Below are 57671 nucleotides of genomic sequence, written 5' to 3'. Positions count from 1 at the left end.
CAATTCGTACTTCATATACAATATCGTGTTTGTAATGTGTAAATACATTCCACCAAGTTTTGTATTTTAGAATGTGTCTTACCAATTTTTGCACATTTTGTTCTTTCTCTTCCGTGCTTCCTTTAACTGTTCCCCAGAAACTTTCTGTAGAGCGTTGTGCGTGTTTTTCCCAAGCGCGAACTGCTTTGGAAATTTGATCATTATACGCTTCAAAACTATGCTTTAATAGTTCGTGTTGTAAAGGCGGAATTCCATGTGCATTCTGCATACTCGCTGAAGTCAATCGTTGTCCAGAAAGTATCAAAATGTGTTCGAAACTTGTACTTTCTACGGCAGTGGCAAAAGCTTTACGCGTCAATTTATTATCTTCAAAATGATATTTTTTTAAAACTTTGAATTGTTCTTTAAAGATAGAAAACGCTACTTTAATATCGGGAATGATTTCTTCTTCAAAATTGGGTTTCCCGTGAAACTTTTCTTCATCATTTTCATACAAAGCATATACATTTCGCGCTAGTACAGATAAATGTTCGTTCTGTAAAAACGCGCTGTAAGTTGCCTTCCATTCCTCCGAAAGGAAGCTTTTACAGGAATATGCTATGTTGAGTAAAGCGTTCACGGGTTTTTAGTATAAAAATCAGTTCTAATGTTAATGAGTAATGTATTAATTTTTTCTATATCTGGACGTTCTGGTAACGTTGAATTTGCATATAAACTTTCCAATTCTGTTTTTAATTCCGTTGCCCAAGTCACCAATTCATCATATTCATATTTTCCATGTTTTACATCTAGTAAAAATTCACGATCTGGACGTTTTACATGAATGGTACTTTCCGATGCAATTTCTTTTGCCATGCGTAATAAGCGAAAGGTATGCATCATATTTTTAGAATCGTAATTTTTTCCATGCGAAACGGTCGTTTTGTAACGTTCTTCGTTTCGTTTTTCAACCCAATTCCAATATTCTTTGTACTTTTTGCAATAACTAGAATATCCATCTTTATTGAAAAATAACATGCCAATAGTTTCTTCTCCTTTCGGAATACTGCTCAACGCGAGTTCATTCGCCAATTCACTTCTAATGATTCCTTTGTAGGGAATATTTTCGTTGTGATATAGGTTGTGGCAATCTTTTAAATGTGGAATATTTGTAATACCGCAGTGTTCTTGTTGGATGTTTTTATGAGTCAAAAAATCCTTTAAAGGAATGGAAGTGTCATTTTCATATACAAAACAAAAATCCAACACAGATTTGCGTTCTTTTTCCATTGGATTGACAATTTTCTTTTCCAATCCGCGCGCTTTTTTGATTTGAGTAAACGCGTAGTTTGCAAACGATTTTTCGCATTGTTTGGATAGAAATGTATCTAGTTTGATTTTGTCGAACAACGGATCTTTGTACAAAATACAATCTTCCGAAACATTCAATAATTCTAGGATATTTGGATTGTTTTTGGCGCACAATTCTATGAATTTTCGCAATTCATAATATACAATATCATTCGTCTCGTTATTAATCTGTCCAACATAATCCAGGGAATAGTACATTGTTTTTGGCAATACAAAAACACCGCGAATATCTGTATCGGAAGTCGGCGTATCCAGTCCGTACGCACGACTTCCGCTGATACATTCAAATATGATATGTCCTGATTTTTTGAGTTCTGAGAGTGTCATGATAATGTATTAAAACGCATTAAATTGTTTTTGTTGATCGTTATGTTCTCCATCTTCATCTTGCGCAACAAATGTTTTTGTGATAGGTTGTAAAATACCTTCTACTTTGTTCGGGTTCTCTTTTCCAAAACTTGACCAACCAGAACTCCAATACAAGATCATTTCTTCAATTACAGGAATGGACTTTGTGCTAGCAGCTTCATATTCTGCGTCATGAATTTTTTGTAATTCTGGTTTTCTTTCTGGATACCATTCTTTATATTCATCATCATATACATCGTCAAATAAATTCAAGTGCCTTTCAAGTTCACTTAATAAATAATGTCTCATATTCCAACCGTACACAATAATATCAGAGCCGTACATAGATAGTACAGGGTTTTGTACTTTTGTATGATCACTTACTACAAATCTGTGTCCGTGAATTGGAATTAATTTTGGTATTTTTTCAAACCATTCTGAGAATATTTTTTCTTTTACTTCATTTGATTTAGGACGAATAGTTCCCCAAGATTTCAGCCAAACTTTATTAGCGCCGACTACATCTTGAAAAATTGTTTCGTATGGCCATTTTAAATACTGTTCAATGTCTTTAGTATCTTGAAGCCAATTATAAAAGAAAGGATATTCACGATGTTCTATTTCTCCCGTTTCATCATCTTCATACGTATAGACTTCTTTCCTATCAATGGTATGCAAAATTCTTAAAAACTCCTTGTGCTCAGAGGTGAATTTTATATTGAATTTTCTTTCTGTTTGTTCAATTTCGCTTTCAGTCATACCAATCCATTTTGCGCCATAAGCCCAATCTTCACAAACAAAATCATCTTCAGAAGTTTCAGGGTTTTTAGCCCAAAATGCTTCGGTTGTTTCTTTTACCCAGTATAAAAACTCCGTATAATCTTCTGGTATATGTAATTTCATCTTTTCTATATTGTTTTTATGAATAGTTTATTGAATTCTTCAGGATTTGATTTTCTATTTTTAAGATCATTTTTGATTTCGTTGTTTTCAGCAACAATCTTTTTTACCAAATCAATTAAAGAAGCTTCTACAGGCGCATTACTTTTTTCAATTTCTTTGCTTTTTAGTAGAATCAATTCATCCAAAAGAGCACAAGATTTAGTATCTAAAAGCGGATATAATTCACGAAAAGCTACAGGCGGAACGGTTTCTTTTTTGTAAATCCAATTGGCACATAAAGCTGTTCGAATTGCATAGAAATAACTTTTTAAAGTCATTTCATTGGTGTTTAAAGTTTCTTCAAAATTTTTGTTCATGCTGTGATAATGAAAGAAACCCGCAACAGGATTGAAATTCTTTTCAGCGACCATTTTCATTTCTTCCAAAAATGTTCCAGCACTTCTGTACACAATAGGAGAGAAGAGCCAACCTAGTAAGGAAGCATTCGATTTTGCGAGTAATTTTAAAGCTTTTCGAATGTCCCAACCTGAACCATCCAAATCGTCTTCGGTCATAAACTGAATCGTATCTTTTTGTTCCCAAAGGTTCAAATACCAATCTGATTTGTGTTTGTACACAAAACGAATATCATAATCCGAATCGGGAGAAGCAAAGCCCCAAGCTCTGCTTCCTGATTCGACAGCGAATAAGATTTCGATATTCTTATCACGTTCTATTTCGTTGAGTTTTTCTAGTATTCTTGTTTTCATTTTGAATGCTTTTTAATAGCAATGCCACAAAAGTGTTTTTTTGAATAGTGGGAATTCTATTTCTTGCCCTGCTATTTTTTTTCTTAGAACCATCTTACATTTTGTACGATATTCTCTATTTAATTCTCTGCGGAATCCACTAGTATTGCTTATCCAAAGATTTCTTGTTGCTCGTGTTCTTTTTTTGCGTTTGTGAGCTTGTTTGAAATTGTAAATTTTCTTGTTTTTACATGTTTTCATTTTGTATTGAACTATCTGTTAATAATTCAATACACAGTGCCTTTTTTAGTTTGCATGATTTTATATGTTTCGTTGTGTTGTATTTCTGAGTTCAAAGATGAAGTTTGATTGCGCAATATTTTTGCGTAGTAGTTTTTTGCTATTTATTTTTTAAACACCAATGTAAAATTTTGGCAATGTTTTTTGCATCATCAATTCCTCTGTGATGTGTTCCTTCAAGCGGAATTTTTAAGATATTTAAAGCGCCATTCATTCCCACTTTTTTACGCAATCCTTTTACTTCTGTAAAGGTTGTTTTTACATTGATGTGATTTGCGCCCATAGGATATTCCATATTTCTCAATTTACATTGACGCTTTAACATGTTGAGATCGTATTGACCGTAACTTGCCCATGTATATTGTTTTGGATCGTATTCTTTGCGAAGTTTTGTGCAAGCTTCTGCGAATGAAATTCCTTCCGAGTCAATGAGTTCTTGTGTGATGGTTGTCAATTCAGTACAAAAATCACTGATTTCTGAACGTTCAGGTTTTATCAGAATTCCTTCGTTTTGTGTGATTTCGCCTGTTTCTGTATTTAAAACACAGATTCCTATTTCTATGATTTCATTGACTTGTCCATTAGGAATTGGTCCGTTCCAACATGTCGCTTCTAAGTCAACGATGATTATATTTTTTGTATGATTCATTTTTAAATTTTTTATTCAGATTCCACCACATTTTTCTGTAGAATTTCAATATCTACAATATGTCGCACCATATTACACCAAGTTGTTGAATTGTCTAAAACCCAAGCATCCGAACTGATAGCAATTTTTCCACTTTCAGCAATCAATTTATCAGGATTGTTGTCTAAAATGATTTCCCAATTGAGTTGATTTTCGTTTGCATATTCTCCCAACATTGTTTTTAAACGTCCACTGTTGGAAACAGGTTTGTCAAAGATCCATGTTGCTTTTTTTACCTTGTTTTCTTGTAGAAAGTTTGCAATGCGTTGAATGGCTTCTGGCGTTTGTTTTACTTTTTTGTACGTTCCGTGTACGCTTGATAAATCGCGATAACAACCATCTAAACCTTTGAAAAGATAAGCGCCCGATAAAGCACTTTCTAACATAATTAATACATTAAAACCATCTAAATAGACTTCTTTTTCTGCTAACTGATTTGGCGACAAACAACTCGCTGTACGTTTTTCAAGTTTATGTGCTGCTTCACTCATTCCTTGTACGGCACGTTGTTGGCGATTGTTGAGTTTGTAACGATTTCCAACCAAAGGCAATGACGATTTTTCAGAGAATCCTCTGCTCATTAAATACGATAGGTCTTTGATTGCTTCTCGCATTTTTGATTGCATTTTTGGATCGCCAAATAAACGATCGTCACTTCCTTCTTTTCCTCTGTTTCGTGTTGTCATGAGTTTTTGTTGTTTTTTGTTTTTGATAAGAATGTTTGTGTAACCTTTTTGCCTTTAGTGTTTCAAACTATAATTTTAGTAACGTTCATTTTTTCTTGATAAAAAATGAACCAAAAAATCAAGTCTGTGTATAGGAAATTGCTGCGCACCATTCACTAGCTAAACTACATGCTTGAAGCTACGCTTCGCAATTTCGTTTGCTAGCTCATTATTTCTTAACACAGACGGATAGTTTCGATTGACATTTTGAAATTAATTTTTGTTATACTTTTCAAGTATTGTATATGCAATTGAAATTCTGTTAGCTTCTAGTTTATCTTCAGTTTCTAAAAAGGCATTTTCTAGTTTGGATAAAAAAAGATGCGTTGAAAACCAATTCATTAAACGTTCTGTGTCTTCTGTATTAAAATCTAAAGAATCATTCCCTAAAACGACATCTACTACATAATGAATCCAGCGTGAATTAGCTGCTTTTTCCCAAATAGAAAAAGTTGCATCCCAACCAACATAAGTAATCATGATTTTTAACATACTTTGAGTTTTGTACAAGGTTGTTGTTGTATCATTCAAAGTTTCAATCCATAAAGTTGTGAAATAGGTTTTAATTGCTTCAATTTCAGACTCACTCCAAGTTTCCCACTTGCTATAATTTAGTTTTTCGTATGTCGTAAAATCAAATAACATATCACTGTTTTCAAATTGCATTAATTCTAAAATTCTTGGTAAAAAATGCTTGTAATCAGTAACACAGCCAAAAGTTGTAACTGCCGAACGCATAAAGTGTCCAATTTCGTCTTCCGAAAGCACATGTAAATCTTTTGATAGTAATTCCTTTATCTCTGCATCGGAAACACAGCAATCACAGCTTCGTTCTCTAAGATTTCCTTCAATCGTATATGGCTTAAATACACCATACAGGTTTTTGGTCGCGATGTTAATATTTGTATTCATGATATTTTTAGATCACTTTCTCACAACTTTTCACAATTGTATCTATTACTTTTTTAGGATTGCACGCATATACGCCCGAACTCCATACTGGATTTGCTTCAATGAGCGCCCAACCTTTGTCAGAAATGTAACCAACATCAATGACAACTGCTTTAGGCAAGTCAATTGTTTTGTCGGTTAGGAATTCATTGAGAAAGCTCAGCATTTCAGTTTCTTCATTTTCTAGTATCGTATTTTTCAACTCAATTTCTCCGTTGTAGATATACGTTGACCACGTTTGTAGTTGTCGATCAATGATAAAACAGCGAACTTCAATTGCCCAACTCACCACATCAGATACGAAGACTTCAATGGTTGCATCAATCGTACTATAGCCCTGGATTTCTTCCACGGAAGTGTATACACCAGCAGGGAAAAACTTGAAATCGACAGGTTTTATAAATTTGTTTTGTACGTTTTGAATATTCCCAAAACGATCATATTGAATGTTTCGTAAGGTATATTTTGTCGGAACACTTGCCAACCAATCGTCTGCGGGTTTTAGGAGTTTTAGACTGCATTGTTCAGCTACAATTGTTGTGAATAAATCTTCGCCATAAACCGCCACAACATCTTTTTGATATTCTGTAGGAACATTCCAACCTCCAAATCGTATGGTAGTGAATTCACTATCAATAGCAGCTTGACTGATGATTTTTGAATCTTCAGAAAAGTTTGGTGATAGTATAATGATTTTTTTTGTGTTCATGATTTTGACTTTATAGTTGTTTGGATGGTAAACTTTCTAAATTTTTAATTGAGCTTTCAATCAATTTGAAAAAACTATCTGCATCATTGTTTCTTCGTATGTAATGTTTAAACGAATTATAATGTTCTTTTTTGAGAATGTTTTTTCCATCAATCTTTACTAATTGAGGTAAACTTTTTGCTTTTCTATTTTTAGTTAGATGATCGACAAAAACACCAGAGGTATTGTATCCATTATACACTTGCAAACATTGTATTTCGGGATAATGGTCTTTAAAATACTTTAAAAAGTTAAACGTATGATATTCGCCATATAGAAATATAATTTTCCCATTATTTTGGATTAAAGCTTCTTCTAATTCTTTTTTACGTTTTCTTCGATATTCATAATTTCTTACATACGAATAAGGAGTGTAAAATAGCATAAAAATGATCAGCAGCGGTATTCCAATTGCAATACATATAAGAACTGCGATGATGTTACCTATTGTTTTCATTTTCGTCTAAAATTTTCAATTTTTTCTATGAATGCATTTAATTTGATATTGAATTTCCCTCTTGACATGTATAAAGAAGCGACCTCAGAATCATTATCATCTAAGGTCAAGTTTGCTTCTATATGGTTTACAATTTTATCACATAATGGATCGATAAAGAATTGAATAAAAAGGATCATTCCGTGGGCATGTTTCCATTGTATTTTCCAATGTTCTTCTTCCCACCAAACACTACGACTATCGATCAATATGAGTTCCCAATGTTTTTTGTGCAATTCATTTTTGATCATGTCTTTATAAGTCATTTTCTATTTTTTCTTTTACGTTTCCAAGGTGCATTTTTTCCAACATCACCAGCCATGATACAACCGTATGGCATGACTTCATCAACAACTTCACCCAAACCAAATTGTTCCATTTGAGCTCTTACAGTTGCCGCATTTTTGTAGGCAGAAGGCAATTCGGTGATATCAATTTCATTTGAAAAGAAACGTACATCCAATCCTTTAGTTTCTTGATCAAAGATTTCTTGAAATGTTCCTGTTTTGCTTTTTCTATGTTGTGTTCTGCTCACATTTCTTCCTGCTCCATGTGGCGCAAAACCTAAATTTGATGCGGTCGTTTTTCCTTCTACGATTAATACTGGTTCAGACATGTTTAACGGAATTAGTCTCGGTCCCGTAATATCTGGCATAAACTTTTTATCTAATGGAGTTGCTCCTTTTGCATGGTAGAATAAATCTCCATCTTTGAATACGAAGTTATGTTCGTTCCAGTATCTATCTTCTTTTTCAATACCTAACTTTTCTAAGGTTGCATCATGAATTACTTCATGGTTTTTCTTTGTCCACTTACGTACAATTTGCAATGCTTCCCAATAGTTTTGCCCTTCTTCAGTATCAAAAGGAATCCATGCATTATTTTTTAATGTTTGTGGCGATAATTCTTTTCTGAATGCTTCTGCGACTTTCATTCCTTTTTTATACAAATTGGCTCCAAAACCTCTACTTCCATGATGTGTAACCATCATTGTATTTCCAGTTTTTTTAGAAGTTCCTACGAATAAGAAATGGTTTCCATCACCTTGTGTTCCCAAATGTGAACGAGCTGCAGAAATACACCTTTGATCATTTAAAAAGTAGTTTGCTTCAATTTCTGCCAAAAGATCCATCGGAAATCTGAATTGATGTTCTCTTGATCTTCCGCCAGGACCAAAGTGTGTAATGCTATGCGCAGCATCTAATACATCTTGTGGATTTGCATCTCCAAAATCTGTCAACATTACAGAACAACAAATATCGGCACTATGCATTCCTGGATGAATGGCATTTTTGGCAACCGCAACTCCGCCAACAGGAATGACACCATTTTGGCCTGTTGGACAGGCATCTGGCATGATGGCACCGTTGACTAAAGTTGGAGTTTTCATTAAGGTTTTCATGGTGCTGATTACTGAATTAACATTGTCTTTTTCAATTTCGTTTTCAGCTTCAATATTGATGGCAAAAGCTATAGGATTTTCGTATAATGCTATTTCTGGATCATGTTTGAATTGTTCCAAATACGTTAGCATTTCATCATTTGACAATTGATTTTCATTGATATGTGCAATTGCTTCTTTGAACCATTTTTTAGGCTTAAAACCTAAATCGATTAATGTGTTTCCGTTGATTTGAATTTGTTCTTTCATGATTTCTAATTTTTAGTAAACTCCGCCGACTTCAATATTCAGCGGAGTAACTTACTTTGTTATGTATAATAACTTATTTATGATTCCGATACAAATATTTTACACTAATGCGCAATAGTTTTGCGTAGTAAAAATAAAATAAACAAAACATGTTCCCTCATTCATATAGCCAGTTTACTCATTATAAGTTACAGAATGTATTTTGAATACGTAGTTTCGTTTTAAAATTAAACATCATGAAAACTTCAAACTTTATTTTTTTGGCTATGATTGTTATTTGTGGAGTGCTGATAGCGCAAAAACCAAATCCTACAAACGATACATTGGAACGCATTGAAAATTTTACACAAAAGTTTAATACTTCCAAAGACGGTAATCCTATGGTAAGTTTTAAAGATTATAAAAATTTGATGAGTGAAGTTGAAAAGCATCGAGCAGCACGTTTGATAGATTTGGAAACGTTTGTAGCAATGAGTGAACAAGAAGATGTTATTATTTTAGACGCAAGAGCCGAAGATTTATACAAAAGAAGTCATATAAAAGGAGCTGTGAATTTGCCTTTTACCAAATTTACACAGTTAAATTTGATGCGAATTATACCAAATCCTGAGACTAAAATTTTGATTTATTGCAATAATAATATTCAGAATGATCCGATCAGTTTTGCTTTAAAGACGGCAGTACCAGCAAATAATCAGCCTTTGATGTTGGCGTTGAATATACCAACATATATAAACTTATATGGTTATGGTTATAAAAGTGTATATGAATTGGATGATGTGATAGATATAATTAAATCTATGAATGATGCTTCCTATATCCAGTTTGAAGGGACTAATTTTCCTGAAAAGGAATAGATATATTGTATAAGAAATATTTGTGGATTTTTTTGAAAAAGTAATGTCTATGACATTGGTAATATTTCTATTACTTTCCCATATACATTTTTGGTCCATCCGTTAATTCTTCCGTGATTGTTTCCAATTAACAATCCGCGTCTTTCGTTTTTTCCTTTTACTAGATGTGTAAATACATTTCCGCGGACTTTACAAAAGACAATATCACCGACTTCGCAATCTTCCCAAGAAATAGGTTGCAACTTTACAGGTTGCTTCGATTTTAGAAGTGGCAGCATAGAATTACCAGGTTCTTTTGAAATGATGGTTTCTCCATCGAGTAGTTTTTGAATTTTCCAATTCATAATTATCGTTTTTTAAAAGTTATATGTGTCATTATTGACGCACATATCTTTCGGAAACCTGTTTCAAAAGTATTTCAATGAACTTTTCTCGATAATCGAGATTTATGTATTTGAAGGCTTGTCTCTATATATTAACATGAATTCACTATGAGTATTCACAGACTTACTTTCAAGTATTTTCAAATTTAGCAAAGAACTGCGCAATCTTTTTACGTAGTTAATTTCTTAGCATTTCTTTGAAAAGATTGTCTCCAGATAAAAGACCCTTAATAGCACCAAAGTATTGTTTTTCTATGTAGTCTTCCCAATCAGCTTCTAAATAGTGATATACTGTTTTTAAATTTTTAAACGTTCCTTTATTGAAATAATATTCATTAGTAGTAACAAAAGCTCTAAAAAAGAAACAATTTGAAAATGATAATTTTTTGGTATCAAAATCTTGTTTCATATATTTCAAATTCATTTCTATTTCATTAGAGATGTACGAATGTACTTTTTCTGCATCTTCATCAAGTTCAAACGCTTTGGAGTAGGATGCACCATGCGAAATTAAATAGTGAAATTTGACACAAGCTTGATTAAAAGAGTATAAAGTTAAATCGTTAATCACTTCAAACTTTTCTTTGCTAGTTTCTTTGTAGTCACCTTCCACAATTTCTGAAAACCGTGACGACATTATCTCAAAATTTAAACTATCTAACGATTTAGAAGCGTAGTTTTTGAATGAGATCTTATTAGCATAATTCGCTTGTTCTATATTATTTTTTATAATAGAGTATGTATAACTTTTAAGCTGTTGTTGTTTTGCAAGTTCTAAAAGATTAATGTCAATTTCATCAGGAGTTCTAAGAAATAAGCAGAGGTGTACTAATCGTAAATAAATAACATCATTAATAGCATCATCTTCATATTCATTTATAAATTTTCTCATGCTATTGACGGCTTCTTGAGGTAAGTTTTGGGATAATTTGAGCGTACTCATTACGAAATAATAGTGACCTGTGAAATTTTTCCGATTCTTTTCAAGATAGTTTTCAGCAACCGTAAACTTATTTATAAAAATCAAGCTAAACGCAATATTGAGATGATCAATTCCAGATTTACGAAGCTTAACTATGTTGAATGTATATTTAGTCACAAACGCATAAAATAGTAAGCCATGAATTGAAATGAGTGTCTCTATATTGTAGCCTATTTTTTGTATGGTGTCAATACTAAAAACAAAGTCAGAGATTGTTTTTATTCTAAAAAATAAATCAAATATATTTTGAAATGCTGTTCCGAACGAATTGTTAGTTATGGTTAAGTACGTATATCCTATAATTGAAAAAATTGTAATGTTTAAAGTGGTAATAAGTAATAGTAATTTTTCATTAAGGATAGCGCTTGTCCATGTAAATTCTGATTTGAAAGGTGTAAAAAGTAATGCGATCAGTACAAGCGCAGACAGCAAAACTAAATAGTATCCTATAAATTGAGCAGATAGGCTATCAAATCCATAATTCTTAAAAACTGTAAAGCATAGTATCAAAGAGACCAAGCCAATACCTAGCTGTAACCAAGTTGAGAAGCTATATAACGTTCCATAAGCTTTAAAATAATTAACAGATTTTCCTATCCATCCTTTCGTAAACACCAAATAGAATACAAAAATAAATAAATAAGGAACTATAAGAAGAACCGAGGTAAGCCCTTGAGTAATTTGAACAAAAAAGTGAGTGATTTTTTTATTTTTGTAAAAATCTTGGAGTATTGAATCCATTAACTCTTCATCGTACGTGAAGTGCTTTTTTCTTCGCTTTTCATAGATATATTTTAATAAAAAAATAATACATGTAATAACTGTTAATATAATTAGTATCACAGTAGTAAAATCAGTTTAAAATGTTAGAGAAAATTTGGATTCTATAGCTAAATTTAAGCAAAAAAAATTAGCCAAGCGGCTAATCAAATATACATCTTACTGATTATTTAAACACCAATGTAAGATTTTGGCGGTGTTATTGGCATCGTCGACACCTCGGTGATGTCTTCCTTCTAAAGGAATTCGAAGTTGTTTTAATGCTCTTGCCATTCCGATACCGCGTCGCATTCTGTTGCAACGTCTAAACTCTTCTTTGACATTGATGTGTTGATCGCCAAAAGGGAAATCGACATATTTTTTTCTACATTCTTCCATGACTTTGTTACGATCATACGCGCCGTAACTTGCCCACGTGTATGCAGACGAATCATACTCGTCAAAAAGTATATCAATCGCATCTTCAAAAGAAACGCCTTCTTGCGCCACCATTTCGGGCGTGATTGAGGTGAGTTCTGTGCAAAATCGACTGATTTCGGAATGTTCAGGAATTACGAGAATTCCTTGTTGTTTGGATATTTCCCCGGAAGGAACATCCAATTCGCAAATACCAATTTCGATAATCTCACTGTGATTTCGTTGGTATTCACCATCTTGTTCCCAGCACGTAGCTTCTAAGTCTACCACTAGGATTTTGTTTGTTGTTTTCATCTTGAAATTTGTTAAATAATTAATTTTTTGTTGACAGATGAAAGCCGACGCACAATTCGTATGTAAAGAACTTGTGCAAAGAATGTTATTTATGTACGCAATCTTTTTACGCACTTCATAAATTTTTGCTATTTTCACACTTTAGACAGATATAATATGGCCATAAATAAAAACGCACTGATTCGATATAAAACCATTGACAAATGCTTGCAAAACCACTATCGTCAGTGGACTTTAAACGATTTGATTGAAGCCTGTTCTGATGTTTTACACGAATATGAAGGTCGCGAAGTAAATGTGAGCAAACGAACCGTACAATTGGATATTCAGATGATGCGTAGCGATAAATTGGGCTATAATGCACCAATTGTGGTATACGATCGTAAGTTTTATAAATATGAAGATGAAGAGTATTCCATCACAGATATTCCATTGACAGAAAACGATATGAATGTACTTTCTGAAACGGTAGAAATGCTGAAACAATTCAAAGATTTCTCGTTATTTTCAGAATTAGGCGGTATTATACAGCGTTTGGAAGATAAGGTGTATACGGAAAAAACACATCAAGCTTCCATTATCCATTTAGACAAAAATGAGAACTTAAAAGGCTTGCAACATTTAGATCTGTTATATCAGGCTATTCTAAAGAAAATTGTACTGCGTTTAACGTACCGATCATTTAAAGCACGAACAGCTTCTGAAGTTATTTTTCATCCATTCATCTTAAAAGAATACAACAATCGTTGGTTTTTAATTGGAGTTGTTGGGAACAAACCTAGCATTCTCACTTTTGCGTTAGACCGAATTATTAATGTGGATTATGATTTAGACATTCCGTACAGAAACGAAGCATTTGATGGAGACGAGTATTATAAAAACACCATTGGAGTCACCGTTTTAGACAAAAAACACATTCAACGCATTGTGCTGAAAATTGACAAAAGCAACGCGCCGTATGTAACAACCAAGCCTTTTCATAATACCCAAGAAATTATCTCAGCACAAAAAGACGGAAGCATTACAGTACAATTGAAAGTACACATCAACTTTGAATTAGAACGTTTAATTCTCGGTTTTGGAGATTCCATTGAAGTGATAGAACCACCATTATTACGGAAACGAATTCGAAAAAAATTAGAAGCGGCTGCGAGTAAATATATAGCGTAAATTTTATCTTTGCATCATCATTCAATCTATCAAATTCTTTCCATGAAATTAAGATACTTTTTTGCGTTTTTTCTGCTAAGTTTTCAATGTGTTTGTTCACAATCAGCTGCCATTACGATTGATGGTAATTTTGATGATTGGAATGCTAGTTTGACTACGTATACTGACACAAGCGAAAATATTTCGGGAGTAGATTTGCTTGAAATTCAAGTGACAAATGACGATGAGTTTTTGTTTATCAGAATCAAAGCAGATCAAGAGTTTGATATTACTGATGATAATACTATTGTGCAAGAGTTAGGACTTTTTATTGATGCAGATAATGATGCGAATACCGGATTTGATATTCAGCAAGATTACGGTTCGGAATTGGGCTTATTATTTACACGTTTGTTCGCGCATTATAATGTAACGCCTTATTCGCAAGTAAGTATGTCTGACTTAAAAGTGAGAGTTGCGCCTACAGTAAGTTCAGATGAGTTTGAAATTGCCATAGGTCGTCATGTACTTCCAGATGGTGCAAATGCATTATTTCCATCATCTACCATTAAAATATTGATCAAGAATGATGACAATTTTGATCGAATTCCGAATATTGGAAGCGTATTTACGTATACGTTTGATGAAACTCCAGTGCCAGCATATACGCCTATAGATATTACTAAAGATAATGCCGAACATATAAGAATTGTAGCATATAACACGTTATTAGATGGTTTGTTAGATGTCAATCGGTTGGATGATTTTGAACGAATTATAAAATCGCTCAACCCAGATATTGTTGGTTTTATAGAAAGTGCTGGAACTTCGGAAACTTATGTAAAAGGATTGTTTGATACATGGTTGCCTTTAGGAACGGTTGATGGTTGGTATGTAAAAAAGCATGGAGGAGAAGTGACGGTTTCTCGTTGGGAAATTATACAGCAATGGGATCATTTAACACGTCAGTTTCCTGTATTGATTGATCTTCCAGATGAAACATATCACACCGATTTACTGTTTACCAATGCACATTTGAGTTGTTGTGGTGCCGATACTTCTCGACAAGATCAAGTAGACCAATATGCTGCGTTTATTTTAGATGCAAAAACTTCTGGCGGATTGATCAATCTTCCCGAAAATACACCTTTTGTGTATGGAGGTGATTTGAATTTGGTAGGTTTAGCACAGCAATTAGAAACCTTAAAAACAGGCGATATTCAAGATACGGCAACCTATGGACAAGGCGGATTTTTAGATTGGGACAATACAGCAGTGCAAGAAGAAAATTGTTTGCAAGCCGATGTACGTATGAATTATACATGGCGTTCAGATTCGCAAGCATTTCCTCCTGGGAAACTCGATTTTATATTGTTTTCAGATTTTACGCTTACAGCAGAAAAGTCATTTGTATTACAAACAGAATTGATGTCCGCAGCACGATTGACAAGCTATAATTTACAGCAAAACGACACAGGAACTGCTTCCGATCATTTTCCGGTTGTGACCGATTTTTCAATTAAAACTGCCACGGTTTCGCCAATAGTATATTTACAAGGCGCAGGAATCAATCCGTATACAGGAGAAGAAGGGTTGATGCGAGACGATTTGCGCCGAAATAATGTATTGCCAACGACTTCGCCATATCAAGATGCTTTGACTTGTGAAGCCAGTGTTTTTGATACAACTCTTGGACAAGAACACAATGATATCGTGGACTGGGTTTATATAGAATTGCGCGATCCTGTAAATCCAACGCAAGTTAAATATGCACGTTCAGCTTTATTACAACGCGATGGAGATATTGTAGATGTTGATGGCATTTCTACAGCAGTAAAACTAAATGTACCACCAGCAGATTATTATGTGGCCATTCGTCATCGAAATCATTTAGGAATCATGACAAATGGAGAAATTGAATTGTCAGATGCTATTGTTTCTATCAACTTTGCGTTAAATTCAAATCTGATTAGTTATGGAAGCAATCCACAAACACAATTTGGAAATTCATCAGGATATTATGGAATGTGGGCCGGAAATGTGAGTCCAAATGACGTAATTCAATACACGGGAACAAGTCCAGACGCACCTGCAATTTTAAGCGAAGTGCTCAATGATCCTGCAAACTTTTTGAATTTTCCAACGTTTACAATTTCAGGATATAATGTGCATGATATCAATTTAGATGGAAACGTACAATATACAGGAACAACACCCGATACGCCTTTTATTTTGCAAAATGTGTTGGCGCATCCGGGGAATTTCTTAAACTTTAGTACATATCAAATTCAGGAACAATTGCCAGAGCATGAATAATAAATTTGTCGATTGTTAGTCTTCTATGAGTAGCATCATTACGTGTGCGGCACTCCAACTAAAGTTTTTAGCATTTAATCCTTCTCCAGTAATTGGATGGTAGTTTTCGCGAATAGAAGTTCCTTTTTCAATAAGACCTTTACAACCTGCTAATATCTGTAGACTGGCTTGGTCGGCTTCTGTTTTGAAACCGTAATTTAGCAATCCTTTTACACCAAAATAAGCTTGATCGAGCCAGTTTGGGCCACGCCAATATCCTTTGAGTGGATTAAATTTAGGGTGATCGGCACTCATAGTCTGGAACGGAACTTTTGTATAGAATTTGGCAGGATTCATCATATTATTCTTCACTCCAATTGCTTGTTGTTGTGTGGCAACTTTTGCCCAAAGCGGAATCCAACCTTCTGAACCTTCTCCTTTTATAAAAGTAGTTCCTTCTAGGCTTGTATCATAAAACCATGCATCAGTAGTATCGTAAAACTGTTGTTGAATTTGTTTTTTTAATACTTCAGCTTCAGCAGAAAACGTGTCAGCATCTTTATGTTTTTGTAGTGCCTTTGCCAACGTTGCCAAGAATAGTTTTTCAGCATATAAATAAGCATTTAAATCTACCGATTCTTGATCTAATGAATAAGCACCTTCTGTATTTTTTAAAATTTTTGAATTGTCAAAACGAATAGCATTGTCCATTCCGCTTTCCCATTTGGCTGCAATAAGAGAACCATCTGTAGCGCCATATTCACACAAACCATCTTGATCATGATCACGTTTTGCATACCACCAATAATGGTATTTTTTTAGTTTTGGATACATGTAATTTATAAAGTCAAGATCCTTGTCTTTTTCATAGATTTTAGAAACTGCCCAAGCAGATAGTGGCGGTTTTGTATCGCGATAATTGTGTGCTTCAATAGTAGTATCACGAAAAACACAATCGGCAACAAAACCATCATCTTCTTGAAAATCAAACATGAGTTTGATCTGCTTTTTTGCCAATTCTGAATCAAAATAGGAGAGTCCAACCGCGTGTTTCCAAGAATCCCAAGACCAGAAACCATTAAACCATTTATAATGATAACTTGGAAACAAACCTTCATGTTTAATTTCTCCCGCAGGAATTCGCCAATTATTTTGTAAAGTCAACATAGCTTTCGCAAGTAGCGAAGTATATTTTTCTCCAGAAAACAGTTCTTTCTTTAATGATATAAGTGTTGTAAGTTGTTTGTTTTTTTCGGATAAACGTTGTTTTACAATCGAATCAAAATTTACAGACTGTATTAGTTTTTGCTCATCCTTCCATGAATATTCAGGGAAAATGAACGTTTGCGAACAGATATAACTTTTTTGCTCATTGGGTTTTAAGTGTAATGCTTTAAATGAACTAGTATATTGCGTACTATCAATAGTTACAGAAGTAATATCATTTAAAGAATGTATATATCCTGTAGCCGTTGTTTTATTTGAATTTATCTGAATAGTTTTTTTATTTCCAGAAAAATAAATTCCGTTATCAAATAATCCTCCACTAAGTTGCGGTTGTATCGTTATATCAACATTAGAAGTATTTGTAATTGTATTTTTTATCAAAGCCGTATGACCTGATAAATAAACGAGTTGTTGGGATAAAGTAATCGTGTCAGATTTAAAATTTTGCTCCAAATGACTTAGATAACTCACAGAATTTATACTTGCCCACGAATGGTCTTTTACCGTGAAATTTGCCAAAGACTTCCCAGCCCAAACACCATTTTGTTCAGTCATTAAAAATGGTCCAGAAAAGCCAGAAACGGAAATTGTATCTGAAAGACTATATGCAAACCATGCGCCTTGGTCTGAGAACATGAGTCCAGATTTGTCAAATGTATTATTTGGAGTAATTGAAAAATCTAAAACATTAGAAGTCGCTTTAAAATAAGTGTCATAGTTAGCGGTTTTTACAGGAATTGAATTTGACTCACAACCTATTAAAATACATATGAAACCTATTAAAACTACTTTTTTAAACATGCTACTTATTTAAAGGATATACTGTTGTTTCTTCTCCTAACCATTCTTGTAGTTTGGTATATATTTTTTCTTGATCTTCTTTTGAAAAATGTTTGATACGCGTACTATGATCTGCGCCATCGAGCACCATCATTAAAGCATCTACATGTGGTTTTGGAGAAGGAGCACAGGCGCCCCAAGGATCATAAGCTCCATAAATGTATAATATTTTGTCTCCTTTATTTTCGATATAATTTCGAACCTTTTTTATATAATTTGGATTATACGTTAGATCTACATTACTAGGAGCAAAACGTTTATTGGTAGCGCTTTTTACCACTTTTAGTAAATCTTTTACAGGTTCTAAATCGAAACCATAATAACCTAATTCTTTTACGTGTTGATAGAAAGAAGGCAAGTAATATTCAAATATTGCATCACTGTAAAAGCTCACGCCTACAATTGTATTTACATAGTCAAATAATTCTTGAGGAGATGCATCCTCGGCAGGAATTGCTTCACATTTTCCGCCCCATTGCCAAAAAGAAAACGGAAATTCCAATACGGCATATTCCAAAGCTTCTTCATAAGGTACTTTTGTAAATTTCATGTTTTTGGCAGCAGCATGTTGTTTCATTATGGTTAAAACAGCTTCTCTGTTATGTAAGATGGCTCTTTGGTATTTTTTAATGGCTAAACGACATGCATCGGTACCTACAGAATTGATTAAATCGTTGGTACGCTGATCTTCTACACCATCAATAATAGGCGCTACATATGGAACGGCAACATCTACATCTTTGGGATATTTACTTCTGTAAATAAGCGTCGTTTCTCCACCTTTGCTAATTCCGGACGATAACCATTTTCCTTTGTAAATAGCTTTCATTTTAGTTACAATGTTGTGGTAATCTTCAATAGCATTGTCATTGGTTAAATATTCCCACGGAAGTGGATTTGGGCGCGATTTCCCATACATTCGGTACTCAACAATAATTTGATTTCCTTTCAATACTTTACTCAACTCAGAAGTTCGATTGTTAGAAGCATAACCGTCCGTAATTAAAACGGTTGGTTGCTCATACGACGAATGCGAAACGTACATATAATGCTTAAAAGTTCCTTTGGAAGGATTTTTAGGATCTAAAGGCTGATTCATCACTACTTGATAGGCTTCTGTAAAATGATCGCCAGTTTTTATAGCATCGATGCTTGCAGTTGGAAATAGTTGAGTAAGCTGCTCTTTAAAAGGCAAAGATGAGTCTACTACAGGTATTGTTTTACAAGAATGTGTTGCAGTAATAAATAAAACTATGGCGAGTACGCGGTAGATGGATTTCATAGGGTTTAAAAATTTATGCCTAAATATAACCGTTATTTTAAACTCATGATAATACTATATTAATAGAAATGTGTGAAATATTCATAAACTCGATATTTTATGATGTTTTTGAGAAACGAAGTTCATAAAAAAAACGCTTGCTATTTCTGTGGAATAGCAAGCGTTTTAAATTAAAAGTTATTGCGAGTTTATCGTTCGTCAGTATTTGTCTGACAATTATCACAAGTATCTTGATGCGAACATGGAAGTTGTATAGATTCACAAGGATTTGGCACAGAGCCTGGACCCGTTCCTTGTGGCGAAATTCTAACAAACCCACCATTAGTTTTTTGTGCGTTTAAGCTTGAAACCACTTTTTTGTTAAGTGCTAAGCTTTGTAATTGCTTTTTTTTCATGAGTACTAATTTTTGATTAGATCATAAAATTAAGGAAATAAAACCGTGGATTTTTTGTGTTGTAGTCTTAATTTATAAATTACAAGAAACTTTTATCTGGATTCTTAAAAGAATATTTTAAAAGAAACATTCGGTGTCAAACCAAGAGAAAAACGTTGAATCACTTGTTCTAAAATGACTTCCAATTCTTCTGGAGTTGAACCTGTAGTACCTGGAATAGCAATTCCGCCATCATCCAAAGGTTTGCGTTCTGCTTTATAAATTACGTTAATCGGTTTTACTCTATTGTACAAGTTCAACACTGAAAAACCTGCTTGTGCACGTAGTTTTTTAATATTGAAATCATATAAAATAGAAGCATCTAAACGATGAAAAGAAGGCAGTCGATCACTATTGATAGGTCCAAAATTTACCACACCTGCATTTTCTCCATCAGCATCAATTTCAATAACATAACTATTTACAGGAGTTACGGGTTTTCCCGATCGAATTTGCCAACCTAATGAAAATTGCCAATTGTCAACTTTAAGTGTGTTGGAAATTCGGAACGCATGTGTAATGTCGTTGTTTCCTGGGAATTCTGAATTGCCTTGTAAATTTGGAAACTTAAACGTAATATCATTAAAGGTATAACCTGCCCAAATTTTATAAGCATTCCATCGATATTTTAATAAAACATCAATTCCTTTGATAGAACTTTCTCCAGCTTCCAAAATTTCTAACGGATTGCTAAAACCACTGGTAAAAGTGGTTAAACCTTCCAATTCTTTATAATACGCATCAACATCAATATTTAGGTTTTTATGACTGTATAAAATTCCTCCAGAAATCTGATTGCTCGATAATAATGGATATTGATTGTCATCTGATAAACGCCATAAATTGTTTTCCAAACGCAATTCTGTATGATTAAATTCTATCAGCTGCGAAATAGGTTGATTTCTACGTTCAATAGCGGTTTTTACACGAAAACGATCGTTTAAAGGATATTCAAAATTAATGCGTGGTTCTAACAAAAATCGGTCTACAGAATTATAATGAACCAATCGTACACCAGCATTGATAAAGGCTTTATTTTCAAAACTTAAGGTATATTCTCCAAACAACGCATTTTTAAAGTTAGTATCACTTTGTCCAGAATCTTCTCTTTCGTTGTCAAGCGGTTTTACTTTTCTAATAATAACATCCAAATCGGTATACGAAAGTTGATAACCCGCAGTCAATTTTTGTGAATCGGTAAGGTTTCGTGTCAAAGAAAAATTGGCGCCAACGTCAACAATATCATTTTGACGTGTATTAATCTCTTCCAAATCGAGCGTTCCATTGCCATCTTCATCTTTTAATTCTTTATTTTGATAGAAAGAATTGTATTCTGAAAAATATACAGTCAACTTTTCTTGTTGTTTTAGGCTTGTGCGATGTTTCCATTCAAAACTCAAACCTTTATTTTTGGTAATGAGTGAATCGAGCAATAACTCATCGCCGCCAGTAAAGTTAAAATCTAAGCGATTTCGTGTATACAATCCGCCAACAGAAAGTGTGTTTTTATCATTTGGTTTTACAACAATTTTTGTGTTGATATCGGCAAAGTCAAAATCGTTATTACTGCTTTCACGGTTAAAATCGTCATCAGTTTCTAGCTCTAAAACACTTCCATTAACATCTCTTGCGACTCCAAAATTGGTAAAAATTTTATCGGCATAACTTATATAGGTTGGCGTTTTCCATACATCAGGATACGAGCGGCGTGCAAACAGGTACAAAGCGGCTTTGTCCGATAAAGGCGTTTTTACATATCCGTTTACAGCCAAACCGTCAATTTCGAATCCGCCATTGGTTTTTTCAGGAATATCTTCTCCACTAGAAATATCAATAATACCAGAAATACGATCTCCATAACTAGCACTTGTTCCCGATCTGAAAATAGTAGCTTTTTGTGTAGCAAACGGATTGAATAAAGAAAACATTCCGTAAAAATGGCCTGTATTATAGAGTTTAATATTATCGTATAAAATTAAATTTTGATCAGGAGATCCACCTCGAATTTGAATTCCTGTAGCCGATTCGTCCAAGGTTGAAATTCCAGGGATCAATTGAATACTTTGCGAAATATCTGCATTAAGCAAGCCAGGCAAAATACCCAAACGTTTCGTGCTTACAGAGATAGAACCATCTTTATTTCGGTCAATTCCATTGGTAATATATCCAGCAATAACAACCGCTTCCAAGGATTCTATTCCTTGTGTTAAATAGATTTGAATACAATCTTCACTTCCAGAAAATTGTTGTGCTTCATAGCCCAAATTGTTTGCCGTAAAAAGATTGGCAGTCGTTTTATTAATCGTAAAAAAACCATTCAAATTTGTAGAAACTTGCTGGTTTTCGTTATCACTAATTGTTGCAAACGGAATAGGCATTCGTGTAGTGGCATCTAACACATATCCGCAAATTTTATCTGCTACCTTTTTGGGGGCAATAATAATTTGTTTCTCGGATAGTTTATCAAAAGTCAATCCTGTTTGAGCTTCTAAGATGACTAATAATTCTGAAAGTTCTAGCTGAGATACCTTTAGAGTAATAGACTTATTTTGAATTAAATCGTTGGCATACGAAAACGAAAGATCGTATTGTTTTTCTACTTCTTTAATGACTTGTAAAAGCGGTGCATTTTGGTAGTTATAATCTTTATTTTGAGCATTAGAAAAGGTAAATGTCAAAAATAAAAATAAAGCACAAAGCTGTTTCATATATTTGATCTTAAGGCATACAAATGTAAGGATTTAAATAAATTCTACTATTTGTTGAGTATAATTTTATTGTTTGCTTTTTTATATGTAATTCCCATTGGCACTAAGGTTGCTTTTAATGCATTGTTTAAATCAGTGTGATAAAATCGTCCTGAAAACAAACGATTGATGTCAATATTTGAAGTATCAAAAGTAATATCAAAATACAAAGACAACTCATTTAAAACTTCCGATAATGGTTGTTGCGTAAACGTAGAAACTCCTTGTTTCCATGCAGGTGTTTCTTCTGTAAAAGTAGCTTCTTTCAAAGCATCTTTGGTAATAGCTACTTGCATTCCTTTTGTTAAGATATACGTATTGTCTGTGTTGTTATTTTGTGTGAATTGAACTTTTCCTTCGTAACATTTCAATACAAAATCAGCACGATCTTTAATATTAAATTCAGTACCTAAAACGGCAACAGTTCCTTTAGAAGTTTCCACACTAAAATCATCGCCTTTTGCAACTGTAAAATAAGCTTCTCCTTTTAATTCCACTGTTTTATTAGATGACCAAAAGAAACGTTTATGTGAAATACTTGAATTTGCATTCAAATTTACAGTAGAACCATCTGCAAGCGTAATTGTTTGCGATTGACCAATTCCTGTGGTGTATGTTTTAGATGAGGTTAGAAAAATTCCGGTTGATAAAATGATAATTGCAGCTACTGAGATATTTCTCCATAGCTTGATTAATTTTCCTTTTTTAGGTTTGTTAGCAAGTCTTGCTTTTACAGTCTGTAAAGCACGTTCCACGTCAATAGTTGGTCCATCCAAAAGTTGCGCTTCTCTATTGATAATATCAAATTGCTTAAAAACGTCTGTCTTCTCAAATGCAATACGTTCTTCATCAGAAAGTTCGCCAGCAATCCATCGCCCTAAAAATGACTCATCTGTATCGTAATTTTCCATCATACATTTTAGTTTCTTATTAACTAGACATTTAAAAAGGCGCGTACCCTATTAAATTTTTATTTCTTTTCCTAAAATTGCTCGTAACTCCTTTAAAGCTTTGCTCATTCTGCGTTCAATTGCTTTTACGGTTAAGCCTGTAATTTCGGCAATTTCACGATATGTTTTATTTTCAACGCGACTCATCAAAAAGACTTCTCTTTCTTTTGGATTGAGTGTATTAATAGCTTCTTTTAGTTTGATTCTGAACTCTTCTACTTCAATCAAAAAATCAGGACTTTCATGATCGGTATTCTCTACAACAGTCTTTTGATGTTTCAAAATTACCTTTTCATGTGCTATTTCATTTAAGAACGAATTATTACTAGCGGTATATATATAAGATTTAGCTTTTGAGAATGTAATAGTAGCGCAAAGTTTCCAGAGTTTAATAAATACATTTTGAACAATATCTTCTGCGCGTTGCAAGTTTCCACACTTATAATAAATGTACTTCGTAGCGGGTTCGTAAAACTTACGAAACAGCTCGTTATAATTTTTTTCTTCGCAAATAGAAGGTTCTTTCTCTGACATTTAATTCAAATCTGGGTTTCAAAAATAGGTAAAACTCTCAAAAAAAGGACAAATAAAATAGGGTAGATGTTTTTTTTAGTGTCATAACTATAATTAACAACAGTAAAATTTAATCTTTTTATGAGTAAATTAATGTACATCTTATTACTTGTTTCTACAGTAAGTTTTGGTCAAGAATGGCATGCAAACTTTGAAACCGCAAAAAAGGAAGCAAGTACTAAAAATCAACACATCATTCTTGTGTTTTCTGGTTCCGATTGGTGTGCGCCTTGTATGAAACTAGAGCGTGAAATTTGGGATTCAGAAACCTTCAAATCGTATGCTAAAGCAAATTACACCTTGCTAAAAGCAGATTTTCCAAGACGTAAAAAAAATAAACTCTCCAAAGAATTACAGACTCAAAATGAGCAATTAGCAGAAAAATACAATCCCAACGGATATTTTCCTTTAGTAGTGATTTTAGACGAAACAGGAAAACAATTAGGACAATTAGGCTACCAAAAAATAGCTCCCGAAGCATACATTAAAAAACTAAATGCTTTTTAATAATGTCAAAATCACTTGCTACATACATACTACTATTGTGTTTTTGCGTGAGCAATGCGCAAGAATCCTATAAACGAACGCTTAAATTGATGGGAAGCCGTTTTGATATTTCTGTCATGGCGAATACCAAAGCGGAAGGAAATACTTATATAAATATGGCTGTTGCCGAAATATCTCGGATTGAAAAACTCATTTCTTCTTGGGATAAAAATTCGCAAACATCACTGGTCAATAAAAATGCAGGGATACAAGCTGTAAAAGTAGATGCAGAATTATTTCAATTAATTGAACGATCAATACAAATATCCAAACTAACCAATGGAGCTTTTGATATTAGTTATGCTTCTATGGACCGTATTTGGAAGTTTGATGGAAGCATGACGGAAATGCCATCTGCGGAAGCCATTCAGCAATCTGTTGCGAAAGTTGGGTATGAAAATATCATTCTAAACAAAGAAAAACAAACGGTCTTTTTAAAGCACAAAGGAATGAAAATTGGCTTTGGCGCTATTGGAAAAGGATATGCGGCAGACAAAGCAAAAAAGTTATTGCAAACACAAAATGTAAAAGCCGGAATCATCAATGCTTCAGGCGATTTAAGCACTTGGGGAACGCAAATTGACGGTAAAGATTTTAAAGTTGCCATCAAAAATCCGCTCAATAAAAATAAGGTTTTTGCTATGATTCCTATCAAAGAACAAGCGATTGTAACCTCAGGAAATTATGAAAAGCAAGTAGAATTCAACGGAAAAAAATACACACATATCATTGATCCGCGTACGGGATATCCAAGTAGCGGAATTGTGAGTGTAAGTGTATTAGCACCAAGCGCTGAATTAGCAGATGCATTAGCAACGTCCATTTTTGTCACAGGAAAAGATGTTGGCTTACACATGGTAAATCAACTGAACAATATTGAATGCATTATTGTAGATGCTACAGGAAAAATACACTATTCAACAAATATTAACATAGAATAAAACATGAACAGACTCCTTTTTTTAGTCATATCGTTGTTATTGGTAAACACTTCTTGTGTAGCCGTCAAAGAATACCAAAAAGTAAACATCAATGATCCGGATATGAAACTTTCTTCATTAGGAATAGAACGTTTTGAAACAAATTTTCAAGTATACAGAGAAGCGGCTTCTGGAGCTAATGGAGGAAAAAGCGGCGGTGGCTGCGGTTGTAATTAAATGAAGCCCAAGTTTGAAAAGCTGCAAGCGCATTCAAAATTGTTGGCTGAATTTATCCCGTTGCAGAACGGGATCTAAAAAGTAAGAAGGTTTCCAAGTTTGAAAAGCTGCAAGCGCATTCAAAATTGTTGGCTGAATTTATCCCGTTGCAGAACGGGATCTAAAAAGTAAGAAGGTTTCCAAGTTTGAAAAGCTGCAAGCGCATTCAAAATTGTTGGCTGAATTTATCCCGTTGCAGAACGGGATCCAAAAAATAGGAAGATTTTCCAAGTTTGAAAAGCTGCAAAGCGCATTCAAAATTGTTGGTTGAATTTATCCCGTTGCAGAACAGGATCCAAAAAATAGGAAGATTTACCAAATTTGAAAAGCAGCAAGCATATTCAAAAGAAATCAGTCTTAAAAAGTAATTATTAAAATATAAGAAGCTCGCTTTCTCGAGAAAAAATATATGAAAAAAATAAGTGTGTTATTAATGCTTTTGTGTGGCTCAATGATGTTTTCGCAAGAAATACTAAAAGATACCATCAGTGTTTATAAAAAACGTGTATTAGAAACTACAGAAGTCGATTTTCTCATGAGTTACTACACGCAAGATGGAAACAATGCTTCTGTAACAGGCGGAATTGGTAATGAGCGATTAACAGATTTGACACCAACGTTTGTGGTTGCGATTCCATTAAATGCAGATGATGTACTTACGGTTGATGCGGGAATTTCGGCATACACATCAGCTTCATCGAGTAACTTAGATCCGTTTGATGCTTCTGGAGCTTCTGGTGGATATGATGACGATGATGATGGCGGAAGCGGAAATGCAAGTGGAACCAAAGGAAGTCCTTGGGTGGAATCTTCGGGTGCTTCTGCTGGTGATGTTTGGGGAGGAATCAACGCAAGTTACAGTCACAGTTCAGATGACAGAAATAGTATTTGGAGCGGAAATATAAACTTTGCCGCAGAATACGATTATGTATCTGTTGGTTTTGGAGGAAGTTATTCTAAACTCTTCAATCAAAAAAATACAGAAATTGGAATAAAAGCACAAGTGTATCTAGATACTTGGAATCCTAAATATCCAACGGAATTAGATTCCTACAACGAAGCCAGTCAAAATTTAAACAATGGTTTTTTTGCCAACATTGATATCTTGGATCAAAGTGGAAATATTATAGATAAAAACGGCGCAACAGTTTGGTCGCCTTTCAATACCACCTTAATTCAAGACAGAGCACGAAATACTTATTCGGTGTCTTTGAGTTTCTCTCAGATTATCAATCAACGAGCGCAATTTTCATTATTTGCAGATGTGGTGCAACAGCAAGGTTGGTTAGCGAATCCGATGCAACGTGTATATTTCGCTGATAGAGCTAATTATTATGTAGGAAATGCAGCAAATATACCAAACTACAGTTCGCCTGAAAATACGGATGTGTTTCACTTAGCAGACGATATTGAACGTTTGCCCGATACGCGATTCAAATTGCCATTTGGTGCGCGATTCAATTACTATGTCAATGAAAATATCTCATTGCGTACGTATTATCGCTATTATTTTGATACTTGGGGAATCAATTCGCATACCGCAAATATTGAAGTGCCTATCAAATTAGGATTGGGGAAATTTACACTGTATCCAAACTATCGTTTTTACAATCAGACGTCAGCTGATTATTTTGGAGAATATGAAACGCATGTATCAACTTCTGAGTTTTATACTTCAGACTTTGATTTGTCCAAATTTAACAGTCATCAATATGGTTTAGGGTTAAAATATACAGATGTATTTGCAAAATTTAAAGTATTCAATATTGGACTCAAATCGTTTGACATACGATACAGTTATTATGATAGAAGTACAGGTTTGACTGCGAATATAATATCAACCAGTTTCAAGTTTGTACTAGATTAAAAAAATATGTGAAGTTTATGTTTCTTTTTCGAGTAATTAAAAGAAAAATCAAAATCAAACTATGATATCTCTTGTTGTTTAGGAAATATAGTTTTTTTGATATAACTCACATCTTAGGCTTAGGCAATAACTAATTCTTAGCCCCTATTAAAAAGTAGTAGAATTAGTACAGTCTAAGCCTAAATTTTTTTAAAAAAATAGGGTGCTTGTACTTTTTGCGGTCTTAAGTATATAAAACCTACTTAAAATTTTAATGTATAGATAAAAGGAACGCAGTAAAAATTTATCAGATTTGGTTAACATATTTTTACTGAGTTTAGGTATTTAGATATAAATATTTAAGAGGGCAATTTTAGTTTTTCGAGCGACAAGATCAAATCTACATAGGTTTGATCTTGATCATTTTATAATATTATAACATACACACATCCGATGAAAAAAGGATATTCCTTTCATAGAGCATTTGTCATTTTTATTTTCATTCTAATTATGGTTTTAATTGTATCAATTAAAAAAATATAAATGCTTATCCAATACGATACGTAGTCGTAAATAAATAATAAAAGATCATAATAAAATAGGGTATATAAATTTTTTGCTGTCACTACATTAACAACAAGAAATTCATTCAACCATTATGAAAAAAATTACCCTACTAATTATGGCACTGCTATTCTGTGTCATAACCTATGCACAGAATTTTAACTATCAAGCGGTAGTACGTGACGCAACCGGAACTCCAGCAACAAACCAATCGATGACTGTATTGGTGCGGATTATTGCAGGCGGACCTTCAGGAAGTGTGCTGTATAATGAAGTACACACTGTAACTTCCAATGCACAAGGAGTCATTACATTTCCTGTTGGAGGTGGAACATCAGGAGCTAACTTTCAAGCAATAGATTGGAGTACGCAAAATCACTGGATCGACATTCAAGTAGATCTAGCAGGTGGAGCGAACTACACACAAATAGGAACTTCAAGACTACAATTTGTACCGTATGCTATGTACGCTATAAATAGTACAAATTCAACAAATGCAGGTCCATTCAATTATACTAGTGGTGTAGTAAGTAATGCCAATGGTAATGTCCTTACAGATGATTTTGTATTTGGATCAACACAACTAGATGCCAATGGCGGAATAGGAAGCGATTTTAATAGACGCATGTTTTTTGATAAAAGTAAGGCTGCATTTAGAGCAGGAAAAACGGATGGAGATAAATGGGATGATGCTAATGTAGGTTTATATTCTGCTGCTTTTGGTGAAAATGCATTAGCAAGCGGAACTAATACTTTTGCTATGGGACGAAATGCCAATGCAACAGGAAATGAGGCTTTCGCTTTTGGAATTAATGCAGGAGGTTTTGCAGATTATGCTAGAGGATTTGGTCCTAATGCCAGAGCTAATGGAGTGAATTCAACAGCAATAGGAAGACAGTTAAATGCAAATTCAATGGCAGAAATTCAATTAGGACAATACAGTAACTTTGTATCTGGTTCTACAGATACTTGGGTTGCTACTGATAGACTTTTTGTAATTGGTAATGGACAAGAAGACATAAACCTAGCTTTAAATAGCGATGCGTTAGTAATGCTTAAAAATGGAAATACAACCTTAAATGGACAGTTAACCTTAGATGGTGATAATGAAGGAGCAGGAAGAGCTTTTACGCTTCCAGCACAAGACGGAACACTAAACCAAATCATGCAAACCGATGGAGCAGGAAATGTTTCTTGGGTAACTCCAGCAGCAGATGCGATACCAAACGGAGGAACGAATGGCTTTGTATTGAGTACAAACGGATCAGGAGTGTTATCGTGGGTAACTAATGACGATGCAGATTCAGATCCAACAAACGAAATTGAATTACCTGTTCAAACAGGTGAAGCTGGCAAATTCTTAACAACAGACGGAACTGCCGTAGCTTGGCAAGATGTTCCCAATGAATTACCAACTGGCGGAACTAACGGTCAAGTATTAGTAACAGATGGTTCAGGAGTATACTCTTGGGCAAATCAAACAGCAACAGCATCGTTTATTACAACAGGAAACGTAACAAGCAATGCAAACGGAGATACAACTACAGATGATTTCGTATTCGGAAGTACGCAAATAGATGATATTCCAGGAATCGCAGACAATAACAGAATTGTATTTGATAAAAGTAATGCAGGAGCTTTTAGAGCGGGTAGTGCTTTTAATACAAACCGATTCAACCAAGATCAAATGGGAGCAGGTTCTGTAGCTTTTGGTGTCAATAACTTAGCTTCAGGAACGTATGCGGCTTCTACAGGATCGTTAAATATTGTGTCAGGATACGCTGGATATGCACATGGAGAAAGAAATACAGTTTCTTCTAGTCATGGAGTGGCAACAGGATCAGATAACACAATTACAGGAAGCTTCGCCAGCGCACATGGTAGAAATTTAACTGCTGAAAGTTTACTACAAACTACTTTTGGAACCTTCAATACACCAGTAACAGGAAATGCTAGCACCTTTGTAGCAACCGATCGTTTATTTGTGATTGGTAATGGTTCGGCTGATTTTGATGGAGTGAATGCTTCTGATGCTTTCGTGATGCTAAAAAATGGTAATACAACCTTAAATGGTACCTTAACTATTGATGGTGATAATCAAGAAATAGAACGTGGGTATACCTTGCCAGCACAAGATGGTAACACAAATCAAGTAATGACGACAGATGGCGCTGGAAATGTATCTTGGGCAGATGCTGCAGGAGGAGGTTCTGGAGCATTCATGACAACAGCAAATATAACGAGCAATGCTAATGGAGATACGGCTACAGACGACTTTGTATTTGGAAGTTCACAATTAGGAGATGTTACTACAGCTACAAATGATGATAGTCGCATGTTTTTTGATAAAAGTAAACAAGCTTTTAGAGCAGGTGGCGCAAGTAATTCACAATGGGACGATGCAAATGTAGGAGGCAATTCTATAGTGCTTGGAAATAATTCTATGGCAAGTAACACGAGTTCTGTATCTATAGGAGAAGGTAATGTTGCTAGTGGAGCGTCTGCGATGACAGCTGGTACAAATTTAACAGCAGAATCATATGGACAGACATCTATTGGAACTTATAATACACGAGTAACAGGAGATGCAACTCAATTTGTTGAAACAGATCGTTTATTTGTTATCGGTAATGGTACAAATCCAGATGAAGCGTTCAGAGCTGCAGGATTTAGTGATGCTTTAGTCATGTTAAAAAATGGGAACACAACGCTAAATGGTCAATTAACGATTGATGGAGATAATACAGGTTCAGGAAATTCATATACGTTGCCTGCGCAAGATGGTACTGCAAATCAAATAATGAGTACTAATGGTTCTGGAGCAGTGTCTTGGATTGATGCGCCTACAGGAGGAGGAGCTACACTTCCAGTAGGAGGAACTAATGGATATGTGCTTTCTACAGATGGTTCAGGGAACTATACATGGGTTACCAATAATGATTTAGATGCCGATCCAACCAATGAAATTGAATTACCTGCGCAAACAGGAGAATCTGGTAAATTTTTAACGACAGATGGAACGGCAGTAAGTTGGCAAGATGTACCTGCCGAATTACCAACAGGCGGAACCAACGGACAAATATTAAGTACAGATGGTTCTGGAGTATACACATGGATAAATGACGCTACAGGTACAAGTGCTTTTTCAACTGCATCAAATGTTACGAGCAATGCAACCGGAACAATTGCTACGGACGATTTTGTTTTTGGTAGTACACAATTAGATAACGATACGAATACGACAAATGATGATAACAGGATGTTTTTTGACAAAAGTAAAGCAGCATTTCGTGCAGGAGAAGTGGAGGCGGATGAATGGGATAATATAAATGTAGGAACAAATTCAGCTTCTTTAGGGATCAACAATATTTCTTCTGGTGCAGCATCTTTTACTGCTGGAGATGAAAACCAGGCTACCCAATTTGCTACTGTAGCTTTGGGAGTAGCTAGTAGAGCTACAGGGTCAAGTTCTGTGGCTATTGGTAGCAATTCAAAAGCAGAAAGTAGAGGGCAAATTTCTTTAGGAGTCAATAATACAGCTGTTACAGGAGATGCTTTTACGCATATATCAACGGATCGTTTATTTGTCGTTGGTAATGGAATCACAGCAACAGCAAGCGACGCATTAGTAATGCTTAAAAACGGAAATACAACCTTAAACGGTCAATTAACAATTGATGGAGACAATCAAGGAGCAGGAACATCGTATACCTTACCAGCACAAGATGGAACAGTAAACCAAGTAATGACTACTGATGGAGCTGGAAATGTTGCTTGGGCGGCAGTTGCAGCTGGAACAACGCTTCCTAGTGGAGGAACTGATGGACAATTATTAAAAACAGATGGTTCAGGAAATTATGCTTGGGTAACGGATGCCGTAAACGATGCCGATAGCGATCCATTGAATGAAATTGAATTACCTGTTGGTGGAACTAACGGACAAGTATTACAAACAGACGGTTCTGGTGGCTATACTTGGACAGACAATACAGTAGCGCCAGGTGCTTATACTGCTGCTACAATGGCGAGTGGTTGGGCATATTATAACACATCATTTTCAGTAACAAATTTTCAAGATCCACGATACAGAAAAGTAAACAATGTAGTAACCTTAGAAGGATTATGTAATAAAAGTTCTGCTATTAATAATGCAGATGTTATCATGACACTTCCAGTTGGTTTTAGACCAACAAAAACAAGGATTTTTTCAGTGGAAACAGAAAATGGTGCTGCTCGTGTAGATGTAAATCCAAACGGAACTGTAATTATTGCTACTGGTTTTAACGTGGTTCAAAATTGGGTATCTCTCGATGGTCTAACATTCAGTATTGATTAATTAGAAATAATATAAAAACCGCCTTAAAAAGAGGCTGTCTGAAAAGTCAAATTTTCGTCAAATCTAACTTGATTAGGATTCTCACCACAATTTAGAAATCAGTAGTGTGAGATTCTGAATCAAGTTCAGTATGACGTTTTTGAAAACTTTTTAGAGGGTCTCTTTTTTTATGAAAACGAGTCGGGTTAAAAAAATCTGTAAAAAAATAGGGTATATAAATTTTTTGCTGTCACTACATAAACAACAAGAAATATCAGTATTATGAAAAAAATTACCCTACTTATCATGACATTATTGTTTTGTGCTTTGGGTTATGCGCAAAATTTTAATTATCAAGCGGTTGTGCGTGATGCCGCTGGAAGCCCAGCAACAAATCAGTCAATGACTGTATTAGTAAGAATTATTGCAGGCGGTCCTTCTGGAAGCGTACTGTATAACGAAGTCCACACCGTAACTTCTAATGCACAAGGAGTGATTACATTTCCAGTTGGAGACGGAACATCAGGAGCTAATTTTCAAGCAATCGATTGGAGTACGCAAAACCACTGGATTGATATTCAAGTAGATCTTGCAGGCGGAAGTAACTATACACAAGTAGGAACTTCTAAACTACAATTTGTACCCTATGCAATGTATGCGCTAAATAGTGCCGAAGCTGGAAATGCAGGAATCTTTTCAAAAACAGGAACTGTAGTAAGCAATGGAAACGGAAACAACCTAACAGACGATTTTGTATTTGGATCTCATCAATTAGACAATAACGGTTCCTTTAATGCAGCCTTTGGAAATAGAATGTTTTACGATAAAAGTAAAGCCGCTTTTAGAGCAGGATACACACAAACAACTCAATGGGATGAAGCAAATGTAGGAGATTACTCTGTAGGTTTTGGTGAAGGTGGAGTTGCTAGCGGACGCAACTCTTTTTCTATGGGTCGTAACGCCAATGCAACAGGAAATGAGGCTTTTGCCTTCGGGTTAAATGCAGGAGGCTTTGCAGATTATGCAAGAGGTTTTGGATTAAATGCACGTGCATATGGTATAAATTCTACAGCAATTGGGCGACAATTAAACGCAAACTCGATGGCAGAAATCCAATTAGGACAATATAGTAACTTTGTTTCTGGTTCAACCGATACATGGGTGCCAACCGATCGTTTATTTGTCATTGGTAATGGGCAAGAAGACATCAACTTAGCATTAAACAGTGATGCTTTAGTAATGCTTAAAAACGGTAATACAACCTTAAATGGTCAATTAACCTTAGATGGTGATAATGAAGGAGCCGGAAGAGCTTTTACGTTGCCAGCACAAGATGGAACGGTAAATCAAATTATGCAAACAGATGGATCTGGAAATGTTGCATGGGTAACACCAGCAGCTTCTGCCATTCCAAATGGAGGAACTAATGGATATGTATTGTCTACAGATGGTTCAGGAGCATTATCATGGATAACGAATGATGATTTAGATGCCGATCCAACCAACGAAATTGAATTGCCTGTTCAAACAGGTGAAGCAGGTAAATTTTTAACTACAGACGGAACTGCTGTCGCTTGGCAAGATGTTCCAAACGAATTACCAACTGGCGGATCTATGGGACAAATATTAAGCACAGATGGTTCAGGAGTATATTCTTGGGTAAACCAAACAGCAGCAGCATCTTTCACAACAACAAGCAATGTAACGAGTAATACAAATGGAACGATCGCAACGGATGATTTCGTTTTTGGTAGTTCGCAATTAGACAATCTTACAGGAGCAGATGACAACTCTAGAATGTTCTTTGATAAAAGCAAAGGAGCATTCAGAGCAGGAAACGAAGTAGATGGTTTTGGAGGTTTTGATGATGCCAATGTAGGACCTTTTACTGTTGGATTTGGACAGCGAAATGTCGCTTCAGGTTGGTACGCTTCTACACTAGGAGGACAACGAAATGTTTCTTCAGGATTTTATAGTATGACGATGGGAGATAATAATATTGCTTCGGGTAATTACGCTGTAGCATTAGGTAGAAACACAAACGCTTCAGGAACAGAATCAATTGCTTTAGGATATGCCATTACTGCAGAGTCTAGAGGTCAAACAACACTTGGGCAATTCAACACGGCTGTGGCTGGTAATGCAAATGCGCATGTGCCAACCGATCGTTTATTAGTAGTAGGTAATGGAACTTCTGATTTTGAAGGAATAAATAGCTCTGACGCATTAGTAATATTAAAAAATGGAAACACAACCATAAACGGTACATTAACTATTGATGGTGATAATCAAGAAATGGAACCGGGATATACCTTACCAGCACAAGACGGTAATGCTAACCAAGTAATGACTACAGACGGTTCAGGAAATGTATCTTGGGCAGATGCTTCAGGAGGAGCAACATTACCTGCAGGAGGAACTAATGGACAAATATTAAGTACAGATGGAAACGGCGTATATAGTTGGGTAAACGATGCAACAGGAACTAGCGCGTTTTCAACTACAGCAAATGTAACAAGCAATGCCAATGGAGACACTGTTAATGATGACTTCCTTTTTGGTAGTGCTCAAGTGGCAAGTGTTTCTGGTACAGATGATGACAGTAGAATCTTTTTTGATAAAAGTAGAGCTGCGTTTAGAGCTGGTCAAGTTACAGGGCTTCAATGGAGTGAAGGAAATACTGGATTTCAATCTGCTGCATTCGGAAGTAATAATGTAGCTTCTGGATCTGCTACATTTGCGGCAGGTATATCTAATGTCGTTTCAGGATATGGAGCTTCAGTTTTAGGAGACAGTAATACAGTAACGGGGAACGGAGCACTAGCTTCTGGTATCCGATTAACTTCAGAATCATTTGTTCAACATACTATTGGTCAGTGGAATACTGTACACGGAGGAACACCTGATGCTTCAGGTTGGATTAATACAGATCGTTTATTTGTAATTGGTAATGGTACTACGGGTTCAAGCAGAAGTGATGCTTTAGTAATGTTGAAGAATGGAAATACAACTTTAAATGGTCAATTAACAATAGATGCCGACAATCAAGGTGCTGGAACTGGATACACATTACCAGGACAAGATGGTACTGCAAATCAAATACTAAGTACAGATGGATCAGGAAGTGCTTCTTGGGTAGATGCTCCAATGGCAGCAATGTCTGCGTTTTCTACAACAGCAAACGTTACTAGCAATGCAAACGGAACAATTGCTACAGACGATTTTGTATTTGGATCTACACAATTGGCAAACGATACAGGAACAACTGATGATGACAGAAGAGTATTTTTTGATAAAAGTAAAGGAGCATTTAGAGCTGGAATTGCAGAAATAAACGAATGGGACGATGCTAGTGTTGGAGAATTTTCTATTGCATTAGGAAGAAGACCATTTGCTGAAGGTAGTGCTTCTATAGCTTTAGGTACATTTTCTTCTGCTATAGGAGATGAATCGGTAGCTATAGGTCATGCAGCTTCTACTTATGGCTTGCGTTCTACGTCCATAGGTTATAGGGTACTTGCACAATCAAAAGAACAAATTACTATAGGAACATATAATACATTAGTCGCAGGGGATTTGAATAATTGGGTTAGTACAGATAGACTTTTTGTTATAGGTAATGGTGATGCAGATAATGGTACTGCGCCAAGGAGTGATGCTTTAGTAATGCTTAAAAATGGAAATACCACTTTAAATGGTCAATTAACAATAGATGGTGACAACCAAGGAGTAGGAACAGCATATACCTTACCTGCACAAGATGGTACTGCTAATCAAGTGATGACTACAGATGGAGCAGGAAATGTTGCTTGGGCAGCAGTTGCTACGGGAGCCATGCTTCCTAGTGGAGGAACTGACGGACAATTATTAAAAACAGATGGCTCAGGAAATTATGCTTGGGTAACAGATGCCGTAAACGATGCAGATAGCGATCCAACAAATGAAATCGAATTACCTTCACAATCAGGAGAATCAGGGAAATTCTTAACCACTGATGGAACAAATCCTAGTTGGACAAATACCGTAGAAGCTACTAGTGTAAAAATACCAAGTTTACCAGCGTTCAATGTAACGTCTAACGCTACAGCTTATACTAGTGCAGGAGAAAAAGAAGTAGGCAATTGGAATAGTTCCGTAAATACTGATCTCTTTAATGATGGAAGCCATTTAAATCTTACAAATGGACGTTTTACAGCTCCAGTAGATGGATTGTATTTCTTCTCAGCACAAGTACGAATCGATGCAATTAACGGCGCTTCTGGTTCTGTATATTCACGTTTAATGATTGTGAAAAATGGTAACAAGCAAGGATTTAGAAACGGTTTACATTCAATTAGAAATGCGGATGCAGGAACCGCTAATTGGGACACACAACATGTAAGTGGAATTTTAAAATTAAGTGCTGGAGATTATGTGTCTGTATTTGTAGAATCTACAGGAGATACAAGCTTTACACTTCAAGTAGAATCTGGCTTCAACGGATATTTAGTAAATAAACTTTAATTAATTCGCAAATAATGACAACTCCCTGTATTTGATACTTTTCAAGCAGGGAGTTTTCTAGGTAAACAGCAACAACAATCATATAATACCCTCAAACCAAATGAAAAAAATTACGCTACTTCTATTTTTTATGGTAGGTGTTCTGAGTATTTCGCATGCTCAAAATTTTAATTATCAAGCAGCAGTCAGAGATAATACAGGAGCTTTAGTAAATAACCAATCTATTGGAGTTCAAATCAAGTTACTACAAGGAAGTGCTGCAGGAAATACAATCTACACAGAAACACATACAACAACGAGTAATGCACAAGGTATTATTAATCTGGTTATTGGATCAGGAACAACTACAGATACTTTTAGTTCTATAAATTGGAGCGCACAAAACTATTGGTTAGAAACTGCTGTAGATATTACTGGCGGATCAACCTATGTTATCATTGGAAGCTCACAACTAATGAGCGTACCGTATGCAAATCATGCAACGACAAGTGCAGATAAAGCACTCTCAACAACAGCTAACGTTACTAGCAATGCGCCTGGGACAATTGCTACAGACGATTTTGTTTTTGGAAGTACACAATTAGCAGATGACATAAATACGACAGATGATAATACAAGAATGTTCTTTGATAAAAGTAAAGGAGCATTCAGAGCTGGGTTTGCTGAAGGTGTTGAATGGGACGACTCCAACGTTGGACTTAGATCCATTGCTTTTGGAACTAAAAATACTGTAAGCGGCTTTCAATCTTTTGCTATGGGAACCCAAAACACGGTTTCTGGACCAACCTCTGCAACTTTTGGAGCTAATAATAATATCACAGGAATTGCCACTTTCTCTACAGGAGAAAATTTAACAGCTGAAGCTAGAAGTCAAGTTACTATTGGATATTTAAATACTGCAGAAGCAGGAAATGCATTAATAAAAGTTCCTACAGATCGTTTACTTGTTATAGGAAATGGATTTGATGAAACGAGCAGAAGTGATGCTTTAGTGATGCTTAAAAATGGAAACACTACTCTAAATGGTCAGTTAACCATAGATGGGGACAATCAAGGAGCAGGAAGATCTTATACATTACCAGCACAAGATGGAACTGCAAATCAAATACTAACAACAGATGGATCGGGTGCAACTTCTTGGGTAAATGCTCCAACGGTACCAGTGAATACTTTTTCTACGACAGCAAATGTAACCAGTAATGCAAACGGAACGGTAAGTACAGATGACTTTGTATTTGGAAGTATACGATTAAATGATGATGGAATAGATAATTCAGGCGATGAATCAAGATTGTTTTTTGATAAAAGTAAAGGCGCTTTTAGAGCAGGATCGGCAGCACAAAGTGATGGTTATGCAGGTGGCTGGGATACAAATACCGTAGGAGACTATTCAGTAGCTTTCGGTTGTGGTTCTATTGCTAGCAATATAGGAGCTGCGGCAGTAGGTAGTTACAATGTCGCAAACGGAGAAAATGCTTTTGCGGCAGGATATAACAACCTTGCATCAAGACCTTCTTCTATAGCATTAGGTACAAACAATAGTGTTTCTGGAACGTATGCTGTAGGATTAGGTGTTGGCTCACAAGCAACAAGTTTTGCACAGCAAACTATAGGAATGTATAGCGAAGGTTTTGCGTCTACTAGCCATAACATATATGTAGCAACAGATCCTTTATTTGTCATAGGTAATGGTAGTTCTGATATTACCAGAAGTAACGCCTTAGTCATGACTAAAAATGGAAATACGACTTTAAACGGTCAATTAACCATTGATGGAGATAATACAGGAGCAGGCGCTTCGTTTACATTGCCTTCTCAAGATGGAACAGCCAATCAAATTATGCAAACCAATGGTGCTGGTGCAGTTTCTTGGATAGATGTGCCAGTTTCTGGAACAACATTGCCAGCAGGAGGAAATAGTGGAGAAGTATTGCAAACTGACGGAAGTGGTAATTACACTTGGACAACCAAAAATGACGCTGATTCAGATCCAACGAATGAAATAGAATTACCAGCACAATCTGGACAAGCAGGAAAACTATTATCAACAAATGGAACAACGCCTTCTTGGACGTCAGATGTGCAAGCTACGAGCGTAACTACAAATGCACTGACCGTAAACAATTTACCAGCATTTTCAGCAGATTTAAATGGAACACTGAATCTTTCTGGGGCAGGAAGCTTTAGTATTGTATCAGGTTGGCGAACTTCTGATGCAGCCTTACCAGAATATTTATACGACAATGGAAATCATTTTAATGAAACTACAGGTGAGTTTACAGCGCCCGTAAATGGGTTCTATCACTTCAGTGCACAAATTCGTTTCGATGGTATTACAACAGGATGGATGCGATTGCTCTTTGGAGTCAACGGAACTACAAGTTTAGACAATGGTATGCACGCTATTATGGATGGAGAATCTGGAAATCGATTTGTAACACTGAACATTAGTGGAACGCTAAAATTGAATGCAAATGATACAGTTGCAGTAATTGTCAATTCTTCGGATGATACAACTTGGAGTATTGTTGGCGAAAGTGGTTTTAATGGATATTTAATAAGCAGATTCTAAACGGAAAAAATGACCTACACTCACAAAATAATAGCATGCGTTTTATGGATGCTAGCGTTAACTTCTTTTAGTTATGCGCAAGAACCAATGATGGTGCAAGACATCAATACAATCACAAACGGAGCGAGTCCAAAGGAATTTATTGAATATAATGGCGAACTCTACTTTAGTGCTTCTGATGGGATTCATGGAACTGAGCTTTGGAAATATGATGAAACCAATCCGCCACAAATGGTGATGGATATTAGGAACGGAACGAATGGTTCTAATCCTAAAGATTTAATTGTTGTAAATGGTATTTTATACTTTATAGCAAACGATGGTGTTCACGGAAATGAACTTTGGAAATACGACGGTACTTCAACAACGATGGTTGCAGACATCAATACGTCATACGATGATCCTAATATTAGAGATTTAGTAGACTTAAATGGTGTATTATGTTTTGCGGCTGATGATGGGGTACATGGAACTGAAATTTGGACGTACGATGGAGTGAATCCTCCTGTTATTCACGATTTTTATACGGGTTCATATTCAACATTTCCCCAAGAAGTAACAGTATACAATAATGAAATTCTTTTTAGCGGAAATCATCCTACGTTTGGAAACGAGCTATTAAAATTTGATGGAACAACAGTTTCACTAGTAAGCGATATTAATGTTGGGAGTAATAGTGGACCAAGTCAATTTACGATATTTCAAAACGAACTATACTTTAGAGCAGCTGGAAATGCTAACGATTTTGAATTATGGAAATATGATGGCACTTCAACAACCTTAGTTCAAGATATTCTTACAGGAACAACAGGTTCATTTCCAAGTGGATTAGTTGCAACAAATACACATTTATATTTTACTGCGGATGATGGTGTAAATGGTTATGAAATCATTCAGTACAACGGAACTTCATTTACAACTATAGATGTGAATCCTGGGAATGCAGGTTCTTATGTAAATAATTTGGTCGCATTAGGTTCGAATCTATTTTTTATATGGTCTGATGAATTGTATATGTACGATGGTGTAAACGTAACTTTACAAGACATTCGACCAGATGCAAATCCTGCATATCCTTCAGATTTCTATGTGTATAATGGTGCTTTATATTTTGCTGCAAACGACGGAATACACGCTTCTGAATTATGGGTTCATGACGGGACTAGTTTTTCTATGATTGAAGACATTCACATAAATGGCTATGGAAGTCCTCGAAATTTATATACGTGGAATGGACATTTGTATTTTGCTGCAAATGATGGAGTTCAAGGGGAAGAATTGTATGTGTACAATGGAACTCAAACTTCTCAAATTGCCGATATCAATGCAAACACAAACGGTTCTTCAGTAGCTAATTTGGCTGTATTCAATGATCATCTAATTTTTAAAGCAGATGATGGTATTCATGGTGAAGAACTGTGGTCGTTTGATGGAACGAATGCATCAATGTTAATGGACATCTATGTAGGTAGTAATAACAGTAGTCCAAGGTATTTTACTGAATATAACGGTGAATTATATTTCTCAGCTAGAACAGAAAATGAAGGTGCTGAATTATGGAAACTCGATGCAATGTTACAACCTACTCTAGCGCAAAATATTAATACAACTCCAGGGAATGGTTCCAACATTGATGGAATGATAGCATTCAACAACAAACTCATGATTATTGCAAACGATGGAATTCATGGCCCAGAACTATGGGAGTACGATGGTACAACTGCTTCTTTAGTAGCTGATATTAATACAAGTTACGGTTCATCACCTTTAAATTTGGTTGTTTTTAATAATGAATTAGTATTTATAGCAAATGATGGAATTCATGGAGCAGAACTATGGAAATACGATGGTGTAAATCCGCCAACAATGATTTCAGACCTAAACCCAGGCACTTTATCCAACTATATTTATACAATGCTTGAGTATGATAACAACTTATATTTTGCTGCTCAAGATGGTGTTCATGGTACTGAATTATGGAAATATAACGGAACAACACTTAGTTTAGTTCACGATATAAATAATGGTGCAAATTCATCGTATCCATCAAATTTAACGCTCTTTAATAATAAGCTGTTTTTCTCGGCAAGTAGAGTTAATTATGATACTGAATTATGGAGTTATGATGGTGTAAATCCTCCCGCTCTTGAATACGATATTCAACCCGGTGTAGAAGGTTCTGGCCCTGGAAGATTGACAGTTTTTAATAATGAATTAATCTTCAGAGCAAATGATGGTATAAATGGTAATGAACCATGGAAATATGATGGTGTAAATCCTCCAACAATGATCAAAGACATTCGCGTAGGTTCCAATTCATCAAACTCATCATCCTATATTGTATTAGGCAATAACTTATACATGAAAGCTACCGATTTAACTCATGGAGACGAATTGTGGCGCTATGACGGAACTGATCTTACGATGGTGTATGACATTAAACCAAGATACAATCAATCTTCAAACATTCAAAACATGTTGATTTGGGAAGATACACTCTACTTTACAGCTGATGACAATATGCATGGAACAGAACTCTGGATGTTACTAGGAAATACACTAAGTACGCCAGAATTCAGTACAAACAATGATGCTACAAATATCATTTTATACCCTAATCCAACTACGAGTTCTTTTCAAATAGCAAATATTTCTGAATCGAAACAAATATCCATTTACAATTTAAACGGACAAGAAATCTTGCACAAACCTGAATATGAAGGAGAAGAAATAGATGTATCAAGTTTTTCTAATGGGATATATATCGTCAAAATAGTAGGTAAAAAAACTATGGTGGTAAAACGCCTTATCAAACAATAAAACAACAATCTATCATATATAAATGGCTAACTAACCTAACGTAAACCCCAAGTAAAATGAAAAAAATTACATTTTGGATATGTATGCTTTCAAGTGTACTTCTATTGGCGCAATACAATCAGAATGCTCCTTGGATGAAGGAGTTGAATACGAAACAAAAACGAACTGGAAAAAAACCAACGTTCAAAGAAGTTCAGCAAGCTTTTGAAGCCTATTGGCTTACGCATGATAAAAATGAAAAAGGTAGCGGATACAAACCTTTCAAACGTTTTGAAAACATTTGGAGTTCTCGTGTAGATGAAAATGGATATCTACCATCAGCAGATGACAGGCAGAAAGCTTGGCAAGATAACCGAGCTTTTGTCAATACAAACAGAATGGCAGATGAAAGTAATTGGTATCCTATTGGTCCATATGATTATACACAAGCAAATGCGCAACCTGCTGGAATGGGACGTTTAAACTGTATTACTATCGATCCAAATAATAGTGATATATGGTATGTTGGAGCACCAGGAGGCGGATTGTGGAAAACGATGGATGCAGGAAGTACATGGACACCTTTGACAGATGATTTACCGCGTGTAAGTGTATCTGCTATTGCGGTAGATCATAACGATTCCAATACAATATACATCACTACAGGAGATGATGACGCTGTATATGTATACGCTTCATCAATTGGTGTATACAAATCTACCGATGGAGGAATTACTTGGTCAGCTACAGGGTTAGACACAAGTGCCATAAATGGAAGTAGAGCATTAAGTGAAATATTTATCGATCCAACAAACTCTAACAAATTAGTTTGTTCAGGGACAGATGGAGTATACACAACTACTGATGCAGGAGTGACTTGGACACAAACTCTAGCAGGAGAAAATATTCGTGATTTAAGGATAAAGCCTGGAGATGCACAAACGGTATATGCTGTAAGTCCAACTGCATTCTACAAATCTACCGATGGCGGAGTGAACTTTACGCAAATAACCAATGGTGTGCCTACCAATACACATCGTATGGTAATAGATGTGACACCAGCAAACGCAAATTATGTGTACCTATTTTCTGTAGATGAAACAAACAGAAGAGAACATGGTATTTACAGATCAACCAATAGTGGAGACAGCTTTAGTTTGCGAAATACTGACAGCTTTACACTCATTGGAAACTGGCAAGTTTGGTACAATATGGCAATAGGTGTATCAGACACGAATGCAGATGAGGTATATGTAGGAACAATGGACGTTTGGCGCTCTGCAAATGGAGGAACGACTTGGGATAAATTAAACCGTTGGGATCAGCTAACACCAGCGTATACACATGCGGATATTCATACGCTTCGAGCGCATAACGGACGTATGTTTTGTACGAGTGATGGAGGAATTTATTCTACGATAGACAATGGAGCTTCATTTCAAGATCATAGTACAGGTTTGCAAATTGGAGAATTTTTTAATGTAGCCATTGCACAAGGTAATATCAACAACATTTGTGGAGGATTACAAGACAATGGAGGTTTTGGTTTGGGAGTAAATGGTGATTGGAGAGGATATCACCCTGGAGATGGAATTAACTCCGTAATTGCTCCTACAGACGATGATACTTATTATGGTTTATTACAAGATGGAGATCGCTTGTATGTGTCTAATAGAGCTGACGGGTTTTTTACGACTGTGTTTAAACCTGGTAATGCAGGGACAGGAGTATTTGAAACACCGATGGCAACAGACGGCAATGGAGAAGTATATGCTGCTTGGGGTAACTTGTTTAGGTTAAATAAAACCACCTATGAATGGGATTTGGTTGGAGCGTTGCCAGGATATACAGACGAATTAATAGTTGCTCCTTCTGATCCAATGAGAATTGTTTCTTCTGGACATCAAAATCTACGGGTAAGTACTGATGGTGGTGTAACCTATGACTTTGATACCAATGTTGTAGGAAATGCAATTTCTGATATAGAAATACATGCAACAAATCCTGATATTATGTGGATTACTACCGATGGAGATTATGCAAATAAAGGGGTTTTCAAAACAATAGATGGAGGATATACATGGACAAATATTACAAGTAATTTACCTTCTGGAGAATTTCTAAATGCTATAGAATATCAAGCAGATCACCCTTTAAATCCAATTTTTGTTTCTACAGATTTAGGAGTGTACAGGCTGGATGATAGTAGTCCAAACTGGGAACCTTTCTTAATAAATCTTCCAAATGCAGATATCAGAGACATAGAAATTAACCTAGACGATCAATCGATCACGGCAGCAACTTATGGTCGTGGATTGTGGCGTTCTTCGATTCCAATTCAATTACTACAAAACGACGTAAGCCTACGAGCTATTACAAACCCTACAAGCGCTATTATAAACTGTGGAGATATTTCACCACAAATACAAGTGCGAAGTAATGGAATCAATGATATCACAGAGATAAATATCACGTATGGAGTTACTGGTGGCACAACTTATAACTACACATGGACTGGAATGTTACAATCTAATGAAGAAGCAACGATTAGTTTACCAACAATTAGTGTTGGCGCAGGGACATTTACACTAGATGTAAATGCTACAATCACAAATGATGGAAATACGGGAAACAATGTTCGCTCGCAAAACTTTAGTGTCAATGCTTCCGGAGATTTTAATATGACAAACTCTTTCGAAAATCAAGAAGATGAACTCATCATTGAAAATGGAGTTTGGCAACGAGGTATACCAAGTGGAGGAACTTTAAATAGCGTGGCTACAGGAACACAAGCCTACGCGACAAACTTATCAGGAGATTACCCAACAGATGTTGAAGCCTATTTAGTAACAAATTGTTATGATTTTACGCAAATCATAGATCCGGTTTTAAAATTTCAAATGGCATATATGCTAGAAACAGGATGGGATTGGGCAAATGTCCAATATTCCTTAAATGGAGGCCAAACTTGGGAGAATTTAGGAACTGTGAACAGTCAGCCAAATTGGTACAATAATAATGATGATGGAAATGGATACGGCTGTCCAGGATGCCCTGGCGGACAATGGACAGGTGCAAATACAACAATGACAGAATACGCGTATAACTTTACGGAAAATGCTTTGATTGGTGAAACCGATTTAACAAATGAAAATAATATCGTTTTTAGAATGCGATTGGTGTCAGATAGTGTCATTACAGAAGAAGGAATTGTGCTAGATGATTTTGTCGTAGAAGGAAAAGACCCTATTGAAGTAGCTCCTAAAGTATTGTTGCAAGGAGCTTCAATCAATCCAATTATGGGAGAAGAAAATCTAATGCGTGATGATTTACGTGTCGCAGATATGATCCCAATTCAAAGTCCTTATACTGATGGATTGACTTGTAGAGCAGAAGTGTTTGATGTCACGGGAATCAATGCGATTATTGATTGGGTTTGGGTAGAACTACGTGACGGTACAACAAATACGACTGTAATCGCAAGTCAATCCGCATTGCTACAACGCGATGGTGATGTTGTAAATACAGATGGAGTTTCAACCATCAGTTTTGTAGTTCCAGAAGGAAACTATCACATTGCTATAAAACATAGAAATCACTTAGGAATCATGACCAGTACAAATGTTGTCTTTTTGGAAGGACTTCCTACAACGGTTGACTTTACAGAAGCTGCAAATCAAAATGTTTTTGGATCAAACCCACAAACAACCTTTGGAATGCCTGCTGGAAAAGCGGGAATGTGGAGTGGAAATGTAAACGGAGATACCATAATTCAATATTCAGGAACCACACCAGATGCACCAAGTATCTTATCTGTCGTATTGAATGCTCCCGGAAACTTCTTAAACTTTCCAACCTATGTCATCAATGGATATAATACTCATGATGTAGACTTAGATGGAAAAACACAATATTCAGGGACAACTCCTGATACGCCGTATATCATACAAAATGTATTGGCGCATCCTGGAAACTTCTTGAATTTTAGTACCTATCAAATCATGGAGCAACTTCCAGAAAATTAACAGAACATTTACCCCAACCTAATTCTTAATGTAACATGAAGAAATACCTGCAAAAAAGAAAAATAATAGTGGCGCTAAATATGATTTTGATAGTTATCAATTCAGTTTGTGCGCAAGATATAAATTACCCATTTGAAGGAAACGTAAACGACATTGTAAATAATGTTCAAGGAACTTCTTTGATATGGCAAAATTCATCGGAGCTTCCTAATACACCTAATTATGTAACTACGCCTAGCGGAGGAGAAGGAATTAATTTAGCCATGAATGAATACATGCTGTTAGATAATACCTTTAATTCATCGATAACTAGTAATGATTCGTTTGAACTAGAAATTGATTTCCGTTATACGTATACAGGCACAGGTAATGGACGTAAACCTATTTATGGCTCAAAACCTACGGGCAATGCAAGTGCTGGATTAGTACTGAATGCTTTGAAGATAGACGCAACAACATTCAATATATTTTTAGGCATAGCTGATGGTAATTTTGATGAATCGATTTTTTTTAGAGTGAATACTTCACCCTTAAATACAAATGAAGAGATTAAGATAACTTTAAAGATAAATTATCAAGAAAGAACATGGTTTTTTAAAGCAAATGATGTGTATAATTTCGGTAATCTTTCTGAAGGCTTTAATATAGATGTCTTCAAAAATACGCTTCAAAATATTCCTGCATACGTTGGCTGGCAAGATAATCATGGTTCGGATATGGATTTTTACAATTTTGACGGAACAATGATTATAGATCAGTTTCAGTTACATGTTCCTGCGAGATCTGGTGATGCGAATGTATTAAGTACTGCATTGCAACAAATGACAGCTCATATTTTAGGAAATACCACGTTAACTCAAGCTCAAAAAGATGAATATACAAATGCTATCATAATTAATCATCAACAAAACTATACAAATTCTAAAATTGAAATAGATAATTATTTAGCAGCATTCGAAGCTAATCACGATCCGCTATTTATAAATCGAGCAGCAACTCCGGCATTGGCGAGTTTACCAAACGAAGATCGTATCGCATATTTTTTAATGCAAGATATTTTTGATAATGAATTTGTAGCAGGTAATATGCAAAATGTAGCGGGAATGAGTTTCAGGGAAGGAAACATCTATCCAGGACCTGTGAGTACTACGGCTCCTCGTAGCAATAATGCGCAAGTAGCTATAAATACCACATATCGTAACGATCCCGGAATACAACTTGTAGAAGGACACAGAGGAGTGCTAAGACCCACAGGATATTATGCTGCGCCAGGAGAACTCGTAACTGTAACGGTACCTTCAAATATGGTGAATCAAGGTGTTAAAATTATTTCGGGAGCTCATATAAGAGAGCCAAGTATTCTAGGGATGCAACGCTTTCAGCGCATTTCCAAATCAATAACTATTACAAGTGTCACAACACAAATAGCCAATCCTTTTGGTGGAGCTTTATACTTTAGAATTCCACAAGGTATGAATGGAAATTGGCAAACTGTAACGATAGATGGTGCTGTGAAGTCTCCTTATTTTAGAATGGTTTCTGGGCAACCGCAAAATGTAAGTGAATGGAATACTGATTTGAATAATGATTATGTGAAATGGGCAGACATTGAATCCGATACCATGATGTTTACACTTCCTACGAGTATGATAGGTACTATAGATATAACGGCTGTGATGTCAAAATGGAATGAAATGATGGATTTCATACACATGATAGCGGGAAGACCATCAGATCCCATTCGTTCAGAATATGTTCAAGTAGATTGTACGGGAGGAGTAGGGTCTGCGGGATACCCAAAACGCATGCATGAAAACACCTATGATCAAATACCACCATCTAGGTACTGGAGTCCATTGCGAATTTTAGAAGAAAACTTTGTAGAAACCAACCAAGGATTTATTTTTCATGAACTAGGTCATAATATGTTGTATCCAATTCCAAGAGGACATGCGGAGACTGTAGTGCAACTATATTCTATTCCAGCATATTATGTGCTTACAAATGATTTTGAACGTTCTATTCGTAATGCAGAGGACGAAACTTTTGGTAGAGATGCAGGAGCTATTGCTTGGATGATTACTCCAGAATTTAGGAATAATACAGAAATGTTGGAAGAACACGCAAAGTATCAAGTTCGAGGCGGACTTAAATGGATTGATATAGTTACTCTATTTAGTTGGGAAGATGTAGGTAAACTAAACAAATTTTTCTATGATAAATGGACCATGGAAGGTGGTTCTCCATTAGGAGATACGTATGTAACGTATGCTGAATATTTGCAAGCAGCTACAGAACGTATAAACGTAAACATGACGCCTTTATTAAACTTTTGGGGAATGATTCCCACAAGTGGAGAAGTTAATACCTATGCTGCCTACACTCAAAGTTGCGAAATTTATGATCGTTTGGTATATTATCGCAATCTAGTACCGCAAACACAAAGCGATTTTTCATCTTGGAAAGATCTTTTATTAGCCGAAGTAGACCCGTATCATCATGCAGAAATTAATGATATATATACAAATTATGATGCCCAAAATATAGGTGCTCAAATTATAGCTCAAATTGATTATTTATTAGCAACGTATTATCCCAACGGAGCTTGTCAAACATTTCAAAATGATGTCAGTTTACGTGCTATAAATAGTCCAAATGCTTCACAAACAATTTGCGGTGATATTTCACCTCAATTACAAGTTAGAAATAATGGAATAAATGACATTAGTGTAATCAATATTATGTATGGTGTTACAGGAGGCGAAACTCATAATTATGCATGGGATGGGATGTTACAATCTGATGAAGAAATAAGGATAAATCTGCCTTCAATTTCAGTAGGATCTGGAAATTTCACATTAAACGTTGAGGTGTCAATAGATAATGACGAAAATAATGCTAATGATAGCCTTTCACAAAACTTTAGCGCAAATACATCTGGGTATTTTAATGTGATAAATTCTTTTGAAAATGCTACGAATGACTTAATTGTTCAAAATGGTGTTTGGGAACGAGGCGTCCCTTCTGGGAATACATTAAATAACGCCGCAACAGGAACTCGGGTGTATGGTACCAATCTAAATGGAAATTATCCTGCAAATGCAAATGCAAGTTTACAATCAAATTGTTACGATTTTACACAGATTATTGATCCTGTACTTACATTTCAAATGGCATATAACTTAGAAGCAAATTGGGATTGGGCAAATGTACAATATTCAATAGATGGCGGACAAACATGGGAAAATTTAGGCACGGTAAATAGTCAGCCAAATTGGTATAATAGCAATAATGATGGTAATGGATATGGTTGTCCAGGCTGCCCGGGAGCACAATGGACTGGAGCAAACACAACGATGACGCAGTACGGATATGACTTTACAGAAAACGCTGCTTTGGGAGAAATGGATCTTACTGCGGAAGATAATATCATGTTTAGAATGACATTGCATTCTGATGATATAATAAACCGAGAAGGGATTGTAATTGATGATTTTGTAGTAGAAGGTAAAGAACCGATCGAAGTAAGTCCTAAAGTGTTCTTACAAGGAGCTGCTTTAAATCCTAATACTGGAGAAGAAACTTTAATGAGAGATGATCTTCGTGTGGAAAATATGATTCCTACACAAAGCCCGTATGTAGATAAATTAATATGTAGAACCGATGTTTTTGATACTATAGGAAATGATGCGATTGTGGATTGGGTCTGGATAGAATTGCGTGACAAAACCACAAATACAACGGTAATCGAAAGTCAATCCGCATTGCTACAACGCGATGGTGATATTGTAAATATAGATGGAATTTCAACAATCAGTTTTGTCGTTCCAGAAGGAGATTATAATGTCGCTATAAAACACCGTAATCACTTAGGAATTATGACCAATACAAGTGTTACATTTTTAGAAGGAGCGCCAACAATTGTCGATTTTACAGAAGCAGCCAGTCAAAATGCTTTCGGTTCTAATGCGCAAACAACCTTTGGAATGCCTGCTGGAAAAGCTGGAATGTGGAGTGGAAATGTAAACGGAGATAACATAATTCAATATTCTGGAACTATACCAGATACGCCAAGTATTTTATCTGAAGTACTAAACGATCCTGAAAACTTTTTAAACTTTCCAACATACATTGCAAATGGATATAGTACGTATGATGTAAACTTAGATGGGAAAACACAATATTCAGGAACAACTCCTGATACACCGTATATCATACAAAATGTATTGGCACATCCTAGCAATTTCTTGAATTTTAGCACCTATCAAATACAAGAACAATTGCCGTAAATTCAAATAAAATATTCAAAATACTGGAAAGATGTATTTAAGTTTATAAAGGTTAAGAACTAATTACGCTTTTTTATATTTTAAATCTTTACCGCTGCTTCAGTAGCAATTACAAATGACTTAGCAGCACCTTTAACGTTTCATAATATCCTTGCTGGAGATTAACATCGTAGTAAAACATCGCATTCTAGAAACTTACTCATTTTCAGCAACTACCGAGTGCAAATACAATTTTACCAGAAAACCAATTATAAATCAATCAATAGATATCATGGGTACATAAGTAGATTTTTTTTCAATAAAAAATAGGGTATAAATGAAAAAATAAGTCATAGGTATAGACAACAAAAGAATATTCATATTGATTTTAATTTTACCTACTCATGAAGAAAAATCTACTCATTTACCTTTTTTTAATGGTAAACATTTTCTCAGGCTATGCACAATGCGGACCCGGAGAAGACACAACAGCACCTGCATTTGGAAATGCTGGAGACGGAACCATGGCAAACCCGTTTAGAAACTTATTACTATCAACAGTTGGTAGTGTGCCAAGCGGAACCTATTACTTTAACTTTAATGGAAGTACTTTTCAGGGAGCTTTAGACAATGACACCGATGGTGGCGGTTGGCTTATGGTATTGAATTATGTGCATTTGGCTGGAGACAACACAGATCTTACTGTACGAAATACCGATCTTCCTTTATTAGGCTCTTCAACTTTAGGAGACAATGAAGCAGGAACTGCCAATTGGGGACACATGGGAAATGAACTAGCAGCAGCTATCGATTTTGAAGAAGTACGATTTTATGGAGAAACTACAGGACATACACGTATTGTTAACTTTAAAACCTCTTACATAAATGCCTTAAACTATCTCAAAACAGGTATAGGTTTTTTTGGAGGAATTAATAATCCTGCTAATTTTACAACACTTACAGGACACACCGCTAATATTCCTGCACTAGCAGGGAATTTTTTTGCAAGTCAAGGTGACAATGCATTAACAGAGTTTCCATTCTTTCGTAGTGGTCAAAATCACTGGGGAATTCGTGGTTTAGGAAATCGTTGGGAAGTAGATGATACACCTACTGCGGCAAGCCCAATAAACAGTCAAAGTACCATTCACCGTGTTTGGGTTCGTGGAGACCTTTCTCCTGCAGGAACACCAGCATTAAGTGTTACTTTAGACAACACAGGAAACGTGAGTGTAAGTCCAGCAGATTTTGGATATACCTTTACAGATAATTGTAGCGCAGAAGCTAATATAAACGTAAGTTTAAGTCAAACAGATTTTACCTGCGCAAATGTTGGAGATAATATGATCCAACTTACGGCTACCGATGAACAAAATAACAGTACAGTTATTGATGTAACGGTCACTGTTCTAGAAAGTCCGCCAGTAATAAATGCACCACCACCAGCTCCTTTTATGTTTATAAGTTTAGATGGTAATGGGGAGTTAATATTAGACTTAGCGACATTAAATACAACGGTTACAGACGATTGTGGTATTGCAAGTACAGTGATTAGTCCAGCAACGTTTGATTGTAGTAATACTGGATTTAATTCAGCAACTATTACGGTAACGGATGTAAATGGAAATGTATCAACTGCGGGCGTGTTTTTTATTCTTGAGGATCAAGTACCACCCGTAATACAATGTGTAGCTTCTTATACCGCAGAATTAGATGGAACAGGAAGTGTAACGCTAGATCCGAATAGTCTATTAACGAGTTTTACAGATAATTGTCAAACAGGAAATGTTACCTTAGATAAAACAGTATTTACTTGTGCAGATATTGGAGACAATTTAGTTACGGTAACAGCATCAGATGCAGAAGGTAATGAAACAACCTGTACCACAACAGTAACGATAACAATACCACCATGTCCTGGGAATTTAACTTTACAAGCCGAACCAGATGCTTGTGGTGTTACGTATAATTATCCTTGTGCGAGTAACATTACTGCAGGACCACCAAGCGGTACATTTTTAGCTGTAGGAACCACCACAACATTTGCGTATGATACTTTAGACAATACAGGTGGTACCGTTTCTTGTAGTTATGATGTCACTGTAGTAGATAACGACGGGCCTGCTTTCGAGACACAAAATATAACACTTGATATTACGACGGATGGAGCTGTTTCGCTAACAGCGGAAGATTTTTTAGGGCTAGACCTATTAGCAAATGACTACACTGTAGATCAAACAGGAACATTCAACAGAGAAGATATCTCAACTACAGGTACAGAAGTCATATTGGAAGATGATGAAGTTTCTTTTGCATTGCCAATTGGGTTTGAATTTGCATTTTATGGCAATCTTTACAACAATTTTCACATTTCATCGAACGGTTTTATCACTTTTACAGCTATAAATGATAACGGATTCTATGAAGGGCAATTGTTACCAGATACTAATGAACCAAATAATTTAATTGCTTTCGATTGGGATGATTATGATCCAGAGTCAGGCGGAACTATTCGTTACGAAACTATTGGTACGGCACCAAACCGTATTTTAATTATGGATTTTGATACCGTATTACATATTGATTATATTGATAATACAGACGCAACTACGACACAAGTGAAACTCTTTGAAGGAACCAATCGTATTGAAATTCATGCAGCTAATATTCCAGATTTAGGCTATAATAAAACTCAAGGTCTTGAAAATATAGACGGAACAGCAGCCATTATTGTTCCAGGACGTAATGCAGCTCAATGGTCAGCTTCAAATGAAGTGGTTGCTTTTGTGCCAGTAACAGGAGAAGTTACAGATTCATGCGGCGTAGACACTTTTGTAGCTTCGCAAACCACTTTTGACTGTTCTAATATAGGAGAAAATACAGTAACGCTCACGGCTACTGATACCAATGGAAATGTTACAGAAAAAACAGCAACTGTAACCATCACAGATACAAATGATTTCTGCTCAATTGTGTTGGTATCTCCAAAAGTATTCTTGCAAGGAGCTGCTTTAAATCCTACTATGGGAGAAGAAACGCTAATGCGAGATGATTTACGAAGTAATAGCTTACTTCCATTAACAAGTCCGTACAGCGATAGTGCAACAACAATAAGTACAGTATTTGATGTTACAGGAAATGATGCTATTGTCGATTGGATTTGGGTTGAATTACGTGATGCAACGGATAATACCATCGTCATAAAAGGAACATCAGCCTTATTACAACGCGATGGTGACGTAGTAAGTGCTGTAGATGGAATTTCTCCTGTAACGATCTCTCAAGCATCTCCCGATATGTATTATGTGCTCATAAAACACAGAAATCACTTAGGAATTATGACAGCAGCTACCGTTGCATTATCAGAAATGACAGAAATAGTGGATTTCACCAACAGTAACAATCAAATCACTTTTGGAACCAATGCGCAAACTACCTTTGGTATGCCAGCTAATATTGTGGGAATGTGGAGCGGAAATGCAAATGGCGATATGGCAATTCAATATTCAGGAACAACACCTGATGTGCCAGGGATTTTATCAAATGTATTAAATGATCCTGGAAACTTCTTAAACTTCCCAACATTTGTAGTAGTCGGATACAATATGAATGATGTAAATATGGATGGAAGCACACAGTATTCAGGAACAACGCCAGATACACCTTTCGTTCTACAAAATGTATTAGCGCATCCTGGAAACTTCTTAAACTTTAGTACGTATCAAATTCAAGAACAACTACCATAAGTTTTATAAGACTAGTTAGAAAAAGTGCACCCTATTTTATTTCAACAAAAAATAGGGTGTACATCCAAAAATAGGTCATAGGTATAACAACAATTTTATTCATATTGATTTTAACCTTACCTAATTATGCAAAAAAACTACCCCAAAAACCTATTAAAAAAAATACTTTTACTTACAATTTTGAGCTTTCATTGTGCTATCAATGCACAAGTTGTCAATTATTCTTTCGAAGGTAATCTTGACGATCCTATTTCAGGAACTACAGGAATATTTGGAGATATAGATACTCCTACTGAATTACCAACCTACTTTTCAACACCTTCTGGAGGTCAGGGATTAGAGGTAGATTATAATGAAGCTTTTGTTCCAGATCCGAATTTAAAGATACTATTTACAAGTGATGCTTCTTTTGAAATTGAAATTGATTTTCGGTATACTTACACTGGACCATTACAAGGAGGTAAACCTCTTTTTACAATGAAGCAAGGAGGAACCGAAGCAAGTCCTGGTTTTATGATTACACTGAGAAAATCAGCTGCACCAGGGAAATTTGATGTCTGGCTAAACTACTCAGATGGTAACTGGGAAGCTGCTAGATCACAATACATAAGTACAGGAGAATTGAATATAAACGAAGAAATTAAGCTTGCATTCAAGATGAATTATGATTTAGAAACCTGGAATATACGCTTTAACGACATCTATAATTCAGGAACTTTTCCAGATAATTTTAATGTAGAAGGATTAAAAACCGGAATTCAAAACTCAGCACACTCTATAGGTTGGGGATGGAATTATCACAATGCCTATAGTGCCCCTAATAATGCTGGTTCTTTAATCATAGACAATCTCCAAGCACATGTTCCTGCAAGAACTGGTGACATTCCTGTGCTTCAAACGGCATTGCAAGAGCTCACAGACCATATTCTTGGAAATATAGTACTTACCCAAGGACAAATAGATGGCTATACGCAAGATGTATTATTCAACCATATTCAGAGTTATGCAAATGCTAAAACAGACATTGATGCGTATTTAGCAGCTTTTGAAAATAACAACCCGCCACTGTTTAACAACAGAGCTATTACGTATGATTTAAACCTACTAAATAATTTTGAAAGAGTCACCTACTATTTACAGCAAGATATATTTAACAGCTCATTTGTGCCTGGGAATATGGCCAATGTAGCAGGTGTTTCATTTGAAGCACATGAAGCATTTCCCGGACCTGTAAGTGCAAGCGCACCAAGAGTTTCTAACGGTCAGGTAGCAATCAATGGAAGTTATATCTTAGATCCTGGTATGTTTTTAATAGATCAAGAAGATGGAGTTATTAGACCTACAGGATACTACGCAGCTCCGGGTGAATTGGTAACAATTACTGTTCCTCCGTCAATGGTAGGTCAAAATATTGAAGTTATCTCAGGTTCGCATCAAGATGAGGTGCTTGTTTCAAGCTTGCAACGTTTTAAAAATATTGTAAAGCGAGTAGAAATCACAAGTACAACTACAGAAATTGCAAACCCTTTTGGAGGTGCCTTATATTTTAGAATTCCTACAAACTTAAACCTAGGCTGGAATACTGTAACCATTGATGGCGCCGTAAAAGCACCTTATTTCAGAATGGTTTCTGGGCAACCTCAAAACGTAAGCGAATGGGTGACCGATGTAAATAATAATTATGTGCCTTGGGCAGATATAGAGACGGACAAATGGATGTTTACCGTTCCAACGAGTATCATTGGTCAAACAGACATCACTGATATTATGAAGAAATGGGATAAGATGCAAGATTTGGCGAGTGTAGTTGCTGGGAGACCTATGGAAAGACCTCGTGCAGAATATATTCATACAGATTGTAGTTCAGGAAACGGTAGTTATGGATACCCGAAACCTATTCATGTGAACGGATATGATACTGATGCACCATCGGCACAATGGAGTCCATTGCGAATATTTGATGATAATTATCTTGAAGCCCATTGGAGAGTTACTTTCCATGAAATGGGACATACATTATGGCTGCCTACACCGGTTGCCTACCGTGAAGCGTTTACACAATTGACATCTTTTGCATTTTTATATACAATTGATGAAGATTTTGATCGTGCAATGACTAATAATGAATACGGCGGTCTGCTTAACAGAGATTTAGCAGCAATGCAATGGATGATTACAGATCAGTTTAGAACAAACGCTGTCATGGACAAAGGTCAATACGATTATCAAAAGCGAGGAGCTGGTTATTGGTACGATATGTTTGCAATGTACGGTTTTGAAAGTGTAGGAAACATTCATAAAGAGTTTTATAATCTTTGGGCAAGTGGAGCCGATACAAATTACTTTCGTTACAAAACTATGGACGAATATATAGGAGCTGCCGCCGCAGGAAATAATAAAAATCTAACACCTTTATTCCACTTTTGGGGCATGCAAGCAACACCAGAGCAAGTAACAAACTTAGCTTCATATCCAGAAGGTTGTGAAATTTATAATCGTTTGATGTACTATCGAAGCCAAGTGCCACAAACGCAAGCAGAATTTGAATCATGGAAAAATGCGCTAGACTTTGCTATAGGCGGATCAACTACAGAAGTAAATAATGCTTTTGCGAATTGGGATTCTCAAAACTATCATGCACAAATAGTTGCTCAGATAGATTTAATTATCAATACTTATTTCCCTAATGGTAACTGTGCTAACTTTACAACAACATGGACGGTTACAGCTGGAGATACCACAATAACAATCCCAACAGATACAGGAAACCATTCTTATAACTATCAAGTGGATTGGAATGGTGATGGCGATTTTTTAGATGTAAATGAAACAACTCCTTTTACAGGAGATGCGACGCACGACTTTGGTGCTGCTGGAACGTATACAATAAACATTCAAGGAACTTTTCCTGCAATGTATTTTAATAATTCAGGAGATAAAGACAAAATTATGGCTATAGATAAATGGGGAAATATTCAATGGCAAAGTATGTTGCGTGCTTTTTATGGCTGTACAAATCTTACCGTTTCTGATGATGCAGGAATTCCCGATTTATCAAATGTTACCGATGTGCGACATATGTTTAGAGCTAGTGGAATTTCAAATACAGGGAATTTAGATGATTGGAATGTTGGCAATGTAACCGATTTCCGAAATATGTTTAGAGATGCCTCATCATTTGATCAATCATTGG

General features: G+C 35.6%; 35 protein-coding genes (2 of these 35 cut by a window edge). 15 read left to right on the top strand and 20 right to left on the bottom strand.

The features are described 5' to 3' along the window. The 11 genes from Q0845_RS20105 to Q0845_RS20055 form a co-directional block, all read right to left on the bottom strand. Positions 1 to 619, bottom strand: the 5' portion of a protein-coding gene (locus Q0845_RS20105; RefSeq protein WP_298517039.1) for a hypothetical protein. 89 nt of this gene lie to the left of the window's left edge; the window shows 619 of its 708 coding nt (coding positions 1-619); the start codon lies at positions 617 to 619; its stop codon lies off the left edge, out of view. Then, positions 616 to 1677, bottom strand: a complete 1062-nt coding sequence (locus Q0845_RS20100; RefSeq protein ID WP_298517037.1) for a nucleotidyltransferase domain-containing protein — start codon at positions 1675 to 1677, stop codon at positions 616 to 618. The genes Q0845_RS20105 and Q0845_RS20100 overlap by 4 nt, the downstream gene beginning before the upstream one ends. A 9-nt stretch (positions 1678 to 1686) precedes the next feature. Then, positions 1687 to 2601, bottom strand: coding sequence for a hypothetical protein (locus Q0845_RS20095; protein WP_298517035.1), 915 nt, complete (start codon positions 2599 to 2601; stop codon positions 1687 to 1689). A 5-nt stretch (positions 2602 to 2606) separates the two neighbouring features. Further along, a complete protein-coding gene (locus Q0845_RS20090; protein WP_298517033.1) occupies positions 2607 to 3350 on the bottom strand; it encodes a nucleotidyltransferase domain-containing protein in 744 nt (247 codons plus the stop codon). A gap of 379 nt (positions 3351 to 3729) precedes the next feature. Next, a complete protein-coding gene (locus Q0845_RS20085; RefSeq protein ID WP_298517031.1) occupies positions 3730 to 4278 on the bottom strand; it encodes a 3'-5' exonuclease in 549 nt (182 codons plus the stop codon). 11 nt (positions 4279 to 4289) lie between these two features. Then, the gene (locus Q0845_RS20080) at positions 4290 to 5003 is read right to left on the bottom strand and encodes a DUF434 domain-containing protein (protein ID WP_298517029.1); all 714 of its coding nucleotides are present in this window, start codon (positions 5001 to 5003) and stop codon (positions 4290 to 4292) included. Between the two features lie 252 nt (positions 5004 to 5255). Next, positions 5256 to 5954 carry a hypothetical protein gene (locus Q0845_RS20075; protein ID WP_298517027.1) on the bottom strand — a complete coding sequence of 233 codons (699 nt, stop codon included), beginning with the start codon at positions 5952 to 5954 and terminating at the stop codon, positions 5256 to 5258. 7 nt (positions 5955 to 5961) lie between these two features. Then, positions 5962 to 6702, bottom strand: a complete 741-nt coding sequence (locus Q0845_RS20070; protein ID WP_298517025.1) for an ATP-grasp domain-containing protein — start codon at positions 6700 to 6702, stop codon at positions 5962 to 5964. Between the two features lie 10 nt (positions 6703 to 6712). Continuing rightward, positions 6713 to 7198, bottom strand: coding sequence for a hypothetical protein (locus Q0845_RS20065; protein WP_298517023.1), 486 nt, complete (start codon positions 7196 to 7198; stop codon positions 6713 to 6715). After that, positions 7195 to 7503, bottom strand: a complete 309-nt coding sequence (locus Q0845_RS20060) for a hypothetical protein (RefSeq protein ID WP_298517021.1) — start codon at positions 7501 to 7503, stop codon at positions 7195 to 7197. The genes Q0845_RS20065 and Q0845_RS20060 overlap by 4 nt, the downstream gene beginning before the upstream one ends. Next, positions 7500 to 8888, bottom strand: a complete 1389-nt coding sequence (locus Q0845_RS20055) for an RtcB family protein (RefSeq protein ID WP_298517019.1) — start codon at positions 8886 to 8888, stop codon at positions 7500 to 7502. The genes Q0845_RS20060 and Q0845_RS20055 overlap by 4 nt, the downstream gene beginning before the upstream one ends. Positions 8889 to 9124: 236 nt before the next feature. Between Q0845_RS20055 and Q0845_RS20050 the strand changes: the two genes are divergently transcribed. Continuing rightward, positions 9125 to 9745, top strand: a complete 621-nt coding sequence (locus Q0845_RS20050) for a rhodanese-like domain-containing protein (RefSeq protein WP_298517018.1) — start codon at positions 9125 to 9127, stop codon at positions 9743 to 9745. A gap of 47 nt (positions 9746 to 9792) precedes the next feature. Here Q0845_RS20050 and Q0845_RS20045 read toward each other — a convergent pair whose 3' ends face one another. The 3 genes from Q0845_RS20045 to Q0845_RS20035 form a co-directional block, all read right to left on the bottom strand. Continuing rightward, complete coding sequence (locus Q0845_RS20045; RefSeq protein WP_046756516.1) at positions 9793 to 10089, bottom strand: hypothetical protein; 297 nt, start codon at positions 10087 to 10089, stop codon at positions 9793 to 9795. 217 nt (positions 10090 to 10306) lie between these two features. Then, entirely contained in the window at positions 10307 to 11851 is a 1545-nt protein-coding gene (locus tag Q0845_RS20040; RefSeq protein ID WP_298517016.1) for a hypothetical protein, read from the bottom strand. A gap of 198 nt (positions 11852 to 12049) precedes the next feature. Then, positions 12050 to 12601 carry a 3'-5' exonuclease gene (locus Q0845_RS20035; protein WP_298517014.1) on the bottom strand — a complete coding sequence of 184 codons (552 nt, stop codon included), beginning with the start codon at positions 12599 to 12601 and terminating at the stop codon, positions 12050 to 12052. A gap of 156 nt (positions 12602 to 12757) precedes the next feature. Here Q0845_RS20035 and Q0845_RS20030 point away from each other — a divergent pair, with 156 nt between their 5' ends. Both Q0845_RS20030 and Q0845_RS20025 read left to right on the top strand, forming a co-directional pair. Beyond that, the gene (locus tag Q0845_RS20030; RefSeq protein ID WP_298517012.1) at positions 12758 to 13771 is read left to right on the top strand and encodes a WYL domain-containing protein; all 1014 of its coding nucleotides are present in this window, start codon (positions 12758 to 12760) and stop codon (positions 13769 to 13771) included. A 42-nt stretch (positions 13772 to 13813) separates the two neighbouring features. Next, complete coding sequence (locus tag Q0845_RS20025; RefSeq protein ID WP_298517010.1) at positions 13814 to 16066, top strand: endonuclease/exonuclease/phosphatase family protein; 2253 nt, start codon at positions 13814 to 13816, stop codon at positions 16064 to 16066. Positions 16067 to 16081: 15 nt separating this feature from the next. On the opposite strand, the gene Q0845_RS20020 is transcribed toward Q0845_RS20025, so the two are convergent. The 6 genes from Q0845_RS20020 to Q0845_RS19995 all read right to left on the bottom strand — a co-directional run bounded on the left by Q0845_RS20020 (position 16082) and on the right by Q0845_RS19995 (position 24059). Beyond that, a complete protein-coding gene (locus tag Q0845_RS20020) occupies positions 16082 to 18073 on the bottom strand; it encodes a trehalase family glycosidase (RefSeq protein ID WP_298517008.1) in 1992 nt (663 codons plus the stop codon). A 1-nt stretch (position 18074) separates the two neighbouring features. Further along, positions 18075 to 19394: a S28 family serine protease gene (locus Q0845_RS20015; protein WP_298517006.1), complete on the bottom strand. Its 1320-nt coding sequence runs from the start codon at positions 19392 to 19394 to the stop codon at positions 18075 to 18077. A gap of 188 nt (positions 19395 to 19582) precedes the next feature. Further along, positions 19583 to 19789, bottom strand: a complete 207-nt coding sequence (locus Q0845_RS20010; protein ID WP_298517004.1) for a hypothetical protein — start codon at positions 19787 to 19789, stop codon at positions 19583 to 19585. Between the two features lie 104 nt (positions 19790 to 19893). Beyond that, the gene (locus tag Q0845_RS20005) at positions 19894 to 22536 is read right to left on the bottom strand and encodes a TonB-dependent receptor (protein WP_298517002.1); all 2643 of its coding nucleotides are present in this window, start codon (positions 22534 to 22536) and stop codon (positions 19894 to 19896) included. Positions 22537 to 22583: 47 nt separating this feature from the next. Continuing rightward, positions 22584 to 23489 (bottom strand): FecR family protein, encoded by a 906-nt coding sequence (locus Q0845_RS20000; RefSeq protein ID WP_298517000.1) that lies wholly within the window; start codon positions 23487 to 23489, stop codon positions 22584 to 22586. A gap of 48 nt (positions 23490 to 23537) precedes the next feature. After that, positions 23538 to 24059 (bottom strand): sigma-70 family RNA polymerase sigma factor, encoded by a 522-nt coding sequence (locus Q0845_RS19995; protein WP_298516998.1) that lies wholly within the window; start codon positions 24057 to 24059, stop codon positions 23538 to 23540. A 120-nt stretch (positions 24060 to 24179) separates the two neighbouring features. Here Q0845_RS19995 and Q0845_RS19990 point away from each other — a divergent pair, with 120 nt between their 5' ends. From Q0845_RS19990 to Q0845_RS19935, 12 genes are all read left to right on the top strand, one after another. Further along, positions 24180 to 24605 carry a thioredoxin family protein gene (locus Q0845_RS19990; protein ID WP_298516996.1) on the top strand — a complete coding sequence of 142 codons (426 nt, stop codon included), beginning with the start codon at positions 24180 to 24182 and terminating at the stop codon, positions 24603 to 24605. A gap of 2 nt (positions 24606 to 24607) precedes the next feature. Beyond that, positions 24608 to 25585: an FAD:protein FMN transferase gene (locus tag Q0845_RS19985; protein WP_298516994.1), complete on the top strand. Its 978-nt coding sequence runs from the start codon at positions 24608 to 24610 to the stop codon at positions 25583 to 25585. Between the two features lie 3 nt (positions 25586 to 25588). Beyond that, positions 25589 to 25801 (top strand): DUF4266 domain-containing protein, encoded by a 213-nt coding sequence (locus tag Q0845_RS19980; RefSeq protein WP_298516992.1) that lies wholly within the window; start codon positions 25589 to 25591, stop codon positions 25799 to 25801. Positions 25802 to 26249: 448 nt separating this feature from the next. Then, positions 26250 to 27707: a DUF3570 domain-containing protein gene (locus Q0845_RS19975; RefSeq protein WP_298516990.1), complete on the top strand. Its 1458-nt coding sequence runs from the start codon at positions 26250 to 26252 to the stop codon at positions 27705 to 27707. 637 nt (positions 27708 to 28344) lie between these two features. Next, complete coding sequence (locus Q0845_RS19970) at positions 28345 to 32586, top strand: hypothetical protein (RefSeq protein ID WP_298516988.1); 4242 nt, start codon at positions 28345 to 28347, stop codon at positions 32584 to 32586. A 261-nt stretch (positions 32587 to 32847) separates the two neighbouring features. After that, positions 32848 to 37068 (top strand): hypothetical protein, encoded by a 4221-nt coding sequence (locus Q0845_RS19965; protein WP_298516986.1) that lies wholly within the window; start codon positions 32848 to 32850, stop codon positions 37066 to 37068. 100 nt (positions 37069 to 37168) lie between these two features. Further along, positions 37169 to 39640, top strand: coding sequence for a hypothetical protein (locus Q0845_RS19960; RefSeq protein ID WP_298516984.1), 2472 nt, complete (start codon positions 37169 to 37171; stop codon positions 39638 to 39640). Positions 39641 to 39649: 9 nt separating this feature from the next. Then, the gene (locus tag Q0845_RS19955) at positions 39650 to 42460 is read left to right on the top strand and encodes a T9SS type A sorting domain-containing protein (protein WP_298516982.1); all 2811 of its coding nucleotides are present in this window, start codon (positions 39650 to 39652) and stop codon (positions 42458 to 42460) included. Between the two features lie 56 nt (positions 42461 to 42516). Then, the gene (locus Q0845_RS19950) at positions 42517 to 46464 is read left to right on the top strand and encodes a hypothetical protein (RefSeq protein WP_298516981.1); all 3948 of its coding nucleotides are present in this window, start codon (positions 42517 to 42519) and stop codon (positions 46462 to 46464) included. An 80-nt stretch (positions 46465 to 46544) separates the two neighbouring features. Further along, a complete protein-coding gene (locus Q0845_RS19945; RefSeq protein WP_298516979.1) occupies positions 46545 to 50753 on the top strand; it encodes a M60 family peptidase N-terminal accessory domain-containing protein in 4209 nt (1402 codons plus the stop codon). Positions 50754 to 51136: 383 nt separating this feature from the next. Beyond that, positions 51137 to 54478 carry a hypothetical protein gene (locus Q0845_RS19940; protein WP_298516977.1) on the top strand — a complete coding sequence of 1114 codons (3342 nt, stop codon included), beginning with the start codon at positions 51137 to 51139 and terminating at the stop codon, positions 54476 to 54478. 126 nt (positions 54479 to 54604) lie between these two features. Beyond that, a protein-coding gene (locus Q0845_RS19935; protein ID WP_298516975.1) for a BspA family leucine-rich repeat surface protein crosses the window boundary here: on the top strand, positions 54605 to 57671 show its 5' portion. It continues 1016 nt past the right edge of the window; the window shows 3067 of its 4083 coding nt (coding positions 1-3067); its start codon is at positions 54605 to 54607; its stop codon lies beyond the right edge, outside the window.

Source organism: uncultured Kordia sp. (assembly GCF_947489565.1).
GTDB lineage: Bacteria > Bacteroidota > Bacteroidia > Flavobacteriales > Flavobacteriaceae > Kordia.
This window is presented reverse-complemented; position numbering and strand designations above follow the sequence as displayed.

What these genes read in the sequence shown, in the direction of transcription:
- Q0845_RS20035 (WP_298517014.1), bottom strand. Translation starts at nt 12,601, where the DNA reads ATGAAAACAACAAACAAAATCCTAGTGGTAGACTTAGAAGCTACGTGC.
- Q0845_RS20055 (WP_298517019.1), bottom strand. Translation starts at nt 8,888, where the DNA reads ATGAAAGAACAAATTCAAATCAACGGAAACACATTAATCGATTTAGGT.
- Q0845_RS19975 (WP_298516990.1), top strand. Translation starts at nt 26,250, where the DNA reads ATGAAAAAAATAAGTGTGTTATTAATGCTTTTGTGTGGCTCAATGATG.
- Q0845_RS20070 (WP_298517025.1), bottom strand. Translation starts at nt 6,702, where the DNA reads ATGAACACAAAAAAAATCATTATACTATCACCAAACTTTTCTGAAGAT.
- Q0845_RS19945 (WP_298516979.1), top strand. Translation starts at nt 46,545, where the DNA reads ATGATTTTGATAGTTATCAATTCAGTTTGTGCGCAAGATATAAATTAC.
- Q0845_RS20100 (WP_298517037.1), bottom strand. Translation starts at nt 1,677, where the DNA reads ATGACACTCTCAGAACTCAAAAAATCAGGACATATCATATTTGAATGT.
- Q0845_RS20045 (WP_046756516.1), bottom strand. Translation starts at nt 10,089, where the DNA reads ATGAATTGGAAAATTCAAAAACTACTCGATGGAGAAACCATCATTTCA.
- Q0845_RS19980 (WP_298516992.1), top strand. Translation starts at nt 25,589, where the DNA reads ATGAACAGACTCCTTTTTTTAGTCATATCGTTGTTATTGGTAAACACT.
- Q0845_RS20030 (WP_298517012.1), top strand. Translation starts at nt 12,758, where the DNA reads ATGGCCATAAATAAAAACGCACTGATTCGATATAAAACCATTGACAAA.
- Q0845_RS20000 (WP_298517000.1), bottom strand. Translation starts at nt 23,489, where the DNA reads ATGATGGAAAATTACGATACAGATGAGTCATTTTTAGGGCGATGGATT.
- Q0845_RS20025 (WP_298517010.1), top strand. Translation starts at nt 13,814, where the DNA reads ATGAAATTAAGATACTTTTTTGCGTTTTTTCTGCTAAGTTTTCAATGT.
- Q0845_RS20095 (WP_298517035.1), bottom strand. Translation starts at nt 2,601, where the DNA reads ATGAAATTACATATACCAGAAGATTATACGGAGTTTTTATACTGGGTA.
- Q0845_RS20080 (WP_298517029.1), bottom strand. Translation starts at nt 5,003, where the DNA reads ATGACAACACGAAACAGAGGAAAAGAAGGAAGTGACGATCGTTTATTT.
- Q0845_RS20085 (WP_298517031.1), bottom strand. Translation starts at nt 4,278, where the DNA reads ATGAATCATACAAAAAATATAATCATCGTTGACTTAGAAGCGACATGT.
- Q0845_RS19995 (WP_298516998.1), bottom strand. Translation starts at nt 24,059, where the DNA reads ATGTCAGAGAAAGAACCTTCTATTTGCGAAGAAAAAAATTATAACGAG.
- Q0845_RS19965 (WP_298516986.1), top strand. Translation starts at nt 32,848, where the DNA reads ATGAAAAAAATTACCCTACTTATCATGACATTATTGTTTTGTGCTTTG.
- Q0845_RS19970 (WP_298516988.1), top strand. Translation starts at nt 28,345, where the DNA reads ATGAAAAAAATTACCCTACTAATTATGGCACTGCTATTCTGTGTCATA.
- Q0845_RS20015 (WP_298517006.1), bottom strand. Translation starts at nt 19,394, where the DNA reads ATGAAATCCATCTACCGCGTACTCGCCATAGTTTTATTTATTACTGCA.
- Q0845_RS20060 (WP_298517021.1), bottom strand. Translation starts at nt 7,503, where the DNA reads ATGACTTATAAAGACATGATCAAAAATGAATTGCACAAAAAACATTGG.
- Q0845_RS20005 (WP_298517002.1), bottom strand. Translation starts at nt 22,536, where the DNA reads ATGAAACAGCTTTGTGCTTTATTTTTATTTTTGACATTTACCTTTTCT.
- Q0845_RS19955 (WP_298516982.1), top strand. Translation starts at nt 39,650, where the DNA reads ATGACCTACACTCACAAAATAATAGCATGCGTTTTATGGATGCTAGCG.
- Q0845_RS19960 (WP_298516984.1), top strand. Translation starts at nt 37,169, where the DNA reads ATGAAAAAAATTACGCTACTTCTATTTTTTATGGTAGGTGTTCTGAGT.
- Q0845_RS20090 (WP_298517033.1), bottom strand. Translation starts at nt 3,350, where the DNA reads ATGAAAACAAGAATACTAGAAAAACTCAACGAAATAGAACGTGATAAG.
- Q0845_RS19985 (WP_298516994.1), top strand. Translation starts at nt 24,608, where the DNA reads ATGTCAAAATCACTTGCTACATACATACTACTATTGTGTTTTTGCGTG.
- Q0845_RS20065 (WP_298517023.1), bottom strand. Translation starts at nt 7,198, where the DNA reads ATGAAAACAATAGGTAACATCATCGCAGTTCTTATATGTATTGCAATT.
- Q0845_RS20050 (WP_298517018.1), top strand. Translation starts at nt 9,125, where the DNA reads ATGAAAACTTCAAACTTTATTTTTTTGGCTATGATTGTTATTTGTGGA.
- Q0845_RS20040 (WP_298517016.1), bottom strand. Translation starts at nt 11,851, where the DNA reads ATGGATTCAATACTCCAAGATTTTTACAAAAATAAAAAAATCACTCAC.
- Q0845_RS20020 (WP_298517008.1), bottom strand. Translation starts at nt 18,073, where the DNA reads ATGTTTAAAAAAGTAGTTTTAATAGGTTTCATATGTATTTTAATAGGT.
- Q0845_RS19990 (WP_298516996.1), top strand. Translation starts at nt 24,180, where the DNA reads ATGAGTAAATTAATGTACATCTTATTACTTGTTTCTACAGTAAGTTTT.
- Q0845_RS19950 (WP_298516981.1), top strand. Translation starts at nt 42,517, where the DNA reads ATGAAAAAAATTACATTTTGGATATGTATGCTTTCAAGTGTACTTCTA.
- Q0845_RS20010 (WP_298517004.1), bottom strand. Translation starts at nt 19,789, where the DNA reads ATGAAAAAAAAGCAATTACAAAGCTTAGCACTTAACAAAAAAGTGGTT.
- Q0845_RS20075 (WP_298517027.1), bottom strand. Translation starts at nt 5,954, where the DNA reads ATGAATACAAATATTAACATCGCGACCAAAAACCTGTATGGTGTATTT.
- Q0845_RS19940 (WP_298516977.1), top strand. Translation starts at nt 51,137, where the DNA reads ATGAAGAAAAATCTACTCATTTACCTTTTTTTAATGGTAAACATTTTC.